Below are 57,671 nucleotides of genomic sequence, written 5' to 3'. Positions count from 1 at the left end.
GCGGCGCATGGCCGCCCTGCATGACGGGCGCCGCGACAACCTGGAAATCTCGCCGAACCTCTGGGCCGGTGTCGGCCTGGTACGCGGCGGGGCCGGTACGGCATTGGTCGGCAATCCGCAGCAGGTGGCCGAACGCATCAAGGAATACGCCGACCTGGGCATCGAGAGTTTCATTTTCTCCGGCTACCCGCACCTGGAAGAAGCCTATCGCTTCGCCGAACTGGTCTTCCCGCTGCTGCCCGAACCCTATGCCAGCCTGGCCGGGCGCGGCATTACCAACCTGACCGGGCCGTTCGGCGAAATGATCGCCAACGATGTGTTGCCGGCCAAGACCGGGGCCTGAGAAACACATAGCCGATCGTTCCCACGCTCCGCGTGGGAATGCCGCACTGGACGCTCCGCGTCCGCTCTGGCGGTGACGCGGAGCGTCACGGGATGCATTCCCACGCGGAGCGTGGGAACGATCAACGTCATCTATTCGAGGGACACCGCGTGACGGCCCAACCCCATAACGCCCTGCTCAACCCCTTGCAAACCGCCCGCCTGCTGGCCGCCGAGTTTGCCGAAACCGCCGTCGAGCGCGACGAGCGTGGCGGCACGCCGAAAGCCCAGCGTGACGCCCTGCGCCACAGCGGCCTGCTGGCCCTGAGTATTCCCACCCAATACGGCGGCCTCGGCGCCAGCTGGAGCGAGACGCTGAACGTGGTCCGCGAATTCGCCAAGGTCGACAGTTCCATCGCCCATGTCTTCGGTTTCCATCACCTGATGCTCGCCACCGTGCGCCTGTTTTCGCGCCCGGAACAATGGCAACCGTGGTTCGAACAGACCGCCCGCAAGAACTGGTTCTGGGGCAACGCGCTCAATCCGCTGGACACCCGCACCGTGGTGCGCAAGCTCGGCGGCTGGCGCGAATTTTCCGGCAAGAAAAGCTTCTGCTCCGGCGCCAGCGATTCGGAAATGCTGATCGCCTCGGCGGTCGATGAAGGCGCCGGCGGCAAGTTGCTGATCGCCGCGATTCCCAGCGGCCGCTCCGGCATCACCCTGCACAATGACTGGCACAACATGGGCCAGCGCCAGACCGACAGCGGCAGCGCCAGCTTCGAACGGGTGCGGGTCGAAGAGTCGGAACTGCTGCTCGACCCCGGCCCCCTGAGCACGCCCTTCGCCTGCCTGCGGCCGCTGATCGCGCAACTGACCTTCACCCACATGTTCCTCGGCATCGCCGAAGGTGCCTTCGAGGAAGCCCGGCAATACACCCTGACCGAGACACGCCCGTGGTTCAAGTCCGGCACCGAGGACATCCGCCAGGACCCGTACATCCTCAGCCACTACGGTGACTTCTGGGTCGCCCTGGAAGGTGTCCGCCTGCTGGTCGAGCGCGCCGCCGAAGGGCTCGACCGCGCCTGGGCCAAGGGCCAGAACCTCAGCGCCGAGGAGCGCGGGCACCTGGCTACCGCCATCGCCACCGCCAAGGTCGCCGCCAGCCGCAATGGCCTGGAACTGTGCAGCAAGCTGTTCGAAGTCACCGGCGCGCGCTCGACCCACGCGTCCCTGCGCCTGGACCGCCACTGGCGCAACCTGCGCACCCAGACCCTGCATGACCCGCTGGACTACAAGCTCCAAGAACTAGGCGACTGGGCCCTGAACCAGACGCTGCCGATCCCCACCTTCTATTCCTAGAGAAGCCTATGCAGCTGCTAACGTTACCGCCCTCGCCAGCCCTGGCGACCTCGATCCGCGCCACCGCCCAGGTCTTCGAAGACCCCAAGTCCCAGGCCCTGCTCGCCCACCTGCAACAAGTCGCGCCGAGCGAAGCCAGCGTGCTGATCATTGGCGAAACCGGCACCGGCAAGGAACTGGTGGCCCGGCACATCCACAACCTCAGCGCGCGACGCAACCGACCGTTTGTCGCGGTCAACTGCGGGGCGTTCTCCGAATCCCTGGTGGAAGCCGAACTGTTCGGCCATGAGAAAGGCGCGTTTACCGGCGCCCTCAGCGCCAAGGCCGGCTGGTTCGAGGAAGCCGATGGCGGCACGCTGTTTCTCGACGAGATCGGCGACCTGCCGATGCCGATCCAGGTCAAGCTGCTGCGGGTCCTGCAGGAACGTGAAGTGGTGCGCCTGGGCTCGCGCAAGAGCATCCCGATCAATGTGCGAGTGCTGGCGGCGACCAATGTCCAGTTGGAAAAGGCCATCAACGCCGGGCACTTTCGCGAGGACCTGTATTATCGCCTCGATGTGGTCAACCTCGAGTTGAGCCCCCTGCGCGAACGGCCCGGCGATATCCTGCCGCTGACCCGGCACTTTATCGATGCCTATTGCCAGCGCCTGGGCTACGGCGATGTCCGTATCAGTCCGGCGGCCGAGCAGAAACTCAAGAGCTACAGCTGGCCGGGCAATATCCGCGAGCTGGAAAACGTCATCCACCACACCTTGCTGATCTGCCACAACGGCGTGATCGAACGCGATGACCTGCGCCTGTCGAACATGCGCATCGAACGCCAGGACGATACTGGCGCGACCACCGACGATTCGGCCGAGGCTCTGCTCAACCGGGCCTTCCAGAAACTCTTCGAGGAACAGGCCGGAGCCCTCCACGAAAAGGTCGAGGATGCCTTGCTGCGTGCCGCCTACCGGTTCAGCCACTACAACCAGGTGCACACCGCCAACCTGCTGGGCCTGAGTCGCAACGTGACCCGTACCCGACTGATCAAGATCGGCGAACTGGCAGTGAACAAGCGCCGCCCCGGCGAAAACGTCCAGGGTGACCGGATGCTGCAACTGTCGATCTAGCGCCTGCCTTTCAGAGTACCAGGGCCACACTGCAAGGCGTTGTCATGGCTGCGCTCGATGCTGCGGCGCGGGGCTTGTAGGAGCTGGCTTGCCAGCGATTGCTGGTGTATCAGCCGGCGAATAGGTCGACTGTCAGATCGCTATCGCCGGCAAGACGGCTCCTACGGGTGGGTAGTGATCGGCGGTCTTGGTCGGTCCTCAGAACCCCGGCGCAATCTGCCCCTTGTAGCGGGTCAGGATAAACTGGCGCACGGCGTCGGAGTTCAGCGCCTTGGCCAGTTTCTGGATGCCCGGGTCATTGATATTGTCCGGCCGCGCCACCAGGAACTCGACGTACAGGTCCTTGCCTTTCTCGACAATCAGCGCGCTATTGGTGTCGATCCCGGCCTCCAGCGCATAGTTGGCAAACACGAACGCCAGGTCCACCTGGCTCACCGAGCGCGCCAGCATCGCCCCTTCCAGTTCACGGATCTTCAGGTGCTTGGGATTCTCGACGATATCGTGCGGGGTGGCCTGGGTATTGCTCGGGTCCTTGAGTTTGATCAAGCCCGCTTCGTGCAGCAACACCAGGGCCCGCCCGGTGTTCACCGGGTCGTTGGGAATCGACACCGAGGCACCGTCCTTCAATTCGGACAGGCTCTTGATCTTGGTCGAGTAGGCGCCGAACGGCTCGATGTGCACGCCGACCACCGGCACCAGGTGGGTGTGGCGGGTCTTGTTGTAATCATCGAGGAACGGTCGGTACTGGTAATAGTTGGCGTCGAGGTTCTTCAGGGCCAGTTGCTGGTTGGGCTGGATGAAGTCGTTGAACACCTTGATCTCCAGGTCGACGCCTTCCTTGGCCAGCTCCGGTTTGACGAATTCGAGGATCTCCGCGTGGGGCACCGGGGTGGCACCGACAATCAGTTTTTCATTGGCGTGAACCGCCAGGGACATCAGGGCGGCCAGTACGGCCAGGGTCTTTTTCATGCAAGGCTCCAGAGAGGCAGAAAGGGCCGGCGTGTGGTGGACGTTGGGCCAGGTTGTGGTGTGTCGAAATCAATGGGTCAATGTCGGGTGTAGCGGGCCACCAGGCGGTCACCGGTCATTTGCAGGCCTTGCACCAGCACCAGCAGCAGGATCACCGTGACCACCATCACATCGGTCTGGAAACGCTGGTAGCCATAGCGGATCGCCAGGTCCCCCAGCCCGCCACCGCCGATCACCCCGGCCATGGCGGTGTAGTCCACCAGCACGATGGCCGTCACCGTCACCGCCGCCAGCAGCCCGCCACGGGCCTCCGGCAAGAGGGTGTGGCGGATCACCTGCCAGGTGCTGGCGCCCATGGCCTGGGTCGCCTCCACCACGCCGCGGTCAACTTCGCGCAAGGCGGTTTCCACCAGCCTGGCGAAAAACGGCGTGCAACCCACTACCAGCGGCGGGATGGTTCCCGGAACGCCGAGGGAGGTGCCCACCAGCAGGGTGGTCAGGGGAATCAACACGATCAGCAGGATGATGAAAGGCAGCGAGCGCAGGATATTCACCAGCACCGACAACGACCGGTACACCAGCGGGGTTTCATGCAACTGACGCTTGCCGGTGAGAAACAGCAGCACGCCCAGCGGCAACCCCAGCAGGACGGTAAACCCCAGGGCCGCCGCCAGCATGCTCAAGGTGTCGAGGCAGGCCTGGGCGATATCGCCCCAATAGATGTTTTTCAGCAGTTCACCCATGGACTCAGGACCAGTCGTGACGGGGCGGCTTGATCCCGTTGAGCAGCCAGTTGCCGACCACGTGGTACTTCCAGCGCACCGGATCGTGCAGGGTATGCACCCGGGCATTGCGCCAGTGGCGGTCGAAATTGTGCTTTTTCAGGGTCGAGCGGGTGCCGCCCAGTTCGAACAGCTTGTTGCTGGCCTCGATGGCGATCTCGGTGGTCAGCACCTTGGCCTTGGCCACGGCCAGCGAGGCCCGTGCCACGTTGTCTTCATCGGGAGCCGGGCGCGCGACATCCAGCGCCTTGCCGGCCCGTTCGAGCAAGGCCTCGGCGGCTTCGAGACGGATCTCCAGGCCACCGACCTGGATAATGGTCAGCGGATCTTCGCTGGCCTTGTCCACACCGGCATCGATCCACGGGCGCGCGTGTTCGCGGACAAACGCAACGGTGTCGCGCAGGGCCGCGCGGGCGATGCCGGCGTCAATGGCGGCGGTGGTCAACTGGGCGAAAGGCCCGGCCAGGGTCGGGCTTTCGTAGGAGCGATAGGTCGGGAACAGGTTGAACGCCGGGACCTTCAGGTCCTGGGCCAGTACCGTGCCGCTGGACGTGGTGCGCTGGCCGATACTGTCCCAGTCATCGACGACCACCAGCCCCGGCGTGCCACGCTCGACAAAGGCCAGTTGGCCCTTGCCCTCTTCATCCAGGGCCAGCACTGCCAGCCAGTGGGCGTACAGGGAGCCGGTGCAGTAGCCCTTGCGACCATTGATCACATGGCCGTCGCCATGACGACGAATCGTCGCCTGGATATCCTGGACATTCTTGCCGCCGGTCTCCGACAGCGCATTGGCAAAACGATGACCTTGCAGCGCCAGGGCAAAGAAGTGCGCCTGCTGCTCGGGCGTGCCTTGCAGGCGGATGTCTTCCAGCAGGCAGTAGTGATTCTGCGGGATCTGGCCCAGGGACGGATCGGCCGCCGAGATGATCGCGATCACTTCGGCCAGCACCGCATAGGACACCTGGGCGCCGCCGAACTCGCGAGGCACGCTGATGCCCCACAGGCCGCTGTTGGAATACAGGTCCACCACGTCGGCGGGCACCTGGCGGGTGCGATCACGCTCCGCATCCTGCTCAAGCAGACCGGCGGCGACACGCTGCGCGATCGCCAGGGCTTCGGCCTCGTCGCGGATCAGGTGGGCATTGGGGGAATGGATCGGGTAAACGGCAGATTCAGGCAGGGACGACATGGAACGCTCTCGGGCGAATGGTGTTGCCTGAGCTATTGCAGCTTCTGTGCCTGAATTATTATTTGTTTATTTTCATAGAGTTATACCGATTATCCGGCTATTGCCGGCGTTCTTTCACCAGCAGATTGCAGCTTCGCTGTTGCTGGGGAAACACTTGAATATCCGTACACTTCCCTTGTGGCAGCTTGCCGGCGATGGCGCCCTTGAATTCAACGCAGGACTCACGGGCCTCATCGCCGGCAAGCCGGCTCCTACGGAAGGTATTGCAATCAGGCCAGCGCCTCCTCCAACTGCCCAGCCTTCTGCGCTTCCAGCTCGCGAACCAGCGGCAGGACCCGCTTGCCGAAGTACTCCACCTCTTCCTGGAAATGCAGGAAGCCGGCCAGTACCAGGTCCACGCCCACCGCCTTCAGGGCCACGATCCGCTCGGCGATCTGCTGTGGCGTACCGATCAGGTTGGTCTTGAAACCGTCGTTGTATTGCACCAGGTCCTCGAAGCTGGATTTGGCCCAGTTGCCCTCACCCTCCGGTGACGACCGGCCCGCCTGCTTCGCCGCATCGCCAAATGCCCCGACGGCCTCGGGGTCGGCCTTGTCGATGATTTCCGTCAGTACCGCCCGGGCCTCTTCCTCGGTGTCGCGGGCGATGACAAAGGCATTCACCCCGACTTTCACCGAGTGGCCATTGGCGGCCGCCTTGGTGCGGATATCGTCGACCTGGGCCTTGATTCCCTCGGGGCTGTTGCCGTTGGTGAAATACCAGTCCGAGACCCGTGCCGCCATATCCCGCGCCGCGCGGGAACTGCCGCCCTGGAAAATTTCCGGATGCGGCTGGCTCAGCGGCTTGGGCTTGAGGCTGTAGTCGTTGAAACGGTAGAAGTCACCCCTGAAGGTGAACGCCTCCTCGGTCCAGATCCCCTTCAGCGCACGGATGAACTCTTCGGAACGGCGATAACGCTCGTCGTGCTCCAGCCAGTGCTCGCCAATGGCGTGGAACTCGCCGCGAAACCAGCCACTCACGATATTCACGGCGATCCGTCCGCCCGTGAGTTGATCGATGGTCGCCAGTTGCTTGGCCGCCAATGCCGGCTGCCAGGGGCCGGGCAGGATCGCGGCGATGACTTTCAACCGGGTCGTGGCCGCCAGCAGGGCATGACTGAACGCAACCGACTCATGCTGGTATTCGGCGCCATAACCGGCGGTGAAGCGGATCTGGGTCAGGCCGTACTCGAACCCGGCCGCCTCGGCCAGTTGCGCCAGCTTGCGGTTGTAGTCGATATCCCAGCTGGTGCGCTGCTCGATCTTGCTGACCACCAGCCCGCCACTGACATTGGGCACCCAGTAGGCGAATTTCACGGCTTGCTGACTCATGGTGTTGCACCTCGGACCAGGGAATGTCGAAGGGGTAGAGCAGCAAGCGTGCCAGTGTCCGGCCCTCCCCTTACCAACACATCTAGCGTCCTCACCGCAATCCCCGGTAGGAGCTGGCTTGCCGGCGATGAGGCCGGCGAGGCAGCTAAAAGCTTCGCGGGCAAGCCCGCTCCCACCGCGTCACGGGCCGCGTTCCCACGCCGGAGCGTGGGAACGATCATGAACGCCACGTCCCTTGTAGGAGCTGGACGATTTGTCGTCTGGCAGGACGATTTGCTGAAGCACTGTTCGCCCACCAACAGTTACCTCCAATCCAGCCGAGGTAAACCATCGCGCCGCCGGTCACATCCGGCTCGGCATGGACCCTGCAACAGCCCCGGCAATCGCAGTTTTCTCTGCCTGCCCTCAAGGAGCTGTCCCATGACCGAACACCAGGTGATCAATCCGCTGTCCCTTGGCGTCGACTATGAAACCCTAGCCGCGCGCTTTCGGCCGGTCTTTGCCCGCATCGCCGCCGGGGCGGTGGAACGCGAGTTGTCCCGCGGCCTGCCCCACGAGCCGATCCAGTGGCTCAAGCAGGCCGGCTTCGGTGCCGTGCGCGTGCCGGTGGAATATGGCGGTGGCGGCGCGTCGGTACCGCAGTTGTTCCAACTGCTGATCGAACTGGCCGAGGCCGACTCTAATGTGCCCCAGGCCCTGCGCGGGCACTTCGCCTTTGCCGAGGACCGCCTGAACGCCGCCCCCGGTCCCGCCCGCGACCAGTGGTTCAAGCGCTTCGTCGACGGCGATATCGTCGGCTGCGCCTGGACCGAAATCGGCAATGTGATCATTGGCGATGTGGTGACCAAGGTCACTCCGGACGGCGAACAATGGCGCCTCAATGGCGAGAAGTTCTACAGCACCGGGAGCATCTTCGCCGACTGGATCGATGTCTACGCCCGTCGCAGCGATACCGGCGGCGATGTGATTGCCGCCGTGCGCGCCCGCCAGCCGGGGATCGAGCACAGCGATGACTGGGACGGTTTCGGCCAGCGCACCACCGGCAGCGGCACTTCGCGGTTTGTCGAGGCGGTAGTGGAGGCCGGACATGTGATCGACTTCGCCGAACGCTTCAAGTACCAGACGGCGTTTTATCAACTGGTGCTGCTGGCGACCCTGGCGGGTATCGGCCGTGCGGCGCTCAAGGATGTCGCGCGCCAGGTACGCGAGCGCCAGCGCATCTATAGCCATGGCAATGCCCAGCGGGCCAGCGAGGACGCCCAGGTGCAGCAGGTGGTCGGCGAGGTCGCCGCCCTGGTGTATGCCGCCGAAGCCAGCGCGATACGCGCCGCGCACCCGGCACAGCGGGCCTACCTCGCCCGGTTTGGCGGCGATGCCGAGGTGGAACGGCAGGCCAACGTCGACGCGGAAATCCAGTCCGCCACCGCACAAGTGGTGGTGTCCGAGTTGATCCAGCGTGCCACCGGCGAACTGTTCAATGCCCTCGGTGCCTCGGATGTCCGCCAGGGCAAGGCGCTGGACCGCCATTGGCGCAACGCGCGGACGGTGTCGTCACACAATCCGGTGATCTACAAGGCACGGATCATCGGCGACTGGGCGATCAACGGCACCGAGCCACCGTTTGTGTGGCAGATCGGTAACGGGCCGCAGCCCCAGTCATAGCCAATATTAGTGGTGTCTGGTCTGACGCCTTCGCGGGCAAGCCCGCTCCCACAGGTTTTCGGGTGTGCACAGAGCTTAGGCATGACGCGAAATATCGTGATCGCGGGCTTGCCCTCTCCCACAGGTTTTCGGGTGTGCACAGAGCTTAGGCATGACGCGAAATATCGTGATCGCGGGCTGCCCTCTCCCACAGGTTTTCGGGTGTGCACAAAGCTTAGGCATGACGCGAAATATTGTGGTGGGCTTGCCCTCTCCCACAGGTTTTCGGGTGTACACAGAGCTTAGGCATGACGCGAAATATTGTGGGAGCGGGCTTGCCCGCGAAGACGATGGATCAGACAGCGCAGCAGCCGGATAAGGTCGCGGCGATATTCGCGAATGGGTAAGATGGCGACCTTTGCGCGCCATCTTGCCGCGCCGCCTGCCGACCTAAGCCGAACCCATGCCTTTCGATCTCAGCGTAGACCTGACCACCCTCGCCATTCTTGCCGTCGTTGCCTTTATCGCCGGATTCATCGACGCCATCGCCGGCGGTGGCGGCCTGTTGACCACCCCGGCGCTACTCACCGCCGGCCTGCCACCGCACCTGGTGCTGGGCACCAACAAACTCAGTTCGACCTTCGGCTCGGCCACCGCCAGCTTCACCTTCTACCGACGCAAGCTGTTCCACCCCAGTCAGTGGAAGCTGGCAATCTTCGGCACCCTCGCCGGCGCACTGATCGGCGCGGTGACCGCGCACTTCCTCCCGGCCGAATGGCTGAACAAGATGCTCCCGGTGATTGTCTTCGGCTGCGGCCTGTACCTGCTGTTCGGCGGCACGCCCAAGGCGCCGCTGGACAGTGACGCGCCGATCAGGAAGAAATGGCAATTACCCCAGGGCTTCAGCCTGGGTTTCTACGACGGCGTGGCCGGGCCCGGCACCGGCGCCTTCTGGACCGTCAGCAGCATGCTGCTCTACCCCATCGACCTGGTGAAGGCCAGCGGCGTGGCGCGCAGCATGAACTTCGTCAGCAATATCGCGGCGCTGTCGGTGTTCGTCTTTTCCGGCCAGGTGGACTGGATCATCGGCCTGAGCATGGGTATCTCGGTGATGGCCGGGGCCTTCTTCGGCGCCCGCACCGCCATCAGCGGCGGGGCGAAATTCATCCGCCCGGTGTTCATCACCGTGGTCCTCGGACTGACCGTACGCCTAGCCTGGCAGCACTGGTTCAGCGTGGCCTAGACGGCGCGCCACATACAGGTCGATCAGGTAGCGGGCAATCGAACGCGAGGCCGGCAGCGGCGGCAGGTTGTGCACGTTGAACCACTGGGCGTCCTCGATCTCGTCGGCCTGGGGCACGATCTCGCCACCGGCGTATTCGGCATGGAAACCGAGCATCATCGAATGCGGAAACGGCCAGCACTGGCTGCCCATGTACTGGATATTGCTGACCTCGACCTGCACTTCCTCGCGCACTTCGCGGATCAGGCACTCCTCCGCCGACTCGCCGGGCTCGGCGAAACCGGCCAGGGTGCTGTAGACCCCGGTGACGAAACGCGGTGAACGCGCCAGCAGCACTTCATCGCCACGGGTGACCAGCACGATCATGCTCGGCGAGATCCGCGGATAGGCCCGCAGGTCACAAGGTTGGCAGTACATCGCGCGCTCCCCCGGCACCTGCCGTGCCGGCTGGCCACAACTGCCGCAGAAACGGTGCTCGCGCGCCCAGGTACCGATCTGCGCGGCATAACCGAGCATGCGGTACGTGGTGAAATCGCCCTCAAGCATGAACCGGCGCAAACCCTGCCAGCGGCAACCCGGCACTTCGGCCGTGGCCTTGAGCTCCAGCAGGTACACCGGCTCGCCGTCGCGATGACCGATGCCATGCTCGCAGAGCACCGGCAGGTCCTGGCGCTTGAGCCATTCACGGGGAAACAGCACGCCGTTGTCATCCAGCAGGAAACCCTCGGGACCTCGGGCCACGGCCCAGCCACCGGGTTGTTCGATATCCAGTACTGCGGTTGTCCAGCCTTGAGTCATTGCGGGTTCCTTAGGGACTGGAAGACCAGGCTTCAGTCCTGAAATTCGGGTTTCTGCTTGCTCATGTGGGCCGCGATGGCCACACGCAGGTCCGTCGATTGCAACATGGCGGCGTTCCAGGTGGCAACGTATTCCAGACCATCGTCGATCCGGTGATCACGCATGTAGCTGATCATCTCCTTGGTACCGGTCACGGCAATCGGCGATTTGCCGGCAATCTCCCGCGCAATCCCCATCACGCCATCGAGCAGGGCGCCATGATCGGGGTAGACACGATTGACCAGGCCTATGCGCTGCGCTTCGTCGGCACCGAACTGGCGACCGGTATAGGCCAGTTCACGCAGCATGCCGTCGCCGATGATACGCGGCAAACGTTGCAAAGTGCCGACATCGGCGGCCATGCCGATATCCACTTCCTTGATCGAGAACTGCACGTCCTCGGCGCAATAACGCATGTCGCAGGCGGCGATCAGGTCGATGGCGCCGCCCAGGCAATAGCCCCGGATCGCCGCCAGCACCGGTTTGCGGCAATGGTCGACGGCATTGAACGAAGCCTGCATCTGCAGGATCTTGCGCCGCAGCAGGCGGGCGTTGCGGCCGACATCCTTACCCAGCTCATTGCCGACCGCAGCCAGCAGCATCAGGTCGATACCTGAGGAAAAGTGCTTGCCCGCGCCGCTCAGGACCACCACCCGCACGGCATCGGTGTCATCGATCCACTGGAAGATCTCGACGATTTCGCTCCAGAACGCCGCGTTCATCGCGTTGATCTTTTCCGGGCGGTTGATCTGCACGTGGGCGATATTGTCGGCCAGGTCGACACGAAAGGCTTGGTATTCGGACATGACGGGCATCCTTGGCAGGGCAATGAGAAGGCTGGAACTATAGCAAGGGGTCGCCCAAGGCTGTAGGAAGCGGATATGCCAAAAGCCGGACCTGCGCCTTGATCTTCATGAATTCTTACGTCACCTTTCGCGCACTCTTACAAACAAGGACCCGCCGATGTCATCGCTGACTTCAGCCTTCGCCCATAACTTCCTCGGGCACTCCCCGCGCTGGTACAAGGCCAGTATCCTGGCCTTCCTGATCCTCAATGCCCTGGTGCTGTGGAGTGTCGGCCCGGTCGCCGCCGGCTGGCTGCTGGTGCTGGAGTTCATCTTCACCCTGGCCATGGCCCTCAAGTGCTACCCGCTGATGCCCGGTGGCCTGCTGCTGGTCGAAGCCCTGCTGCTGCGCATGACCAGCCCCCAGGCGGTGTACGACGAACTGCTGCACAACTTCCCGGTGATCCTGCTGCTGATGTTTATGGTGGCCGGCATCTACTTCATGAAGGACCTGCTGCTTTTCCTGTTTTCCCGCCTGTTGCTGCGCGTGCACTCCAAGGCGCTGCTGGGGCTGCTGTTCTGCTTTCTCTCGGCCTTCCTGTCGGCCTTTCTCGATGCCCTGACCGTCACCGCGGTGATCATCAGCGCCGCCGTCGGTTTCTATTCGGTCTATCACCGCGTGGCCTCGGGCAACGATCCGCGCCAGGACAGCGACTTCAGCAGCGACCACCAGTTGCCGAGCCTGCACCACGCCGACCTCGAACAGTTCCGCGCGTTCCTGCGCAGCCTGCTGATGCATGGCGCGGTGGGCACGGCCCTGGGCGGCGTGTGCACCCTGGTGGGCGAACCGCAGAACCTGCTGATCGGCCATGAAATGGGCTGGCATTTCAGCGAGTTCTTCCTGAAGGTCGCACCGGTTTCCCTGCCGGTCCTGGCGGCGGGTCTGGTGACCTGCGTGCTGCTGGAGAAACTGCGCTGGTTCGGCTACGGCACGCTGCTGCCGGACAATGTCCGCGCGGTGCTGGCCGCCTATGCCCGTGAAGACGATGCCGAGCGCACCCCGCGCCAGCGCGCCGCCCTGATCGTGCAAGGGCTGGCGGCACTGATCCTGATCGTCGGGCTGGCCCTGCATGTGGCCGAGGTGGGGTTGATCGGCCTGCTGGTGATCGTGCTGATCACCGCCTTTACCGGGATCACCGACGAACACCGGCTGGGCAGCGCGTTCAAGGACGCCATGCCGTTCACCGCCTTGCTCGTGGTGTTTTTCGCGGTGGTGGCGGTGATCCACGATCAACAGCTGTTCGCCCCGCTGATCCACTGGGTACTGAGCCTGCCCGCCGACCAGCAGCCGGGCATGCTGTTTATCGCCAACGGCCTGTTGTCGGCCATCAGCGACAATGTGTTCGTCGCGACGATCTACATCACCGAGGTGAAACAGGCTTTCGCCAGCGGCCAGATGAGCCGCGAGCACTTCGAGACCCTGGCCATCGCGATCAACACCGGCACCAACCTGCCAAGCGTGGCGACACCGAACGGCCAGGCGGCGTTCCTGTTCCTGCTGACGTCGGCGATTGCACCGCTGATTCGCCTGTCGTACGGGCGGATGGTATGGATGGCCTTGCCGTATACGGTGGTGATGGGGGTATTGGGCTGGTACGCGGTGAGTCACTGGCTGTGAGGTGAATGGCCGCCTCTGGCGGTTCGCGGGCAAGCCCGCTCCCACAGTTTATCGCGTCGGCCTGGAAGGCATGGACGACCCCATACCTGTGGGAGTGGCAGGCCTGCTGCCACGGTTTCGAGTCGAACCCGGGACGCCTGCACGACCCCGTCACCGTGGGAGCGGGCTTGCCCGCGAACCGCCGCAAGGCGGCCACTCACAAGACGCCTACCGCCGGGCCAGGATCAACTCATCAATGGCCCGCGCCGCGCCATCTTCGGTATTGCTGCCGGTCACCACATCCGCCTGGCGCTTGACCACTTCCTCGGCCTGGCCCATGGCAATCGCCAACCCGGCGCGGTGAAACATCGCCGGGTCGTTGCCGCCATCGCCGATGGCCGCCGTCTGCTCCAGCGGTACGCCGAGGAATTTCGCCAGCGTCACCAGCGCCTCGCCCTTGTTGGCCTGCATCGCGGTGATATCCAGGTAGGCCCGCTGCGAACGGCTGGCCAGGGCCTGGTCGGCCACCAGCGGTTGCAGCACCGCCTCCAGGTCGATCAGCAACTGCGCATCGCCGCTGGCACCGACGATCTTGTCGATACGGTCCAGGTACGGGTCGAAGTCGTCCACCACGGTCGGCGGATAACCCAGCGCGTGCTGTTCCCGGGGCACCATGGTGCCGTGGGGATTGCGCAGCAGCCACTGGTCGTCGGCAAACACCCAGACCTCGACCTCCTCATGCCGTGACAACAGCTCCAGCGTACAAATTGCCGCGGCCCGTGGCACATGGTGGGCCACCAGATAACTGCCGTCCGGATGCATCAGCGTGCCGCCGTTGAACGCCGCCACCGGCAGGTCGACACCGAGCGCGTCGATCTGCTCGCGCATCGCCCGTGGCGGACGCCCGGTGGCCAGGCTGAAGAACACCCCCGCTGCCCGCAATGCCCGCACCGCCTCGACGGTACGCGGGCTGAGGCTGTGATCGGGACGCAACAAGGTCCCGTCCATATCGCTGAGCACCAGCCGGATCGGATACTGCGCCGCGCCACTCATCCGAGGCCGTGCCAGACACGGCCGTCACGGGCCAGCAGTTCGTCGGCGGCTGCCGGACCGTTTTCGCCGGCCTTGTAGCCCTGCACCTGGCTATCCTCGCGCCAGGCATCGAGGAACGGCTGCACGGCACGCCAGCCGTTCTCGATATTGTCAGCACGCTGGAACAACGTCTGGTCGCCGGTCAGGCAATCGTAGATCAGGGTTTCGTAGCCGGTGGACGGCTGCACCTCGAAGAAATCCTTATAGGAAAAACCCAGCTCGACATTGGCCATGTCCAGCGCCGGCCCCGGACGCTTGGCCAGCAGGTCGAACCACATGCCTTCGTTGGGCTGGATCTGGATCTTCAGGTAGGTCGGCTGCAGACGCTCGACCTCGGTATCGCGAAACTGCGCATACGGCGCCGGCTTGAAGCAGATGGCGATTTCCGTGTCGCGCACGCTCATGCGCTTGCCGGTACGCAGGTAGAACGGCACGCCGACCCAGCGCCAGTTGTCGATCATCACCTTGAGGGCGACATAGGTCTCGGTATTGCTGTCCGGCGCCACATTGTTTTCTTCACGGTAACCGGGCAAGGATTTACCGCCCAGTTCACCCGCGCGGTACTGGCCACGCACCGAGTTGGCCCGTGCCTCCTCGACACTCCAGGGACGGATCGCGCCGACCACCTTGGCCTTTTCGCCGCGCACCGCATCGGCACCGAACGCCGCCGGCGGTTCCATCGCGACCATCGCCAGCAACTGGAACAGGTGGTTGGGCACCATGTCCCGCAGCGCGCCGGTGTGCTCGTAGAAACTGCCGCGGGTTTCCACGCCGACGGTTTCCGCGGCGGTGATCTGCACATGGTCGATGTAGTGGTTGTTCCAGAACGCTTCGAACAACACGTTGGAGAAACGGCTGACGAGGATGTTCTGCACGGTCTCCTTGCCCAGGTAATGGTCGATGCGATAGATCTGTTTCTCGCTCATCACCTTGAGCAGGCAGGCGTTGAGTGCCTCGGCCGTGGCCAGATCGGAACCGAAGGGCTTTTCGATCACCACCCGGCGGAACGCCTCGGGCGTTTCCTCGAGCAGACCGGCCGAGCCCAGACGCCGCGCCACCTCACTGAAGAAGCGCGGTGCGGTGGCGAGGTAGAACACCGCGTTGTCGGTGCCGCTGGCGGCAATCTTGGCGGCCAGCGCGGTGTAGGTAGAATCGTCGAGAAAATCGCCCTGGACGTAGCTGATGTTCTTCGCCAGCTTGCTCCAGAGCGCGGCGTCCAGCGCCTCCTCCGGGCTTTTCCTGCTCTTGGCGGCGACTTCGGCACGGCTGAAGTCTTCCAGTTTCTTGGCGAAGTCGGCATCGCTGATGGCGTTGTGATCGACGCCGACGATGTGCAAGCCGTCGCCCACCAGGCCATCGCGGGTCAGGTTGTACAGCGCCGGCATCAGCAGGCGCTTGACCAGGTCGCCGTGGGCGCCGAAGAGAAACAAGGTGGTCGGCGGCGCCGGCTCGGCCTTGCGTTTGCTGCGGATGGCATTCATTTTTTCGGCGTCTCCACGTGTCCGCCAAAGCCGAAGCGCATCGCCGACAGCAGCTTGTCACCGTAGGTGCTTTGCTGGCGGGAACGGAAACGGGCAAACAGCGAGTTGGACAAGACCGGCACCGGCACCGCCTGCTCCATGGCTGCCTCGATGGTCCAGCGCCCTTCGCCGCTGTCGGCGACCGCGCCGCTGTAGCCGTCGAGTTTCGGATCGCTGGCCAGGGCGTCGGCGGTCAGGTCCAGCAACCACGACGACACCACACTGCCACGCCGCCAGACTTCGGCGATATCCGCCAGGTTCAGGTCGAAACGCTGGTCTTCGGGCAGGCTCGGCGAGTTCTTGGTCTTGAGGATATCGAAGCCTTCGGCGAAGGCCTGCATCATGCCGTACTCGATACCGTTATGGATCATCTTGACGAAGTGCCCGGAACCCGGTGGTCCGGCATGGATATAGCCGCGCTCGGCACGGTCGTCGGCGCTGACCCGGTCGCGGGTACGGGCAATGGTGCCGATCCCCGGGGCCAGGGTGGCGAACAGCGGATCGAGGCGCTCGACTACCTTGGCATCACCGCCGATCATCATGCAGTAGCCGCGCTCCAGGCCCCAGACACCGCCGGAAGTGCCGACATCGATATAGTCGATGCCCTTTTGCGCCAGCTCCTGGCCGCGACGGATATCGTCCTTGTAGAAGGTGTTGCCGCCGTCGATGATCACATCGCCGGCGTCCAGCAATTTACTCAACTCGGCAATGGTGTCCTCGGTCGGCGCACCGGCCGGCAGCATCACCCAGACCGCACGGGGTTTATCCAGGCCGGCCACCAGTGCCGGCAGGTCGGCGACACCGCGGGCGCCCTCTTTGACCAGGCCGCTGACGAAGTCGGTATTGCGGTCATACACCACTGTCTGATGGCCATCAAGCATCAGGCGCCGCGCGATATTGCCGCCCATGCGGCCCAGTCCGATGATTCCCAGTTGCATGCAGCGTACTCCCGATATCGATGAAAAACTCTGACACACCTTAGCCCAGCGGCACGCGGATGTCTGTCTCGATATCGGTCGGGGCGACGGTCGCAGAGCCCCACCGACGTGTTTTCAGGCGCTTGTATCCACTTCGCCAGTATTGAAAAACAGCGCCTGGGCCACGCCCTTGTCGAGAATCCGGGCACGGTGGATATCCAGCGTCAACTGCGCCCGGCCGCCCTGCCCGGCCTGGACCCTGGCGGCAGCGTGCTGCCGGGCCATGGCCTGGGCCTTGCTGCCCAGGTAGCGTTGCCCCAAGGTCTTCAGATGGGCGCTGACAAACGCCGTATCGGCCGTGGTGGCCGTCGGGTAATGGAAATGCGCGTACCACAGGGGACTGCCGTCCTTGTGGCTGACCACATACTCTTGCAGGTAGCCGCCCTGCCGCTCCGCGTGTCGTCCACCGGCGCGGTGGATATCCACCTGGTCCTGTTCTTTCAGGTACTGAAGGCGCTCCAAGCGCGGCGGATTGCGCTTGATCGCGGCGATACGCGCGTTGCGCCCTTCGACGATCAGGCGAGCGGCTTCCCGGCGCAGGCTGTCCTTGAGCGCCTGGGCGGTTTTCACCGACACCGATGTCCCGCTGCCTTCATCGAGTGTTTGTTGGATATCGTCCGCCAGGGCACTCAGTTTTTGCCCCTTCAGTTCCAGGATACCTTGCAGGTCGCGGGGGGGCTTGGACGTACCGGTGAGCGCCGTCACCTGGCGAATCGCGGACTCGACGCCAGCGAGTTCGGCCTGCCCCTGGGTTATCAATCGGGACAGCCCGACCTTGCGCTGGCCCGGTGGCGCAGGTGCCGGCTCGACCTTGACCTCTTCCCAGAAAGGATCCCGGGCATCCTCCCTGTTCTCCTTGAACGCCGACACCAGTTCGCCGTTGGGATCGGTGATCTCGACGATTTCATCCTCCTGCTCGGGCGTGCGCTCGCGTACCCGACCGGCATAAACCTCGCGATTGCGCGTGCGGATAAACTTCTTCCGTGTGCTGCCACCCCCCGTACCCGGCCTGGGTGCCGGCTCGGGTTCGACCGGTTCGCTCTCGTCCCACAACCCGCAAAGGCTGTTCAACGCGCCATCGCGCAACCGCGCCAACAGTTCCGACAGGCGGCGGGCATATTCGAGCAGGCGCCGACCCGGCATGAGCGTCTTCAGGTAATCGAGCAGGTCGCGGGTCTCGTCATAGCGACCGATCGCCGTCAGCAAGGCATCGATCCGGTCCTGGCGCGGATCCTCGGCACTCAGGCGATTGATGGTATTGGTCACGTAGCGAGTCTGCTCGGCACTGTGCTTGATGGCCGCGAATATCTGATCGTCCATTTGCAAGGTGACCTGCAAGGGCAACTCGTCCAGGGTCAAGGCCAGCAGGGTCGGCAGTTGCACCGCCTGCCAGTCCTGCGGGGTGAATGGTTGCACCACCGCCTGTTGCAGGGTATCCGCTTGGGCCGGCCCCAGTTCGGGGATCGCCCGCAACTCATCGAGCGCGGTATATTCCCGGGTGCTCCAGAGGATCTGCTTGTCGGTGATCTCGACATTGTTCTTCAGGTTGGCGACCACCTGGACATAACGAGCATCGGTGTCGCTGGCGATCATCTCGTCGATCTGCCGGGCACTCAGGCTGCCTTCGCGCCCCACCGCCAGGGACACGTTCAGCAGCATCCGGCAATTGCGCACGCTGTCGGCCAGGGCCGTCACCAGCATCTGCGGCTTGGGCACCACCTGGCGATTGCCATGGAGTTCCTTGATCAGCGCGATCTTTTCTTCGATGACAACCTGCAAGTCCTCCAGCTTGCCCAGGTATTCGCGGCGCTTGTCGCTGCGTTGCCGGTCGCTGAAGTTGTTCGCGGTCCGGCCCTCGCTCATGGTTTCCAGGCGCTTGCGCAGGGTTTCAGCCTCGCCGATCAGACGGCCCATACGCGCCGACGCCTGGATCACTTGCCCGTGCAGGGCCGTGGCGCGGTCGCGCAACTTGCGCTGCAGGCGCGCCTGCACGGTGTCACGGCTGCTGCCGCCGCGCAGGCGCAAGCGCAGGTCCAGGCGCCAACGGTCCTGTCCGTCCCGCTCCAGAAACGGTCCCGGGGTTCCCGCCGCATCGACCACACGGGGACCGTCATCGCTCCACGCCACCTGATACAGGGCGTTCTCGATCAGCACATGCCATCCCTTGTCCCGAGCCTCGCCAAGATGCACCAGACCCCGGTTCGGACCACTTGCGGAGACCATACCGAGACTATCGAGTCGTGGAGGCGTATCGAAGACCCTGACGCGGAGCTTCTCCAGCGCCTGGCGCGAGGCTGCCGACAGGGCGCGGCGCGGATTCGACCAGGACAAGTCGAAAGGCAGTTGTGGCAAGTCATCGGCGGCCGGCGGTGCTGTGATCCGCTCCAGCAGCACCTCCCCTCCGGTCGCCAGCGATTCCCGCTTGCCCGTCAGTTCCGGCAGTGCTTCGCGCTCGCTCGCGATCACTTCATGCAACAGCACTGCCGCCAGGTTGCTCAGCATATCGGCCCAGGCCTGGGCCCGGGCGTCCTCGTCGTCGCCCTGCAACCCCGGCAGATCCTGGCGAACCCCACGGTAGAGCAGGATCAGCCAGCCGGCCTGGGTCAAGGGGCCGCTGGCAAACATCAGCCATGAACTGAACAGTTGCCAGCCACTGTCCTTCAGCCGCTCCCAGCGCTTTTCCGCATTCGACAACAACTGCACATCGGCCTGGCGAATGACCGCATCGATACAAGCATGAAACAGATGATGGATGTAGTCCTCGGTCACTTCCTCATTGCCCAGGGTGGCCGGTGCCGGAGGGGCTGGCAGCGGCGCGGCTTCATCACCCGGCAATAACGAACCGAGGCGGGGCTGGCGGAAACCGCCGTTGGCATACACGGCGACTCTCTGGCTATCGAGCCAGGCCAGCACACTGTCCTGCAAGGCACCGACTTGTTCGATGGCCGCCAGCAGTTCCGGCCGGCTGGCGTATTCGCTCAGGGGCGGATCGAACAGCGGTCGGTACAGCACATGCGGCCCCTGAGCAGGGTCACGGGGTTCGATAAGAAACATGCCCATGACCTTGTCCGGGCTCGCCTCGGGGCTGGCCCGCAAGGCCAGGGGGCGGAGCACGATCGGCACACCGTCGACCTCGCGTTCATGGGCGTCGAACGCCAGTACCGCCTTGACCCAGCGGTAGCCTCGTTCGGTGATGCCCTGTTCGCCACGGAGCTTGAGCTCCAGTGCCGCCAGGGGCAACTGGGCCTGGATCTGACGGAAAAAGCGCTGCTGGCGGATCACGGCATAACGGGTATCGCCCAACAGTCGCTGGCGCAGGTAAGCCGGGTAACCGGCGCCGATATCGACGGCGCTGACCAGCTCAATCAGATAATCGGCGGTCATCCAGTCCGGCGGCGGGCTACCGTCAGCCAATCGGATATGCATCCGCGTGGCGCCGAAACGAAAATCGTCGAGGTTTTCCAGCGCCAGTTCGGGCAGCGTCAACCCGACTTCCTCGAACGCCCCCAGCACATCCGGCAACAGCGGCTTGCGCCGGTACTTTTCCAGCCGGAGCTGGATGTCCTGCATGGGAATATCCGGCATCCGTGGATGCCGCCGCACCATGGCCGCCCTGAGCGCCTGGCGGCTGAAATCCGACAGCGACGCCACATCGTCGAAAAAACTGTGGGATGACGATTTGCCCAGCGCCGTGACCAGGGTCGACAGCAGCCCGGCATAGTCGCGCCGATCCGTATCCGCCGCATCCAGCAGCCACAGCGGCGCTGCCTCGCGCACCCGCCGTTGCAGAGGTGTCAGCGGCGCGGGCTCGGGGATGACGAACCAGTGCGCAGGATCGGTGGCCCGCGCGACCCGCGTCGCCCAGGACTCGCCGGTTCCGTCAGTCACGCCGCGCGACAGACGCTCCAGCGCCTGCAACTGGTTTTCCAGCAACGCCCCGGCCAGGTTGTCGAAGACATTCACCTGCGAAGGGATCAGTTCGAGCCGGCCAGGGTCAGGCAGTTGCCCGCGCAATAGTGTCCAAAGCTCATCAAGGTGCTGCAAACGTTGCACATCATGGCCCGGACGCAGCAGGAAATAGGCAAAGGCCTGCGCGGGCAACTGACGGGCGAAGACCACCGCGACCGGTGTGATGCCGAATCGTTCCCGTGGTCCCCTGGCATACAACAGGTAGGCGGCCAGGGCATGCTTGCCCAGCAGGCTGTCGCGGGTTGGCTGGTCTTCGCTGACCAGCGCCTTGGGCAGCATCTGGTTGGCCTGCAACGCCAGGCTGTTGGGCCGGTTCCCGGCACCATACATGGACACGAACAGCAGGTTCGAGAGTGCCGCGCAACGGCTGGGAATCGTCGGCGAGTGCCGGTCCCAGCCCGGCACCCAAGCATCCGATCCCGGCACCTTGCCGGCCCAGTCGGGTACCGCTTCATTCCAGAACTCGATCAGGCGGACCTTGAACACTTCGAGCTGGGCATCGTCGCCACTGTCGAGCGTCGTGCCCGTCGGTCGCCCGGCGAACAGCGCGCGGGCAGTGTTTCGGTACTGTTGCAGTGAAATCTGCAACGAAGTCGGCGGGGAGGTCGGCAGCGAGGTCATGAGGCCGCAATCCTTGAAGAGGGAAAGCGGCCAGTTGACAAGACCCCCCCGGTCCTCGGGCGGTAGCGGGATACCGCCCGAGGACTATGCGGTCAGCCGGGGAAAAAGTGCTGTTGCGCTGCCGCCAGGTCGATCCGGCTGCGATAGATCTGCAGCGCCAGGTTGGCATTGCCGCCCTGCCCCGTCTGGATCTTCTTGAAGGCCTTTTCCTGCTCCAGTGACTGGTACTTGCCGCCGAGCTTGCGCTGCGCGGCGGTTTTCAGGTGAGCGGCCTCGAAGGCCGTGTCCACTGCCGCCACACTGGCGTAATGAAAGTGCGCGTACCACAGCGGCTTGCCGTCCTGGTCGAGCAGCACGTACTCCTGCAGGAAATCGTGCTTGCCGAGCCTGATGCGCTCGCCTTCCTTGCGCAGGGTCACCTCGCCCAGCGCCAACAGGTAGTCGATACGCGGCATTTCCGGCGGATTGGCCTTGATCGCGGCGATACGTGCGCGCTGTCCGGCGGCCAGCAGTCGTGGGGCCGCCTCGCGCAACTGGCGCACCACCGCCTGGGCATTCCTGACCCGGTCCGGGTTGCGCGGCGGCGTTTGCACCACGGCCAGGAGCTTGTCGATCTCCGTGGCCTGCAGCTCCATCGCCTCGGCCTGCAAGCGCAGGATGTCCTCCTGTGCCCTTGGTGCGTTGGAACGCCCGGCCTGCTTCATGACGCGCTCGGTCGCCGTGGCTTCGTCGTTGAGCAACTGGCGTGCATCGGATACCCGTTTCTCCAGTCCGACCTGGGGCCTGATCACCACAGTCCTGTCCGGGGCGACCACCGCATCCCAAAGTCCGTCGGCGGTATTTTGCCGGAAGGTCTCGATCACCCGGCCATAGCCATCGCTGACTTCCACGATCTCCTCGCCATCCGCCGAGGTCGGTGCCTTGACCTCACCGGACAACAGCTGCCGGTGGCGCGTGCGGATGACTTTTTTCGTGGTCTTTTTCACCGATGGGCCGGCAACGGGCCGGGGCGGCAGCTCCCAGTCATCGCTGCCCAACAATTGCCGCAGGTCCTCCTGGGTATCCTGCACAAGGCCCTTCAAGGACACGAGCAAGCGGTCCAGGCACTCCGTGGGCAGTTGACGATCGACCAGCGTAGTCAAATGAAATTCAAGCTTTTCCTGAAAATCAGTGGATTGCTCGGCAAGCGACTCCAGCAGTTCGATACGCTCGCCGGCTGACAGACCGCTCTCTTCCAGTGCATTGGGAGACGCGTAATAGGACACCTGCAACTGCCTGAACTGATCCCAGATCGCCTCGAACATCTCCTGCCCGACATACTCGGGCGTTATCTGGGCCAGGACAAAACGGTTCTTCAACTGCGCCGTCTTCCAGGCACGCACCTCCACCGCGATGGAGCCCCAGCCGACGGTGGTCAGCACCCGCTGATAGTTTTCGCGGCCATCGCGTATCTGACTCAATTGTTCGAGCCAGTCGCGCTCCTGAAGCGCCCAGCCAAGCGCCTTGTCCGTGGCCGCTGCATCCCGCTCCCACTCGACCTGGATCTGCGTCAGATCCATCTGCTCTTCAGGCAGTTGCGAAAATGTCGAATGGGGCTGCTCCAGTCTTTCCAACAGCCAGGTTTGCTGGGCATGGAGCAAGGTCTGCAGTTCAATCACACCGTTTTCCAGCGCATTGATCTGAAAGGGTCGTACCACCTTGGTCAGCCGCGGATCGGCCATCAAACTTCTGCTCAATTCCAGCTGTCGGCTGTAGTTCCGCAGATTGGCTTCCAGCAAGGTGGTCATCTCACCGAGCAGTTCGGTACGCCGCTCGTAGGTCACCCGCTTGGCCGTCTCGCCTTCGGTCGCCAGTTTCCAGCGCTTGACACTGTTGCTGACCGACGGTTCGCTCACCTTGATCTGTTGGTTGAGTTCCATCAGTTCCGCACGTCCCTCGATGACGGTTTGCGAACCACCGGCCCGGACCCGCTTGGGCGGACTGCCACCGCGCAAACGCATGTCCAGGCTCCAGCGTCCCTGCTCGTCACTGCGCACCCAGGGACCGGCATTGCCCTGATCGTCGATGATCCGCACGCCGTCCGCCTCGGCTTCCCAGGCCACCTCGTAAAGATCGCCCAGGAGCAATGCACACCATTTGCCCTTGCCGCCCTCCTCGATATGCACCAACCCTCGCGCCGGCCCCGAGTCCGCCACGACGCCCAGCTCGGCCAAGGCCGATGCCGGCTTATCGAACGCATGCAGGCGATAAGGCCGGACACGCTTCATCAGCGCCTCCGGGACCGGCCAACCGGACAGCGACCATGCACTCAGTTCGGTACGAGGCAAGTCGGGCACACGGGCGATGGTCGGCGCGGGCAAAGCTGTCGCGGGCGGCGGTGGCTCAAGCGGACGCAACGGCGGGACCGCGGTTTCCCCCGAGGAAGAGTCGGCGCGATAGTGCAGCAACAAGGCCGCCAGGTTGAACAACAGGTCCGCGGCCCCCGACGACTGTTCCAGTCGGTTGTCGCTGTCCAGCGCCCGCAGGTCGTCATGGCCGATTTCCAGGGTCACCAGCCAGCCGAGTACTTCCACCAGGCGTCCGACGTAGGGCAGGAGTCCGGCAAACGGCAGTTGGGTGATGCTCAGCAGCACTTGCCAGGCGCCCTGCTTCCAGTCCGCCCAGCGTTGTTCGGCATTGGACACCGACTGCCGGTCGGCCTGCTCGACCTGGGCCCTGACCATGGCGGCGAAGATCGCCGACAGGTAGGCACCCTCGACCGTCTCTTCGCCAAGCATTGCCGGGACAGGCTTGGCCGGTGCCGGGGCGAACTCGTCGCCAGGCAGGAATTGCTGGATATGCGGCGCGTCGAAACCGCCATGGTCATAACGCTGGCGCGCCGTTTCGCTCATCCAGGTCAAGACGCTGCGCTGCAGATCGCCGGGCTGGCGGATCGCGTCGAGCAACGCCTGGGCGGTTGCGAATTGGCGCAGCGGTTGTTGCAGGAACAGTGGGCGGAACAGGAGCAACGGGCCGCGGCTCATATCCCGTGGACCGATGACAAACATCGCCTGCACCGCGTCAGCCCGCCAGTCGGCTCTGGCCTTGAACGCCAGGGGCCGCAGGACGATTTCCATACCATCGACCCGTCGGCCGGGAGCCGCCGGTTGGACTAGCGCCTGCACATGACGAAAGCCGTCGACGCTGACCCCCGACTCGTCCCTGATCTTCAATTCCAGGGCCTGCAAGGGCAGGCGAACCCGCCATTGCGCGACAAACAAGGCCTCGCGCCGCCGGGCCTCGGCGGCGTCGGTGAGCAACCGGGCCTTGAGCAGGTCCGGGTAGGCCTGGCCGATATCGGCGCGGGTCACCAGGCCACGCAGGTAATCCGGGGCCATCCAGTCCGGCACCGGCTGCGCCAACCCGCGCACCTCGATACGAATACGCATGCCGGTATGGCGCATGCCGCCCAGGTTGGCCAGCGCCAGTTCCACCAGCGTCATGTCGACCGCAACCGTGACCTGCGCCTGCTGCGGGTCAAGGGTCTGGGTGGAGGAGTAATCGAGCTTGTCGATATTGAGCTTGATCGTATGCGGGTCGATGGCGGCGGCAGTGGGATGGTCCTTGTGCATCAACGCTTGCAAGCGCCGTGTGGCGAACTCATCGAGGGTGCCGATGCCTTCGAGGAAATGCCGGCCGGCGGACTCGCACTGCGTGCGCGCCAGTTCGGTGAGCAGGTGACTGTAGCTCGCCCGATCGGCAATCGAGGCCCCCAGCAGCCAGTCCGGCAGCGACGTGCTGCTCATGCCCAGGGCCGCCGCACCGCAGCGTTCCTGTCTGAGCACCTGGAACCGTCCCGTATCGGAGATCCTCGCGGGTACGGCGAACCACTGGCCCGGATCGGTGATTTCGTCCACCCAGCGCTGCAGATGGGCCCTGCCGTGCAGGTCGCCCGGCGGCAATGCGCTCAGCGCCTGCAGTTGATATTCCAGCAAACCCTTGGCCAGGCTGTCACCGATCACTTCGGCGGGTTCGTTCCAGCGCCAGACCAGCGACTCGCTTACTTCCAGGCTACGTCCGGCGGTCCGGCTGCCGATCAGCATCGCCACCAACTCGGCACTGTCCAACTTACCCGAGCGCAGACCGCCCTCGCCCGGATGAAAATACAACGGATAGGGCAATCGCTGCAGACGCTCGTCATAACGCCGGAAGTCGATCACCGGGTACAACTCCGGGTAACGTCGCCCCTGCTCATCCACGCTGAAGACTCTTGTCTCGAAGGCACGAATATCCAGGGGCGGGCTTTTACCCTGGGCATCGTCAGGCGAGTAGCCCATGTAGAACGGCAGGCGACTCAGGTCGGGCAGCCCTCCCCGCCCAGGCATCTGCCCGGCGACGAGCAAGCGCCCGATCGCCGCCGCGAGCCGTGCCCAACGGCTCGGCCCGTGCCCTTGTGGCGACTGGTTCCAGCGCTCGATCAGTTGCTGCTTCAGATTTTCCAGCAACAACGCCCGCGCCGCCTGGTCCAGACGCTTGAGCAGCCCGTCGAGATCGATTGCCAGGGGCTTTGTCGCCGCCGGTGGCCGGTCGCGCCAGAGCAGGTTGTGCGTCTCCCCACGCGGGCTCCTGGAAGCTCCCCAGACCGGCGCCCGCAGGGCAAAACGCTCGAGCATGACCTCGGCGAGGCTGTAGTGGTTATGCCCGGCCGGGGCACCGTCGATGCCCTGGGCCAATACCCAATAGGGTACCGCCAGGCGTACCCGCTCGGCCGACAGGTCGAATTCGCCATAGTGCTGGTCCAACACGCCCTGGACCAGCGGTGTAGCGACCGAGAGCAAATCGGGAGGGTCGGCGAAAAGTGCCTTGGCGACCGAAGTCGGGTGCATTGCTTGACTCTCCGCAACCGGCGACTGCGTTGACATGGTTGACGTCCTCGTTCGAATGATGGGAACGAGTCGTTACCTGGCGCATCGGCTCGCCGGCCACGACTCCCGAGGGATTCAAGCCTGGCGACAGGCGTCGTGTGCGGTAGCGGGATAGGCCCTCTTGCGACAGAGGACAACCTACAAGAGGGCGAAACTAGAGGTATTGAAACTAGAGGTACTTGTTCCAGAACAGCATCTGGCCGTGCTGCGGATCGAGCTGCGCACCGCTGAAACCGAACTTGCGGTAAGAGCCCTGGGCCACGGCGTTGCCTTCGAGCACTTCCAGGGTGATCTTGCAACAGCCGCGCTGACGGGCGATATCCTCGACCTTCTGCAGCATCTTCTGGCTCAGCCCCAGGCCGCGAAACTTGCTCACCACCGAGACGTCATGGACGTTCACCAGGGGGCGGCAGGCAAAGGTGGAAAAACCTTCGAAGCAGTTCACCAGCCCGGCCGGCTCACCGCCGACAAACGCCAGCACGCTGAAGGCATGAGGCCGCTTGGCCAGTTCACCGGGCAGTTGTTGCAGCACGTCCGGCGCCAGGGCCTCGCCGCCGCCCATGGGGTCTTCGGCGTAGTGATTGAGTACCAGTCCAATCGCTTCGGCGTGCACCGGGTTGGTGTAGCTCGCTTGTAAAACCAGTATGTCGGCAACGTCCATGTCAGTCCTCGGCGAAACCATTAAGGGCAACTCTTGTGGGTCAGGAAACCGATTGTAACCCTGTCCGTGGCGGGTAACGGAAGCAAAATAAACGCTTCAACGGCCGAAGCGCTGCAATTGCATCTCGTGCAAACGACTGAGCGTACGGCGGAACGGGAAAGCTAGGTAACCTTCGGTGTACAGTTCGTCCAGTGCCACCCGGGCGCAGAGATAGAGCGGCACCTTGCGGTCGTAACACTCGTCCACCAGGGCGATGAAGCGCCGCACGCTATCGTCGTGCACAGACAGCGGCGGCAGTTCACGGTCCCCGGCGTCGACACGCTGCGCCGCGTCCTCGGTGCCACGGGCGATGCGTCCGGGACGCTGGCGGGCACTGAGGCTGGGCACCTCGATCAGGAAAATCACCGTGTAGCGGTCACACAGCGCCATGAAATCCATGGCCGCCAGAGGCTGTTCGCACAGTTCGGCATAACGACAGCAAAGCACCGTGGGCGAAGCCCGCACCACCGCCAGGGTCCGATAGCCCATGGCAACCGGCTCGCTGGAAACCGGCTGCCCGGCCGTCAACCCATCGAACGCTTCGACCAGTGCCGTCGACTGTCCCGCGGGCTCGACCCAATAACGCTGCAGCACGGTCCCCGGATGCAGACGATGATCTTCACCACCATCGATATCCACCACCTCCATATGCTCTTCGATGGCGGCAATCGCCGGCAGGAATCGCTCGCGATTGAAACCATCGGCATACAGCTGTTGCGGCGGCTGATTGGACGTGGCGACGATCACCACGCCTTCATCGAACATCACCTGGAACAGTCGCCCGAGAATGATCGCATCACCGATATCGTTGACGAACAGTTCATCGAAACACAACACCCGGACTTCCCCGGCCAGCTCACGGGCCAGGGCCCGCAGCGGGTCGGCGATACCACTGAGCTGGAACGAGCGCTGGTGGACCCAGCCCATGAAGTGATGGAAGTGCTGGCGCCGCGACGGCACCCGCAAGGTCTGGTGGAACTGATCCATCAGCCAGGTCTTGCCGCGTCCGACCGGCCCCCAGAGGTAAACACCCCGGGGCACCTGGCCCGCCTGCAAGGCCCCATGGCAGCGCTGCAAGGCCTGCACCGCCTGCCATTGCGCCGGGTCATGAAGAAAACCGCGCTGCTCGACGGCAGCGCGATAAGCACTCAGGGGTGAATCGACACTCAGGGGAGAATCGGCAGTCATGGCGTCGTGCAGGCTCGCAAGCGGGAGCACAGCAGTATGCCAGCTTGTCCTAGAGGGAAATATCCAGCCGGGCAATCTTGCCCTGCTCGTTGAGCCGGAACACGTAGCGCAACTCCACCGGACTGCCGGGAAAGCTGCCGGAAACCAGCTGCTTGACCAGCACCTTGCCGGTGCGTTGGGCGACGTCGAGGACTTCGACCCGGGGCTGATATTTGCGCGCGGTCTCATCCATCCATTGGGCGATGGCGAGGGTGCCGACGCGATGCTGGCCTTCGTCGAAGACATTCGCATCCGGGGCGAAGAAACTCTCGACCGCCGAAGTGTCACGGGCGTTGGCGGCGTTGATGTAGGCCTCGATGGCCGGGGCCAGGGTGGTCGATGCGGATAAGGTGTTCATGTGGCTGACAGCTCCTTGCTGGTGGGAGTGGAGCTATCCTAAGACAGCCTCGCGTCAGTTCTTGTCAGGAGTGAAACGCTCGCTCTTGTCGGCCGGTTCATGGGTTTTCAGCCAGGCCCGCAACAGGTCGCTGCGGCGTCCCGGATAGCGTTCGCCCTGCTCGCGCGCCGCCGCGATACGGTCAGTGCGAAAGGTCCGGTAGTCGTTGCGCAATTCACACCAGGCGACGATCACCCGCGCCTCGTTCATGAACCCCAACGCCAGGGGCCAGATCAGGCGCTGGCTGGCAATCCTGTTCACGTCGGCGTAATCGATGTGCAGCTTCAACTGCTGGCCGATGGCCTGGCGCAGCACACTCAGCGGCACGATGTTTTCCGGAAAACCGAAACAGGCCGGCCCGGCCAGCACCGTGGGATTGCGCAACGCCTCCTGGGCCGCCGGCGCCAGCACCGCGGCAATCTTCGCCAGCGCATCGGACGCCGCCTTGCTCAAGACCTCGTCCCCGCGCTGATCGACGTACTGCAACCCCAGGACGATGGCTTCGGTCTCGTCGGCATTGAGCATCAGCGGCGGCAGGAACAACCCGCTACGCAATACATAACCGATCCCCGCCTCACCCTGGATCGGCGCGCCGAGGGCGGTGAGTTCGGCAATATCGCGGTAGACCGTACGCTCGGAAATCTCCAGCTCGCGGGCCAGCACCGCGGCGGTGGCCGGGCGGCTCTTGGCCCGCAGCACCTGGAGCAACGTCAACAGTCGGGAAGTACGGGACACGGTGTTCAACCTGGAAGACACGGATTCGCGCAGCCTAGCAGAGAGTCCTGTCAGAAATTGTCAGGAGACGAAGAACCTGGAAAATCGGCTTGACCAAATAAATTACACACATCATATTAAATACATGTCGTACGAAATCTAAATTGCCTTCAGGAGTCATCCCATGCATTACAAAGTCCTTGGCCGTCGTAGCGGCTTGCGTGTTTCGGAACTGGCGCTGGGCGCCGGTAACTTCGGTACGGGCTGGGGTCATGGCGCCGAGCGCGACGAAGCGAAGCGCATCTTCGACGGTTACCTGGAGGCCGGCGGCAACTTCATCGACACTGCCAACGGCTATCAGGCCGGGCAATCGGAGGTGATGGTCGGCGAGTTCATTGCCGCTGAACGCCATAGTCTGGTAGTGGCGACCAAATACACCATGGGCACCACGCCGAGCGCGGGGATTTCCCATACCGGCAACAATCGCAAGAACATGGTCCGTGCGGTAGAAGAAAGCCTGAAACGCCTGAACACCGAACATATCGACCTGTTCTGGGCGCATATCAGCGACGGCCTGACGCCCATGGAAGAAATCCTCCGTGGCTTCGACGACCTGGTGCGTTCGGGGAAGATCCTCTACGCCGGCCTCTCCAACTTCCCGGCCTGGCGTATCGCCCGGGCCGACCTGCTCGCCGAAATACGCGGCTATGCGCCGATCGTCGCGATCCAGGCGGAATACAGCCTGGCCGAACGCAGTGCCGAACGTGACCTGCTGCCGATGGCCGAGGCCCTGGGCCTGGGTGCTACCTTGTGGTCACCACTGGGCGGTGGCCTGCTGACCGGTAAGTACCGCGAAAGCAGCGAAAATACCCGGGCGAGCAAACTGGGCCGATTGATTCATGTGGAAAAGAACGCCCGCGACAGTGCCCTGATCGACACGTTGCTGGCGGTTGCCAAAGAGCTGGGCGCAACGCCGACCCACGTTGCCATTGCCTGGCTGCGCGAACAGGCGAAACGCTCGGTCACCAGCCTGATCCCGATCCTCGGGCCACGCACGCGGGAACAACTCGACGGCACACTCGGCGCCTTGCAGGTGCGGCTCAGCCCTGAACATCTGGCGCGACTGGATGAAGTCAGCAGCGTGGTACCTGGCGTACCCCATGCAATCATTGCCGAAGCGATGGGCCGCTACCGTGGCAGCGAGCCGTTCGATCTGCCGCTGATACCGGTGATCTGAGGCTCCCGATCTTGATGATCGTTCCCACGCTCCAGCGTGGGGACGCCTCCTGGACGCTCTGCGTCCGCTCCTGTGACGCCGAGCGTCACGGGCTGCGTGGTGGGAACGATCGGCGTTGATCGACCGGTAAACGAACTCTCGAAAGATCCAGGCGTCTATGCTTGGCCGTAGTGCCTGACTTTCGAGAGACCTTCGCCATGCGCAAACTCCTGGGCCTCGGCCTGCTGTTCCTGACCCTCGGTGCCTGCGCCCTGTTCCCCGACCGCGACCCGTTGAATATCAATGTGGTCGGCATCGAACCGCTGCCCAGCCAGGACATGGAGGTACGCTTCGCCGTGACCCTGCGCCTGCAGAACCCCAATGAAAACGCCATCGACTACAACGGCGTGGCCCTGGACCTTGAGGTCAACGGCCGCCCGCTGGCCTCCGGTGTCAGCAATCAGCAGGGCTCGATCCAGCGTTTCTCCGAAGCGACGCTGACGGTGCCGATCAGCGTCTCGGCGTTTTCCGTGCTGCGCCAGACCCTGGGCCTGAGCCAGGCGCAGAAACTCGACAACCTGCCCTACGTCCTGCGCGGCAAGCTGGCCGGCGGACTGTTCGGTACGATGCGTTTCGTCGAGCGCGGCCAACTGAACCTGTCGGGCCCCAACGCCGGCACCTGGTGAACCGCCGCCCGGGTGATAGCAAAGGCTGTTATAAAAGACCTTTCGATTTGCGCCCTGGACGGCACGCCCCATGGAAAAATATCCCACGTTGCACACCGAACGCCTGATCCTCCGCCCGATGACCCTGGCCGACGCCCCCGCCATCCAGCAACTGTTCCCCCACTGGGAAGTGGTGCGCTTCCTCAACGCCCTGGTGCCCTGGCCCTACCCCGCGGACGGCGCCCTGAGCTACCTGCGGGATGTCGCCCTGCCCGCCATGGAACGCGGGGAAGAATGGCACTGGTCGATGCGCCTGAAGTCGGCCCCCGAACAACTGATCGGCTCCATCAGCCTGATGGAGGAAATCGACAACAACCGTGGATTCTGGTTGGCGCCGCAATGGCAGGGCCGGGGTCTGATGGCCGAAGCCAGCGTCGCCGTTACCGACTACTGGTTCGAGACCCTGGGACGGAGCGTGTTGTGCGTGCCCAAGGCCGCGCCCAACCAGGCCTCACGGCGGGTCTCGGAGCGCGAAGGCATGCGTCTGGTGCGTAGCGAAGAACGCTATTTCGTCAGCGGGACACTGCCTTGCGATATCTGGGAAATCACCCGCGAAGAATGGCGGCGCGGCCGCCGATCGATCCCGGTTCTTTAATCCTGGCTTTTTAATTCTGAAGAAAGCGCACCCCCGGCTTGGCGCGCTCATCCACCTGCAATTCGAACACGTCCGGACGGGCGTAGTGACCGGTGACGTCGAAATCATAGCGAGCACGAACCAGTTGCTCGGTATCGATCTCGGCGGTGAGCAGGCCGGCTTCACCGACCAGCGGCCCGGCCAGCACATCGCCCATGGGTCCGACGATCAGGCTGCCACCGTTGATCAACGGCCGCTCGGCGGGCCAGTTGGCGACCTCGCTGCCCAGGGCCGCGGGCGACGCCTGGACCTGGCAGGCACTGACCACGAAACAGCGCCCCTCGCAGGCCACATGCCGCATGGTCACCTGCCACATTTCCCGCTCGTCCACCGTCGGCGCACACCAGATATCAACGCCCTTGGCGTACATCGCCGTGCGCAACAACGGCATGTAGTTTTCCCAGCAGACCGCCGAGCCGATGCGCCCGGCCTTGCCCTCCAGCACCGGCAGGGTCGACCCGTCGCCCTTGCCCCAGATCAGCCGTTCCGTGCCGGTCGGCATCAGCTTGCGGTGCTTGGTCGCCAGGCCCTGTTGCGGGTCGAAGAACAGCACCGTGCAGTACAGGGTGTGGCCGCTACGCTCGATCACGCCGATCACCAGGTTGGCCCCGGTACGCGCCGACAATCCGCTCAGGGCCTCGGTTTCCGGCCCCGGCACATCGATCGCATTGGCGTGATAACGGGCGAACGCCTCGCGTCCTTCCGGCAGGCGATAACCCAGCTGGGTGCCGAAGGTCTCGCCTTTCGGGTAGCCACCGAGCAAAGCTTCGGGCATCACCACCAGGCTCGCGCCGGCGGCAATGATCGCGCCTTCATAGCCGAGGATCTGTTCCAGGGTTTCACCCTTGCCACCGGGCAGGGAACCGATTTGCAACGCAGCGACGATGGACTTGGACATGAACGGTGCTCCAGGAATGAATGCGTGTTGCAGATTGTCGTGGCGAACCGGATCATGAATAAAGCCCACTTCATCACTGAATGATATGAACAACACGAATATCAAGACCCTGGACCTGAACCTGCTCAAGGTTTTCGAGGCCCTGCACGACGAGTCCAGCGCCAGCCGCGCGGCCGTGCGCCTGGGTGTCACGCAATCGGCCATCAGCGCCGCCCTGCGGCGGTTGCGCGAGGTCTACGGCGATCCGCTGTTCGTCCGCACCGGACGCGGGCTGGCGCCGACCTTGTGCGCCGACCAGCTCAAGCCGGTGATCAGCGAAGCCCTGAACAAGTGCCGGCAAAGCCTGGCACTGGTCGATCCGCTGGCCCGACACTACGAAGGCCGGTCGGTGATCATCGGATTGTCGGATGACTTCGAAATCGCCTACGGCCGGCGCCTGATGGAACTGATCGCCGTGCAGGCGCCGCGCCTGCGCCTGATCTTTCGCCAGACCCATAGCCAGATCGTCGGCGAAGGCCTGCTGCAACGTCATTTCGACCTGGCCATCGCCGCCGGCGGTTTCGCCGAGCGCCTGCTCAGCCGGCGGGTACTGGGTGAAGGCGACTATGGCTGCCTGGTCGACCCGCAAAGCCTGGAGATCGGTCAAACCCACCTGAGTCTTGAGCAATTCGTGGCCCGCGACCATATCCTGGTGTCGTCCGGCGGTTTTATCGGCATCACCGACGAAGCGCTGGCCGGCCTCGGCCTGAGCCGCCATGTCAGCGCCTCGACCAGCCATTTCGCCGCCCTGCCCCATCTGCTCAAGGGCAGCCAGGCGGTAGCGACCATCCCCGGCCATGCGGCACGGGCCATCGCCGAACTGAGCGGACTGAGCCTGCTGCCCTGCCCCATGACCCTGCCGCAGTACCCGATCGAACTGGGCTGGCGCACCAGTGCGTCGCTCGATCCGGCCGTGACCAAGGTACAAGCGGCGATTTTGCAATGTTTTCACATCACCTGAGCCGTTATGAAAAGATGAGGAAGGGACTGTTTTACCGGGCCGTTTGGTGAAAAACTCCAGCCGAATTGATATGCATTTGCCATCTACTGTTCTCGGCAAGTGCCAGGGAAGGTTAGAATGTAGGAAATAGGGAAGAGTCAATGACAGAGCCGATCCTCTCCGAAGCCGAATACGATGCGATCACTGATGCCGCCGCGCATTGGTGCATGCGGCTGCATGAGCAGGATTGCACGGCGGCCGAACGCGCAGAGTTCGACGCCTGGCTCAAGGCCGATCCGCTGCATGCCTTCGAATACGAGGCGATGCTGGAGATCTGGGACGTCGCCGATCACCTGCCCCGCCCGGCCGAGGCCGAGATTATCCCGTTGCCTGTCAGGCGCCCCCGTTGGCCACGTTATGGGGTCGCCGCCGCCGTCAGCCTGTTGGCGATTCCGCTGGCCGGCTATATCGGCTGGAACCTCGGCTGGGTGCCCAGTTCCTACCAGAGCTTCGAGGCCACGGGCCAGGTCGAGCGCGTCACCCTCGCCGACGGCAGCCATGTGGAATTGAACCTCGGCACCCGGCTGACCTACAGCGACTACAAGAATCAACGACGGGTCACGCTGAAATACGGCGAAGCCTTTTTCGACGTCAGCCATGACACCGGGCATCCCTTCGTGGTGAAGGCCGCCAAGGGCCAGGTCCGTGTCACCGGGACCAAATTCAACGTCTGGATGTATGAAGACCAGGTCCGTGTGACCCTGCTCCAGGGCTCGGTACTGGTCAGCAGCGACACCAGCCAACCCGGCGGCTATCGCCTCGATCCGGGCATGCAGGCGCGCTACAAGGCCGGCGACTACGAGCCGCAGATCAGCCAGACCTACGCCAACGACGCTTCCCTGGCCTGGCGCAACGGCAAGCTGATCCTCGATAACCTGAGCCTGAGCGATGCCCTGCCGCTGATCAACCGTTACCTGAGCAGCCCGGTATTGCTGGCGGACCCGGCCACCGGGGCAATCCGCATCGGCGGCATCTACAGCACCGGGGAAGTGAAAAAGCTGATCACCTCGCTGCCCAAGGTCCTGCCGGTCTACCTGACCCAAAATAAGGACGGCAATCCGGTGCTCAACTCGATTCCCCGGGACAAGCCGCGGACCTGAGGCTCATGCGATATCTCTGAAACACTCGGTCCCCCGTGGGAGCGGGCTTGCCCGCGAAGAACGATAACGCGGCGTACCTGAAACACCGCGCCGCCTGATTCGCGGGCAAGCCCGCTCCCACACAAGTCCGCTCGCCGCAGACCGCGTCCAGCTCCAACTACTCCCGAGCCAGCTTCCCGCCCACAGGACGCTTCTCGCTGATCACCTGCAAGCGATACTGCTTGTCGGCCTTGATCTGCTGCTCGGTAAACGGCAGGACGCTCCAGGCCTTCTTCGAGAACGCTTCGGTCTGATCGCGGAAATGCGCCGATGCCGGATCGCTGGACAATGAGAACGCCAGTAGACCCTGGGCCCGCGGGCCGTTTTCATCGAAGCTGACCACCTGCAGGTAGCTGGTGCCGCTGACCACCTCGCGCTTGCCGCCCTCGCCCGGGACACTCTGGATCGCGTTGTACACCCCCAGCGTGGCCGGTCCGCCATGTACCGGCACCGGTTGCCCGCCCTGGCTGACCTGCTGGACATCACCCCATCGGGTATCGGCCGTCAGCCCCGCCTTGTTCACACTCTCGACCGACGCCAACATTGCCTCGCGCACGGCCTTGGCCACCTCGGCCTGGTCGATGTCCAGCCCGCGCGGAGTGTGCTGCGGATCGGCCGGATCAAACTTGACCCGCCAGATATCGCCACTCTCGAACAACTGCCCCATGACATTCTGGAAATGCACAAAACCCAGGCCACTCTGCAGATTGGCATGCTGGTCCCAGTTCTTCAGGCTGCTGCACAACGGTGCCAGGGCTGCCGCGTCCGCGCCCAGGTCAGCGACACAGAATTGCAGCAGGTCCGGCAACACTTGGCCGGCAAGGTAGACCTGGTCGTCCATCACCATCCGTTGCAGGTCCTCGACCTTGACCGGCCCGGCCTGGTTCAGGCGCGCCAGTTGATCGAGGGCAAAACGCGCACGCTGGCCAAGGGGCTGGCCGTCCTGGCTGATCACCGGCGAGAAACCCTTGAGCGGCGCCGCCGGATTGACCATCCACGCCGAATCGTTGGAGTTCTGCACATAATCGTCACGTTCCAGTTGCGGTAACCGGTCCGCCGGAAAAATCCCCTTCTGTGCGGCATTCGCGGCCACGCTCCAGGCACAGCCACGGCGTGAACCGTCGAGCACGATCAGTTCGGTACCGGCCCGCGGATCGCTGCACTCGCGCAGCTTGCCGGCGTCCACATACGGCACCACCGACAAGTTCATGTACAGCGCCTGACCCTGGTCATCCACCGCCAGGGTATTGACCCAGGGAATCCCCTGGATCTTGTGCACCGCCGCCTGCAACGCCTTGAGGCTGCCGGCCCGGTTCATCGCATACCACTGCTGCAGCACACGATCATTGTCCTGGTTGGCATCACGCAGGCTGAAAGCTAGCTGATGGTTCCAGTCAAGCTTGCCGGGCCATTGCACCACCGGTCCGAACACCGAGCTGTAGACCACCCGCGAGACGGCCTTGTGGCTACCATCCGGCTGCCGGACCTGGACCGTCACTTGGCGCTTGTCCATGGCCGTGGATTTTCCATCCAGCAGATAACGAGTCGGGTCCTTGGGGTCGAGTTGCAGGCGATACAGGGTGAAGTGCTTGGAGGTATCGACCGTATGGGTCCAGGCCAGGTGCTGGCTGAAGCCGATATTGATCAGCGGCAAGCCTGGCAGCCCAGCGCCCATCACATCGAGCCGGCCGGGAATGGTCAGGTGCATCTGATAGAAACGCATGCCGCCGATCCACGGAAAATGCGGGTTGCCGAGCAGCAGGCCGCGACCGTTGAACGAGCGTTCGCGGCCGATCGCCACGCCGTTGCTGCCGCGATCCAGGGCGAACCGTTGCATGCGTTCGGCGGCCAGCTGGAACGCCGCCGATGGCAACTGCGCGGTCTGCTCGGGTGGCGTCGCCGCGACCAGCGCCTCGGCGAACTGGCCGACACCGCCTTCGACCAACAGGCGCCGGGTCAGCTTGACCTGGTCCAGCACAGTGATCGGTCGCACCCAGTCACCCTGGCACTGCGCGGGAAGCCCCTGGGCCTGGCGTTCGCGTAACTGGCGGTTGTAACCGGCGACATAACCTTCGACCCGTTGCTTGATTTCGGGACTCTGCGCCCGCCAGAACGCCGAAACCGCCGCCGGCGTGTTGAGCCAGTTGAAGAACAGGTCGCTGGTGAGGTTTTCCCGTTGCTCGACGGTCAACGCCTCGGGGCCGAAATACTTCGAGCGCTCGCCATTGACCGTGACGACCTCGTTGGCCAGCAGGCACAGGTTGTCCTGGGCATAGGCATAGCCGATGCCATAGCCGAGGCCACGCTCATCGCTCGCCAGGATGTGCGGGACACCGAAGGTGGTACGACGGATATCGGCGCTCAGTTCGCTGCTTGCGGAACGGGCATGGGCGCCCAGGCTCAGGCCGATCAGCAACGCTGCAAGACAGTACCTGGGAAATGGCCGGGAAGTGATCACGCAGACTCCTGATAGAACAAATCGAATACCAGGCAGCACGGGACATGACCGCGAACGGGCGCCTGGAAAAACCGGCGCCCACGGGAAAAAAGCAACGGGCAGCCGATGCCTGCCCATAAAGACGAATGCCACACCCGGAATTTAGTCGGCCGGACATCCGGAGGTCGGCCTCTCGACATGTCTGCGACCTGATACCGACAAATTTTCTACATTCGGGGCTTCATGATTTAGCCGTCTCGTTCGTCTTAATAAGCGAGAGCAGACATCACTTTCCTGATCAGGCTCTGAAAAGGAGTTTTTGCATGTACGACCAGCACAGGCCAACGGACGGTATTTCCTTGCAACGCGATCCTACCTATAGCTCGGGCGCCATGTTTGCCAAACCTGCCGAGCGCAATGGCAACGAGCGTATTCGCCAACTGCTCAAGCACTTCGGCTTGCGCACCAGCCTGATCCGGCTGAAGGTGATCGATGCCCTGCTCGACGCCGGCAGCGGCCAGCGCCGCCTGGGCGTGCGCGGCGTCCACAGTCACCTGCTGGAACTGGACATTCCGTTGTCCTTCCTCAGCGTGCGCGAAGTGCTCAAGCGCTTGTGCAGCGAGGGTGTGGTGGTGCTCAACACGGACAAGAGCTACAGCCTGCACCCCGATGCGCTGACGGCGCTGGAACAGCAGGACTGAGGGTCAGGGCTTGACCTTGCGCCGCATCACGCCATTGATGATCACCACGACCACCGCCACGCCGATGGCGATGTACTGGAACAGCTTCTCGCTGATCACGCCGGTGTTCTGCAGGTAGGTGAGGCCGAACATGATCCCCAGCACCACCAGGACGATCAGAATCGAGTACTTCAAACGTTGTGCCTGGGTCATTGCATGCATCCTGAAATAAAGCCTGAAACGAAAAATTGTATCGGGTTTGTATCGGCATTCATGCCAAGCACCTACAGCGCTCGCCGAATAAGCCGCCCCGTACGCAGTCTCATGATACAGCCGGGCAAGAGTTTTCGCTTCCCGGCTTCAACCATGAGGAAGTGTCCATGTTTCGTCGAATCACACTGCTGATTCCTGTGTTACTCATGTTGTCCATGAGCGGTTGCATCATATTTCCCCACGGCGGTGGTGGCTGGCATGACCACCGTTACTATGGAGGCGGCCCCGGGTACTACGGAGGCGGTCCCGGTTACTACCATCGCTGACATCCACGGGTGAGCCCTTCGGCTCACCCGTTTCGTTTCAGGCCACCGCCCCGTCCTTCAACGCTTGAAACCGATGCCCGGACGGGCACACACCGCCACCAGCCAATCGACAAACACCCGCACCCGCTGGGACAACTGCCGGTGCGGCGGGTAGAGGGCGGCCAGCGGCAGTCCCGGCTGCGCTATCCCCGGCAGCACCTCGCACAGACGGCCATCGCGCAATTGCTCGACCACGTGGTAATACGGAATCTGCGCCAGGCCGAATCCGGCCTCGCAGGCAGCCAGGTAGCCGTCGGCGCTGCTGACCGCGACCCGTCTGGCCAGGTGCAGGGCCTGCAACTGGCCGTCCTGGAGGAAGTCCAGGCCATAACGCTTGCCGCTGGCACCGGAAAAATACTCGACCATCTGGTGCTCCGCGAGCGCCTCCAGCGAGGTGGGCACACCGTACTTGCGCAGGTAGGCCGGGCTGGCGCAGATCACCTGCTCGACCGTCACCAGCGGCCTGGCCACCAACGAGTCATCCAGTACCCCGCCACCGCGCAACACGCAATCGATGCCTTCGCGAATCAGGTCCACGGGGCGGTCGTTGAGGCCTATCTCCAGCTCGATCAGCGGATAGCGCTCGGTGAACTCCGGCAGCACCGGAATCACGATCAACCGCCCGATGGCCGCCGGCATGTCGACCCGCAAGGTTCCGCGCGGATTCAGGCGGGTGGCGCGAAACACCGCCTCGGTTTCCTCCAGGTCCGCCAGCAGACGCACGCAACGCTGGTAGTAGGCGGCACCATCAAGGGTAGTGCTGACCTGACGGGTGGTCCGGCGCAGCAACTGCACCCCCAGGTGCGCTTCCAACTGCTTGACCAGGATCGTCACCGAGGCGCGGGGCAGTTGCAGGCTGTCCGCGGCCTTGGCGAAACCGCCCAGTTCGACGATCCGGGTAAACACACGCATGGCGTTGAAACGGTCCATCGGCGATCCATTATTTAGAAAATACGAATAGTGATAGCACTTTTAGCCGGTTTATCGCGCTTTTTTCGAGGATCACAATGGCTGATCTTTCGTACAGGAGCGTTATCGATGCACACTCGTCAACTGGGTAAAAACGGTCCGCGGGTTTCCGCCATAGGCCTGGGCTGCATGGGCATGAGCGATTTCTATACCACCGGCAGCAACACCGGCGAAGCCATCGCCACCCTGCACCGCGCCCTGGAGCTGGGCGTGACCCTGCTGGATACCGCCGATATCTACGGTCCCTACAGCAACGAAGAACTGCTCGGCAAGGCGCTCGTCGGCAAGCGCGACCAGGTCTTCCTGGCGAGCAAGTTCGGTATTCTGCGCGACCCGGCCAATCCGTCCCTGCGCGGAGTCAACGGCCGGCCAGAGTATGTCCGTCGCTCCATCGACGGCACTCTCAAGCGCCTGGGCATCGAAACCCTCGACCTGTACTACCAGCACCGTGTCGATCCGGACGTGGCCATCGAGGAAACCGTCGGCGCCATGGCCGAACTGGTCAAGGCCGGCAAGGTGCGTTACCTGGGCCTGAGCGAAGCCTCGGCGGCGACCCTGGAGCGGGCACACAAGGTTCATCCGATCAGTGCACTGCAAAGCGAGTACTCGCTGTGGAGCCGCGACCAGGAAGACAACGGCTGCCTGCAGGCCTGCCAGCGACTGGGCATTGCCTTCGTACCCTACAGCCCCCTGGGCCGTGGTTTCCTCACCGGAACGCTGAAAACCCCGGAAGACTTTGCCGTCGACGACTTCCGTCGCACCAGCCCACGTTTCCAGGGCGAGAACTTCGCGAAGAACCTGCAACTGGTCGCGCAGGTGCAGGCACTGGCGGCGCAGAAAGGGATCAGCGCCGGACAGCTGGCACTGGCCTGGGTATTGGCCCAGGGCGATTACCTGATCCCGATTCCCGGGACCAAGCAGCGCAAGTACCTGGAAGAGAACGTCGGGGCCCTGGACGTGCAACTGAGTGCAACTGAATTGCAGGCGCTGGAGGCTGTTTTCCCGGCGAATGCGGCGGCGGGGCTGCGTTATCCCGAGGCGGCGATGCCGAGCCTCAACCGCTAGGCAAGTTACACAAGCGGGTCGCTGGTGATTCTAGAGGCCCCTTCGCGGGCAAGCCCTGCTCCTACATGTTTGATCGTTCCCACGCGCAGCAAAGGAATGCAGCCCGTGACGCTACGCGTCACAAGAGCGGACGCAGAGCGTCCAGAGAGGCATTCCCACGCGGAGCATGGGAACGACCCTGAAACCGCGCGCGCCCCTTGTGGGAGCCGGCTTGCCGGCGATGAGGCCCTTGAGCCTTGCTGCGACATTGCGGACGCCATCGCCGGCAAGCCGGCTCCTACAGGGATGCCGTCATGGAAGGGCCCTAGAAATCGCGCTTGTAGAAAATATCCAGCGAACTGGCAACGCCACTTGCCGCCTCCAGATACACGCGCTTGCTCAGCAGGTAGCGCAAGGCAATGGTGTTGGCCGGCTCGAACACCCCCACCCCGTAGCGCAGGCTGAGCTTTTCGGTGATCTTGCCGCTGGCCACCACCGCGGTATTGGTGCCACTGCCCTGGGTATCCAGTTCGAAATCCTGGATACCCAGGTTCTTCGCCAGGTCCGAAGTCACCGATGAACTGCCCATCAGGCCCAACCCCAACGCGGCCTGGGCGAGCATATTGTTGTCTTCGCCAGTGGTGCTCAACGGACGCCCCAGCACCAGGTAGGACAAGGCCTGCTCCTGGCTCATCGCCGGCTCCGAGAAGATCTGCGTGGTCGGTTGCTCGGCGCTGCCGCTCAGGCGTATGCCAGCGATCACATCGTCGGTCTGGCGAATCGCCTCGATATCCAGGTACGGCTGGTCGACCGGGCCGGCAAACAGCAGGCGTGCGCGACGAATGGTCAGGCGCTGGCCGTAGGCCCGGTAACGTCCGTCGTTGAGGCGCAGCTCGCCACGGGTATCGAGGTTGTCGCCGATATGCACCTGCCCTGCCAGGTTCGCGGTGAGGCCGAAACCGCTGAAGCTCAGTTTGTCCTCGCCGACCACCACATCGATATCCATGGCGATGGCCAGCGGGGTCTTGCCCTCTTCGGTCTGGTGCTCGACGATCACCGTGTCATCCGAGACTTTTACCGTCGACGGCGGCAACTCGCGCACGGTGATCTCGCCCTTGGGCACCAGGACCTTGCCGGTGATCGCCAGCTTGTCGCCATGCATCGAAATCTTCAGGTCCGGGGCGACTTCCAGTGCCGCGTAGGGTTCGACGGTCACCGGCAACTGCGCGCCCTTGACCGCGATGTCCACCAACAGCGCGTCAGCCCAGCCGATATGCCCGCCGAGGCTGCCCTGCCCAGACTCGCCGCCCTTCCAGGTGCCGTTGAGCTGCACGTTCTCACCGGCGATCTGCGCCTGGACCAGCAGGTCGCTGATGGTGGTCGGCAGTTCCGGTCCGGAGATTTCCCCGCCGCTGAGGTTCAGGTTGCCGTTGACCTGCGGCGCCAGCAAACCACCGGACAGGCGTCCGCTGCCGTCCAGGCGCCCGGCCAGTTTCTCGACCATCGGCACGAAAGGCCGGATCACCGCGAGATCGACGCCGCTGAGGCGAAAATCACCGCTCAGGGGTTTGTTCTTCGCCAGCGGATTGATCTGCGCCTGGAGGGTCAGCTCACCGAGCTTGCCACCACGAAAATCCAGGTGGGTATCGACGCGCCGGGGTGTCAGGTTGCTGGTCAGCCGGAGGGTTTCGTAGGGGAAGTCCAGCCACTTGCGACGCTTTTCGCGGATGCGCAAGGTACCGCCACTGGCGTCGACCACGATCTGGCCCTTCGGTCCGCTGGCCGGCAGGTCCAGTTGCAAGTCGGCATTGAGCCGGCCCTGCCAGGCGAAATCCCGGGGCATCCATTGCGCCAGGCTTTCCAGCGGGAATTGCTTGAGGTGATAACGCAGCTTGGGCTCGGGCATCAGGCGCTGATCTTCGCCACACAGACTGGCGTCGCCGGACAACCAGCAATGGGCGCCGAAATTCAGTCGACCGTCAGCCAGCCGTTCCAGCTTCGCCGGGTTCTGCAGCTTCCAATCCTGACCGCCGGTCTGCACATCGCCCGAGGCCAGGCGACCGCGCCAGTTGCCCTGATCCAGCGTGCCGTCCAGGCCGAGGGCCAGCTTCAACAGTGGCCCTTGCAGAGCCAGATGCAACTGCTGGCGCTTGAGATCACCTTCGCCGTTGACCAGCAGGTTGCCCAGGTCGGTTTCGCCGAGCTTGATCGCGTTACCCTTCAGTTCGAGACGGGCACGCTGGGCGCTGTCGAGGCTGGCATCGAGACTGAGGCTCTGCAAGCGGTTGTCGGCGTACACCAACTGCTGCCCTTGCAGGTTGACCTTGCCCTGGGGCGCCTTGAGGCTGCCAGCGAGGTCGACCCGGCCCTTGAGCTGCCCGCGCAACTGCGGCCAGAGCTGGCCGAGACGCGGCATATCCAGGTCGAGCTGACCGGCCAGGCGCTGCTGCAGGCTGCCGTTGCCGGTGACGCGGTTATCACCCAGGCGAATATCCAGGGCAGCGAGATCCCACTGCTCACCTGCGCCGCTCGCCCTGGCCTGGAACACCGCCGGTTGCCCGCGCAGCTTGCCCTTGAGATCGAGATTGGCCTCAAGGTCGAGCTGCTCGTGCTTGAACTGCCCCTTGCTGCGCAGGGGACCTGCCAGGGTGCCGGGCAACTCCGCCACCCAATACGCCGGGTTGAGCGCGCTGAGGTCCAGCGCGGTATCCCAGGCCACGCCATCGGCGAACTGCAACTTGAGATAACCGCTGGCCTTGCCCTGCCCCGCCGTCAGTTCGAATTGCGGCAGGGCGATCTGCTGCAGATCGCCGCTGAACGGACTGAGCAGGCTGAAGCGGCCCGCCGGACCATCGAGGTCAGCCTTGAAATTGCCCAGGTAGTTGCCGTCGGTGTAGTGCACTTCGCCGATAAAGGTCCGGGCCTTGACCGCCGGTTCGTCGATCAGCGGGTACAGCCGATGCCAGGGGAAGTCCAGCCAGTCGACATTGGCGTCGGCACTGAAGCCCTGGTGCCAGTCCAGTTGCCCGCTGACCTTGAGACGCTGGTCGGCACTGGCAGTCAGGTCCAGCGCGGCGATCTGCGCACCGTTGGCATCGACCCGGCCTTGCAGCGCCAGGCCGATAGGCCCCTGCTCGGCCGGCAGGGTCGCCTGCCCCTGCAACTGGTAGCCGCTCTTCAGGTCGCCGTTGCCGGTCAGTTCAAGCTGATTGAGTTGCAGGGTATCCGGCAGGTCGGCGCTGGCCTTGAAGCCGTCGGCGGTGATCTTCACCCGCGCCGGCAGGTTTTCCGCCAGGGCCTGCAGCTCCCCCGTCAGTTGACCTTGCAGGTAACCGCTGCTGTCGGCCTTGAGCCGCAAGGTCTTGAGCAGGTCGCCCTGGACATCCAGCGCCAGCGACCACGGCGTGGCGCCGGGTGCCGGCAGCATCAGCTTGCCCCGCAACGCCAGCGGCCAGTCGCCGGTGGGTTGCAACTGCCCGTACAGCTCCAGGCTCAAGTCATCGCGTTGCAGATGCAGAGTGTCGATCTGCAGACCGTTGTCCGCCCAGCGCGCGGCCAGTTGCAGTTCCTTGAACTGCTCACCGCCATCCAGCAGGAAGCTGCCGATACGCACCTGCTCCAGGCGAATCGCCAGGGGCAGTTTCAGTTCGGGCAACGTCAGCGGACCGCTGCTGGCCGGCGTACTCGGAGCAAAGTGCAACTCGACCCGCTCGACATCCAACTGCTCGATACACAGGTTCAAGCGTGCCAGGCACGGCAGCGACCAGTCGAAGCGCGGCTGCAGCAGCTCGACCTTGCTGCCGTCCTGCTGCCAGAGCAGATGATCGGCACTCCACTGCCCGCCGAGGCGGCCCTGGAAGTTCTCCACGCTCAGGCCCGGCACTTGCCCCAGCGCCCAGCGGCTGCCGAACTGGGTACCCAGCACCAGCCCCAGCAACGCCGCGACGAACAGCAGGACGGCGAGGATCACCAGGCCCGAGATTTTCAAACCACGCTTCACAGCTCAGGCCCCATTGAAAAGTGCAAACGGATACCGCCGGGATCATCCAGCGCATGGGCCAGGTCGAGACGAATCGGACCGACCGGCGAGACCCAGCGCACGCCGATACCGACACCGGTCTTCAGGCTGGGAAAGTCCAGGGTATTGAACGAATTGCCCTGGTCGACAAAGGTCGCGATCCGCCATTTGTCGGCCACGGAATACTGGTACTCGAGACTGCCGGCCACCATGTAGCGACCACCGATCCGATCGCCCTGGTCGTTTTCCGGGGACAGGCTCTGGTATTCATAACCACGCACGCTCTGGTCGCCACCGGCAAAGAAGCGCAGGGACGGCGGCACCGATTTGTAGCCGTTGGTGGCGCTACCGCCGAATTGCACCCGGCCGAGGAAACGGTGCTTGTCCAGGACCGTGGTCAGCCCCTTGAGCATGGCGGTGCCGTACAGCAGGTTGTTGTCCGAGCCCAGGCCCTCCTTGGCAACCTTGGCATCGAACTGCAGGCGATAGCCGTCGTGCGGGTCGATGCGGTTGTCGCTGCGCAGGTACGAGTAGCTGACACCGGGCATCAGCAAGGTACTCAGGCCCGAATCATCGCCCAGGCGATACTCTTCGCGCTGCCATTTCAGCGAGATCACCCGCTGCCAGCCACTGGGCAGCTTGCTGTGCCATTCCGGGCCGACGGTGAGCAGCTTGCTCAGGCTGTCGGTGTTGGCCAGTTCTTCATACTGATAGCCGGCCGCCCAGCGCAACTTATCAGTCAGTGGCGGGTCCAGCGGATGGTCGTACCAGACGCCGATGTTCTGGCGCGGCGCGGAGATTTCGCTTTCGATGCCGTAGCTGTCGCCCTCGCCATTGACCCAGTGACGGGTCCAGTTGGCCTTGCCGCGCGGGCCGACATCGGTCGAATAGCCGAGGCCCAGGCCCATGGTGCGCGGCTTGCGGGTCTGCAACTGGACGTCCACCGGAATCACCCGGGCGGTGGCGGCGGTGGGTGCGGCGTCGACCCGCACGCCTTCGAAGTAGCCGCTCGATTGCAGGGCCTGGTTGAGCTCGGCGATCAGTTCGGAATCGTAGGGGGTATCGGGCTTGAACGGCACCATGCGTTGCAGCAGGTCATCGTCGAACGGCGTGTCACCGGCGAAATGCACCTGGCCCAGGGCATAACGCGGGCCGCTGTCGTAGACCAGTTCGATATCGGCGACACCGGCCTGTGGGTCGACCAGGAGTTTCTGCGCGGTAAAGCGCCCGCTGAAGAAACCGTAGCGCGAAGCCTGGTTCTGGATCAGGCGCTTGGCGTCTTCGTAATGCCCATGATTGAGCACGGCGCCGGGCTTGAGCGTATCGCTCTTCGGTACCCGGAATGCCTTCAGGCTGGCGGCCGGCCCCTCGATGCGCACCGTCACGTTGCGCAGGCGCACCGGTTCTCCGGGATCTATGGTGAGGATCAGGCGCGGCGTCTTGCCGCCCTCGACCTCGGTTTCTATCCGCGGCTGGTAGTAGCCCAGGGCCTGGGCGGCTTTTCGCGCCTGCTCCTCGGCCCCCCGGCTGAAGCGCTCGAGCCCACGCTCGCCGCGATTGCCGAGGCTGCCGATGTAGCCTTCCACATTGGACTTCAACTCATCGTTGGCCGGTTTGACCCGAACATCGAGTTCACTTTGTGCCAACGCCGCCACGCTGCAAAAAAGCAGGAGCAGGCCGCTGGTGAATCTTCCTGAAAACGTCATAAGCGCGGATGCTACCACGGGCTGGGGACCGTCATAGAACCCCGGCGGACGTTAAAAGTTCGACCCTCAAGCCATTGCTGTTTGTAACACCTGCGGGTTGGCGTGATAGAACACATGCTCCAGGATCGGTCCTACCGCCACTTCGCCGATCTCCTCATAACCCTGGCGTTTGTAGAACTCCAGGTAGCGCGGGTTGCCGGTATCGAGGACGACCCCTTCGGAATGCTCGTCCTCGGCACACCAGTTATGCACCGCGGTCAGCAGTTGTTCGCCGTAGTGCTGGCCCTGGAACTGCGGGTGAATCCCCAGCAGTGGCAGCACATGCACCGAGGGCGAAGGTACGCAGGCCAGCACCGCCTGGTGATAATCCAGGTAACGCCGGGTGCATTTGAAACCGGTGCTGAGCAGCATGCGCATGCGCCAGGCCCAGCTCTCGGTAATCCCCAGCCGGCGTTGCGGCGGCGCGATCAGGGCGATGCCGATCAGGCGATCGTTGACCAGCAGGCCAATGGCCGGCAGTTCCTGGAGAAAGTGCTGCTTGACCAGTTCCCGTACCGTGGCGCGGACCCGTTGTTCGTAACCCGAACGCTCGGACTCGAACAGGTAGCCGAAGGTCGGCTCGTGACGATAGGCCTGGTACAGCAAGGAACGGGCTTCGCGTGAATAACCGCCGTCCAGCAGGTGAACCTGGGCGATGGTTTCTGGAGTGTCAGGCATGACGGTCGATCTCCCTGGACGCTGCGTGGACGCAGCTTGTTGTTATGTACGAGCTCCGGACGGGCACGACAGTTCAAAGTGGCTGCCGGCAACATCTTGATAAAAGACGTTAGCAGCGCATTTGTCCTGCCGCCATGCTGGCCGGGATCCGACTTGTCGGCTAGCATCGCTGTTTTGCCAGGACTGCCGCCCATGAAGATCGTCTCGTTCAACATCAACGGCCTGCGCGCCCGTCCCCATCAGCTGGCGGCGCTGATCGAAAAGCACCAGCCGGACGTGATCGGCCTGCAGGAAACCAAGGTTTCCGACGACCAGTTCCCCCAGGCCGAAGTCGAAGCCCTGGGTTACCACGTGCACTTCCATGGCCAGAAAGGCCATTACGGCGTCGCCCTGCTCTCGCGCCAGGCGCCATTGAGTCTGCACAAGGGCTTCGAAAGCGACGACGACGAGTCGCAGAAACGCTTTATCTGGGGCACCTTCGCCGATGAAGACGGCACCCCGGTAACCATCATGAACGGCTATTTCCCCCAGGGCGAAAGCCGTGACCACCCGACCAAGTTCCCGGCCAAGGCGCGTTTCTACGAAGACCTGCAGCAATTGCTGGAGAGCCGCTTCAGCAACGACACACCGCTGGTGGTGATGGGCGACATTAATATTTCTCCGGAAGACAGCGATATCGGCATCGGTGCCGACAACGCCAAGCGGTGGCTGAAAACCGGCAAATGCAGCTTCCTCCCGGAAGAGCGCGAATGGTTGGCGCGCCTGAAGAACTGGGGCCTGGTGGACAGCTTCCGGCACCTGCACCCCGAGGTGAACGATCGCTTCAGCTGGTTCGACTACCGCAGCCGTGGTTTTGAAGACGAGCCCAAGCGCGGCCTGCGCATCGACGTGATCATGGCCTCCAGCGGCCTGCTGTCGCGGGTCAAGGCCGGCGGCGTCGATTACGAACTGCGCGCCATGGAGAAACCCTCGGATCACGCACCGATCTGGCTGGAACTGAGCTGACCTGCGTTCGTCCGGTCAGCACAAACCTGTGGGAGTCGGCTTGCCGGCGATGAGGCCCGTGAGTCTTGCATCGCCAATGCCTCCGTCATCGCCGGCAAGCCGGCTCCTACAGGGTCCACGGCGTATTCAATAATTGGACCGGGCGCTCAGCGATGTCATTTAACTGAAACCTGACTGACTCATTCTCGCAGCACTTTTGTTGATAAAAGGTGCCGCTCTCATGCTGCGCGCGCTCTCCCTGCTGATACTGTGCGGCCTGACGCCCCTGGCGCTGGCCGCCCTGCCTCCACCGCCCGAAGACGGCCTGGTGCTGCGTATTCAGGGCTCCAACACCATCGGTGCCAGCCTCGTCCCGGCGCTGGTCAAGGGCTGGCTCGAGGAACAGGGCCTGCGCGGAGTGCATGACGTCGCCACCGGCAAGGACAACGAACAACGGCTGCTTGCCACCACCGCGCAGGGACGCAAAGTCCGCGTGGACGTCGCCGCCCATGGCTCCAGCACCGGCTTTACCGCCCTCAAGACCGGCACCGCCGACCTCGCCGCCGCCTCCCGGCCGATCAAGGAGTCCGAACGCCTGGCCCTGGAAAACCTCGGCGACCTGAAAAGCCCCGAGGCCGAACAGGTGATCGCCATCGACGGCGTGGCGATCATCCTGCATCCGCAGAACCCGCTGAACCAACTCGATACCGAGCAACTGGCGAAGATCTTTTCCGGTGAAGTGAAGACCTGGGAAGAACTGGGCGGCATCGGCGGTCCGATCCACCTGTATGCCCGCGATGACCAGTCCGGCACCTGGGACACGTTCAAGGACCTGGTCCTCGCCCGGCGCGGCAAGTCCCTGGCTGCCGGGAGCAAGCGCTTCGAGTCCAGCGAACAGCTCTCGGACGCGGTGAGCCAGGACCCGGCCGGCATCGGCTTCATCGGCCTGCCCTATGTGCGCCGGGCCAAGGCCGTGGCGATTGTCGACGGTGATTCACAGCCGATGCTGCCGCTCAACAGCCTGATCGCCACCGAGGACTATCCGTTGTCACGCCGGCTGTTCTTCTACTTGCCGCCCGACATGCCCGATCCCTGGGCGCAATCGCTGGTGCGCTTTGCCCAGAGCAAGGCCGGACAGGCGATTGTCGCCAGCAGCGGCTTTATCGCCCAGACGGTCCAGGCGATACCGGTGCCGGCCAATCCACAGATGCCGCCCGGCTACCAGCAGTTGGCGAAACGGGCGCAGCGCCTGTCGGTGAACTTCCGCTTTGAAGAAGGCAGCGCCAGCCTGGACAACAAGGCCCGCCAGGACGTGTTGCGGGTACTCGATTACCTGCGTGACCAGAACAAGCTGAACAAGCGGGTGACGCTGGTGGGATTTGGCGATGCCAAGAACGATCCGCAACGGGCGGCGTTGCTGTCCAGGCTGCGGGCAATGGCGGTGCGCCGGGAACTGCTCAAGGGCGGCGTGGTGTTTCGCGATATCCAGGGCTTCGGCGCCCAGATGCCGGTGGCGGCCAATACCGCCGACGAAGGACGGATCAAGAACCGCCGGGTCGAGGTGTGGGTGTACTGAGGGATAGGCCCTTGCAGGAAGCTGACCTTGCAGGAGACTGACCTCATGGGAAGCCGACCTTACAGGAGACTGAGCTTGCGAGAAGCCCACCTTGTGGGAGCCGGCTTGCCGGCGATGAGGCCCTCAAGACAGGCCTTGCCCTCACGGACCTCATCGCTGGCAAGCCAGCTCCTACAGGGGACCGGGCTCACCCCGGCAGCGGTGTGGGATTCAGCGCTCCGAACGCATCATCTCCCGCGGCACATACTTGCCGATCTCGAACTTGCCGATCGCCGCACGGTGCACTTCGTCCGGACCATCGGCCAGGCGCAGGGTGCGCTGCATCGCATACATGTAGGCCAGCGGGAAATCATTCGAGACCCCGGCTCCGCCATGGATCTGGATCGCGCGGTCGATCACCTTCAGGGCCACGTTCGGCGCCACTACCTTGATCTGGGCGATTTCGCTTTTCGCCACCTTGTTGCCGACGGTATCCATCATGTAGGCCGCCTTCAGGGTCAACAGACGGGCCATGTCGATCTCCATCCGCGAATCGGCGATCTTGTCGATATTACCGCCCAGGCGCGCCAGCGGCTTGCCGAACGCGGTGCGGTTGACCGAGCGCTTGCACATCAATTCCAGCGCCCGCTCGGCCATGCCGATGGAACGCATGCAATGGTGGATCCGGCCAGGGCCAAGGCGCCCCTGGGCAATCTCGAAGCCCCGGCCCTCGCCCAGCAGTACGTTCTCATAGGGCACCCGCACGTTCTCGAACAGCACTTCGGCGTGGCCGTGGGGAGCATCGTCGTAGCCGAACACCGGCAGCGGCCGGACGATCTTCACGCCCGGGGCATCCACCGGCACCAGGATCATCGAGTGCTGCTGGTGACGCGGCGCATCCGGGTTGCTCAGGCCCATGAAGATCAGGATCTTGCAGCGCGGATCGCAGGCACCGGACGTCCACCATTTCTTGCCGTTGATCACCCACTCATCGCCCTGGCGCTCGGCACGGGCGGCCATGTTGGTGGCGTCGGAGGAAGCCACGTCCGGCTCGGTCATGGCGAACGCCGAGCGGATCTCGCCACGCAGCAGCGGTTCGAGCCAGCGCTGTTTCTGCTCTTCATTGGCATAACGCACCAGCACTTCCATGTTGCCGGTGTCCGGCGCCGAGCAGTTGAACGGCTCCGGGCCCAGCAGGGAGCGGCCCATGATTTCCGCCAGGGGTGCATATTCCAGGTTGGTCAGGCCGGCGCCCAGTTCGGATTCGGGCAGGAACAGGTTCCACAGGCCTTCGGCCTTGGCCCGTGCCTTGAGCTCTTCCATGATTGCGGTGGGCTGCCAGCGATCGCCTTCGGCGACCTGGCGCTCGAACACCGGTTCGGCCGGATACACATAAGCGTCCATGAACGCGGTCACGCGTTCACGCAATTCCTGAACCTTGGGCGAATAGGCGAAATCCATGGGCAGCTACCTTTTTGAGCAGGTGGTCGGGGTCATGGAATCGATGCTAGATCAGCTACGAAAATTTACCAAAGCTATTCTCGGCGTGTATTAACATTCATCACCGATATATGATCGGCTGATCGAAACCCCATAATAAGAGCGCCGCGAAATGAATCTGAGCAAGGTCGACCTCAATCTTTTCATCGTCTTCGACGCCATCTATACCGAAGCCAACCTGACCCGCGCCGGGCAGATCGTCGGCATCACCCAGCCAGCCGTCTCCAACGCCCTGGCGCGCCTGCGCGAAACCTTCAACGACCCGCTGTTCGTGCGCACCGCGCAAGGCATGGTACCCACGCCCATGGCACAGAACATCATCGGCCCGGTGCGCAACGCCCTCTCGCTGCTGCGGATTTCGGTACAGGAAAGCCGCATCTTCAACCCGTTGCAGGCGAACAAGACCTACCGCATCAGCATGACCGACCTCACCGAGGCGGTGATCCTGCCGCCGCTGTTCCAGCGCCTGCGCCGCCTGGCGCCGACCGTGGCAATCGAGAGCTTTCTCTCCAAACGCCGCGAAACCACCAAGGAACTGGCCGCCGGACGTATCGACTTCGCCGTCGACGCACCGCTCAACACCGACCCGCAGGTGCGCCATGTCAAGCTGATGGAAGACCGCTATGTCTGTGCCATGCGCAAGGGCCATCCGTTGGCGGGCAAGGACAAGCTGACCCTGGACGACTACCTGGGGCTGACCCACATCCATATCTCCAGCCGCCGCAACGGCCTCGGCTACGTGGACCTGGCCCTGGGCAAGATGGGCATCCAGCGCAAGATCGCCCTGCGCTCGCAGCATTACCTGATGGCTTCGCAGGTCCTGCAGCAGACCGATATGGTGATGACCGTGCCGGAGCGCTTCGCCCGCCGCCATGACCTGCATTACTTCCAGTTGCCGGTCAACGACGTGCCGCCGGTGGAAACCCACCTCTACTGGCATGAAAGCACCGACCAGGACCCGGCCAACCGCTGGATGCGCGAGCAGATGATCGAGTTGTGCCAGCAGGTCACGGCCCATGAGAAGAAACTCGACAAGGCCTGAAACCACCGCCATGCAGGGACATGCTTGACGTATACGTCAAGCAGCCCTTAGCTTAGCGCCAAGACCTTTGCCGAGCGCTTTCATGAGCAGCCAGACCTACAGCATCTCCGACCTCGCCCGCGAGCTCGACATCACCACCCGGGCCATTCGCTTCTATGAAGAGCAAGGCCTGCTCTGCCCCGAGCGCCGCGGCCTGGAACGCATCTATTCGGCCCGCGACAAGGTGACCCTGAAACTGATCCTGCGCGGCAAGCGCATCGGCTTTTCCCTGGCCGAATGCCGCGAGCTGATCGAACTCTACGATCCCACCAGCGGCAACCAGAAACAGCTCAATAGCATGCTGGCGAAAATCACCGAGCGCCGTGCCCAGCTCGAACAGCAGTTGCTGGATATCGAGCAGATGCAATTGGAACTCGATACCGCCGAAGAGCGCTGCCATCAGGCCTTGCAGAGCCTGGAAACCCAACCCCTTTAGCCCGACCGTGGACACAACGCCCCCTGTAGGAGCCGGCTTGCCGGCGATGAGGTCCTCGAACCCAGCGTTGCCTGTACGGACGCCATCGCCGGCAAGCCGGCTCCTACAAGGGATCGCATCAATACCGACCACCTCTTTATACAAGGTGTTTCCCCATGTCATTACCTACCCACGTACGCCTGGTCGAAGTCGGCCCTCGCGACGGCCTGCAGAACGAAGCCCAGCCCATCAGCGTGGACGATAAGGTCCGCCTGGTGGATCGCCTGACCGATGCGGGCCTGGGCTACATCGAGGTGGGCAGCTTCGTGTCACCCAAATGGGTGCCACAGATGGCCGGCTCCGCCGAAGTCTTCGCCCGTATCCAGCGCAAGCCCGGGGTCACTTACGGCGCGCTGGCGCCCAACTTGCGCGGCTTCGAAGATGCCATGGCCGCCGGGGTCAGGGAGGTGGCGGTGTTCGCCGCCGCTTCCGAGGCCTTTTCCCAGCGCAATATCAATTGCTCCATCAGCGAAAGCCTCGAACGCTTCGTGCCGATCATGGACGCCGCCCGCCAGCATGGCGTGACCGTGCGTGGCTACGTGTCCTGTGTACTCGGCTGTCCCTATGAAGGCCCGGTCGCCGCCGAGCAGGTCGCCGTGGTGGCCCGCGAACTGTATGCCATGGGCTGCTACGAAGTGTCCCTGGGCGACACCATCGGTACCGGCACGCCAGGCGCCACCCGCAGGATGTTCGAGGTGGTCGCGGCCCAGGTGCCACGGGACAAACTCGCCGGGCACTTCCATGACACCTACGGCCAGGCCATGGCCAATCTCTACGCCAGCCTGCTCGAAGGTATCCAGGTCTTCGACAGCTCCATCGCCGGCCTGGGCGGCTGCCCCTATGCCAAGGGCGCCAGCGGTAATGTCGCCAGCGAAGACGTGCTCTATATGCTCAACGGCCTGGGTATCGACACCGGTATCGACCTCGACCGCCTGCTGCTCGCCGGCCAGGAAATCTGCGCGGTACTGGGACGTGTTACTGGCTCACGGGTGGCCAAGGCACGGCAGGCGGGATGAATGTGTCCGGGTGTTACCGCCTGGAAACACAAACGAGTAACACGGAAACAGATTCAGCGATTTTTCCTGCGGCGATTGTCGAGCTAAATCTTCAAACCATTGATTTAAAAGGATTTGAAAAAGTTGGCACGCCACCTGCTATATCTCTTGCATAACAAGAATAAAAAGCAGCAAACCCATAAAAATAAGACGTACCGACTCTGACATAACAAAAACAACACGGCAGAGACGCAGCTAACAGATTTTTTTGGAGAAGGTGTGCTTTCAGGGGACTTAACCGTCACCCGCAACCGGGCAGAGAACAATAAAACTACCTCAAGGTAGCTCCCGAACTGGTTGGATCACCTGATAAGGCAGATCAGCGCTCAAAAAAATACGTTTGCTCTTTGACCCCGGATGGGGGTCAGCCAAAACAGCGGTAAAGGGCCACGGTTGACAAAAACAACAACAGACCGCCCCTCAATAATAAAAAAAGAGCACACAACAACGCATTCAAGGGGAGCTTCGGCTCCCCTTCGTGTTCCTGCCTTCCTGCCATTCGATGGCAAATCCTCCTAGCCGCAACCCGATGAACATCGTTCGCGGCGCTACCACGAAACGCCGGGAAAAAGACCATAACCAGCTACTTCAAAGACGCGAATAACAGATAATAACTAACTGATTTTACTCAACTTTTTCAACCTTTACGGACAGGTATTCGGCATAAGCTGAATACCGTATCCACGGAAAAAGCTGATTATCATGAGTACCCCGCAACCCCCACTTGCCAGCCCCGCCGCACCACTACAGTCGACCCGTAACCATCGCCTGATCCTCAAGCAACTACCACCCTGGCTGACCCAGGCCCCCCTCGAACGGCGCCGGGCCTTCGCTACGCGCCTCAAGCAGAGCCAGATATCCAAAAGTGCACTGAAGCAGTACCTCCAAGGCTTCAAAAGCGTCAAGGATTTTGCCGCCCCGCTACTGTCCAGAGCCTTGGATGACCACTACGGCCCAGGCCTGGATATTCACCAGGACCAGCTCCGCCACGTACATATCCTGGCTGCCGCTACCCTCGGCGCGCCGCGCCAGGAAAACACCCTCGTGCAAAGCCTGCTGCAAGCCGCCCTGCAGAACTTCGAAAGCAGCGAAACCGGTCCCTTCGGTTTCGATCGCGGTTCGGCAATCCTGCGCAAAAACACCGCGCCCCTGAACAAACCCATCACGCCCACGGATTTCGCCGCCGTCTGTCGACGGCTCGACCTCGGCGGCCAGTACAAGCAACACGTCGAACACTTTCTCCTGCCCACCGGACGAGGTCGTCCAAGCCCGCTCTACAATGTGCTCTTCGAGCAACAGGCGCGCGACGAACTGGCGGTACAGACGGAAATCGCCCTGATCAAGGGCCACGTGGATCAATCGGCCTACCAGATGTTGCAAGGTCTGCTCGCCCCCGTGCAGACACCCCAGTGGAACAAGCGCCCGGTGCACTGTTACTCCCTGACCCTGCTGGATTTCCCGAACGTCGACAGTGGCGGCTGGGGTGCGTTGCTCAAGGGCGTCATGCTGATCGAGCACAGCGTGCCGGCAAGCAACGGCGACCTGCCCTGCGTGGCCTACTTGTCCGGCGATCCGCAACAGGCCGTCAAGTGCTACCCGTCCGTCAATGCATTCCACAACGAACTCAGGGAACGCCTGCGGGATAAAACCTACCAGGCGTTCTTCAAGCATTATGTGCACCTGCGCACGCAACCGGCCTTCTTCCAGGCCCTCGACGATCGCCTGAACCCGCTCGATCCCGTCAGCGGGCAACGCAAGGCCGCCGCGCAAGCCAGCCTGCACCTGGAGAAAAGCTCGCTGGGCGACAACCCGTTCAACGAGTTCTGCGTCCTGCAAACGGTCAAGAAGCTCGACGATGCCCGCGTCAGCGCGGTGCCCACGGGCGATGAGGACAAGAAGACCCGTGTTGCCCGCCTGCACTCGTTGCTGAACTGGGGCATCAACCTGTTGTTCCTGGTGCCCGGGCTCGGCGAGGCGATGCTCGCGGTCGCGGCCGCACAGATGCTCGTACAGCTCTACAACGGCATCGACGAATGGCGCCATGAAGAAAAAATGCAAGCGGTGCTCGGCTTTATCGGCGTGCTGCTGAATGTCGAACTGCTGGGGGCCGGGACCGCTCTGGCCCGGGATGTCGAAGGTGCGTCGTTTGTCCAAGGGCTCAAGCCGATCAAATCCCCCCAAGGCAAGCCGGCACTGTGGAAACCCGACCTGACCCCTTACGAACACCCGTTGCCCGATTCGCCGGAACTGAAAGCCGATGCCTCGGGGCTCTATCACCATCAGGACCAGACCTACCTGGGCCTCAACGGCCGCCATTACCGGATCCGTCCCGATGCAACCGCCAACCGCTTCCGCCTGCAACACCCGAGTAACCCCGACACCTATGCCCCATTGGTCTATCACAACGGCAAGGGCGCCTGGCTCCATGAGTTCGAACAACCCTTGCAGTGGCAACGAGCGCAACTGTTTTCCCGGTTGGGGCCGGATGCGGCCAGCCTGGACCCGGCATCGGTGGAAAAGGTCATGCAGTTGAGCGAGGTTGACGACGGCATCCTGCGTCGGCTGCACCTGGACCAGGAACCGCCTCCGGCCCTGCTCGAGGACAGCGTGACACGCTTCAAGCTCGACCAGGACCTCAAGCGCCTGGTGCAACGCCTGCACAGCGGTGGCGAGGCCAACAGCTCACTGGACGAACTGCATATGGAACTGCAATTGCTCACCAGCGAACCGGTCTGGCCACAATCGAAAGTGTTGCGCCTGCTGGATCGACACGGCGCGCCGCTGAAGGAATACCCCGCCGGCCAGGCGCAATCGTTGCGACGCATCGACCTGCGCTGGCCCGGGCTCAACGCCAACCAACTATTGCGCAAGGTCCTGGAAAACCTCGATGAAACCGAAGCCCGTAACTTGCTGGGCGAGGACTTCGGCGCCGGTCCCATCAGCGTGGATGCGCGTACCGTGGCCCTCAGGCGCAAACTCGCGACCCAGGCCAGCAATCGTCGCAGGGAACTGTTCTACTCACACTATCGCTATCGCACCCAGAGCAACGACCCTGCCGTCACGGTGATCCGCCAGGAATTTCCGGGCCTGTCCAATCCGGTCGCGGAGGAATTGTCCAGAAACGCCAACCCGGCCGAGCGGCGGCTCCTGCTCGATGCTAAGCGCGTACCGTTGCGACTGGCGGAAGAGGCCCGGTATTACAGCCGTAACTTGCGTCTGGCGCGAGCCCGTGAAGGACTGTACCTCGACGCAACGAGCAACCCCGATACCGACAAACTGATCCTCAGCCAGATCGGCAAGCTGCCGGGCTGGTCGGACCAGATTCGCCTGGAAATACGCGAGCCGCATTTCAGCGGGCCATTGCTCGACAGCCTCGGCACGGAGCAGGCGCCGATTCGCAAGGTGCTGGTCAAAAGTGCCGGCCAGTACGAAGCCCATGACGCCCTGGGCCAGGAGCTGCACGGTCCGGACAATCTGTACAGCAGCGTCCTCCATGCCCTGCCCGACACCGAGCGCAAGGCCCTGGGTTTTCCCAGCCCCCATGAGGCGGCCAACCTCAAGCAGACCGTACTCGATCAGCCATTACCGCCGCGCAAGGAACTGGAAAAACTCCTCGGAGCGCCACCCACCAAGCCCAACGAAACACCGCCCATGCGCCTGGCCGCCCGTCGCCCCAGCACATCGGTCGCCGGCCCCGAGGCCGAGGAAAGAATCCCGGGCACACGCTCGCTGGCATTCACCACACTGGCGCAACGCCTTTATCCCGAACATTCCTGGCGACAGGTCGAGATCTTTCTCGGCCTGCGCGGCCTGAACGACGTCGCGGCGGTAAACC

The 57,671-nt window shown here is 63.4% G+C and carries 42 protein-coding genes (2 of these 42 only partly in view); 19 read left to right on the top strand and 23 right to left on the bottom strand.

The features are described 5' to 3' along the window. The 3 genes from ssuD to HX851_RS03810 all read left to right on the top strand — a co-directional run. Window positions 1-343: the 3' portion of an FMNH2-dependent alkanesulfonate monooxygenase gene (ssuD, locus tag HX851_RS03820; RefSeq protein WP_177065086.1), read on the top strand. Its footprint begins 803 nt before the window's first position; only the last 343 of its 1,146 coding nucleotides appear in the window; its start codon lies beyond the left edge, outside the window; its stop codon occupies window positions 341-343. 149 nt (window positions 344-492) lie between these two features. Next, complete coding sequence (locus tag HX851_RS03815) at window positions 493-1,680, top strand: acyl-CoA dehydrogenase family protein (RefSeq protein ID WP_177061229.1); 1,188 nt, start codon at window positions 493-495, stop codon at window positions 1,678-1,680. Window positions 1,681-1,688: 8 nt separating this feature from the next. Beyond that, complete coding sequence (locus tag HX851_RS03810; RefSeq protein ID WP_177061227.1) at window positions 1,689-2,792, top strand: sigma-54 interaction domain-containing protein; 1,104 nt, start codon at window positions 1,689-1,691, stop codon at window positions 2,790-2,792. Window positions 2,793-2,990: 198 nt separating this feature from the next. Here the strand turns inward: HX851_RS03810 and HX851_RS03805 are convergent, their stop codons facing one another. From HX851_RS03805 to sfnG, 4 genes are all read right to left on the bottom strand, one after another. After that, window positions 2,991-3,761 (bottom strand): MetQ/NlpA family ABC transporter substrate-binding protein, encoded by a 771-nt coding sequence (locus tag HX851_RS03805; RefSeq protein WP_177061225.1) that lies wholly within the window; start codon window positions 3,759-3,761, stop codon window positions 2,991-2,993. Between the two features lie 77 nt (window positions 3,762-3,838). Then, window positions 3,839-4,504, bottom strand: coding sequence for a methionine ABC transporter permease (locus tag HX851_RS03800; RefSeq protein ID WP_177061223.1), 666 nt, complete (start codon window positions 4,502-4,504; stop codon window positions 3,839-3,841). A 4-nt stretch (window positions 4,505-4,508) separates the two neighbouring features. Then, entirely contained in the window at window positions 4,509-5,732 is a 1,224-nt protein-coding gene (locus tag HX851_RS03795; RefSeq protein ID WP_177065084.1) for an SfnB family sulfur acquisition oxidoreductase, read from the bottom strand. 269 nt (window positions 5,733-6,001) lie between these two features. Next, window positions 6,002-7,102, bottom strand: coding sequence for a dimethylsulfone monooxygenase SfnG (gene sfnG / locus HX851_RS03790; RefSeq protein WP_177061219.1), 1,101 nt, complete (start codon window positions 7,100-7,102; stop codon window positions 6,002-6,004). A gap of 420 nt (window positions 7,103-7,522) precedes the next feature. Between sfnG and HX851_RS03785 the strand changes: the two genes are divergently transcribed. Together HX851_RS03785 and HX851_RS03780 are read left to right on the top strand one after the other, a co-directional pair. After that, a complete protein-coding gene (locus HX851_RS03785) occupies window positions 7,523-8,764 on the top strand; it encodes an acyl-CoA dehydrogenase family protein (RefSeq protein ID WP_177065082.1) in 1,242 nt (413 codons plus the stop codon). 442 nt (window positions 8,765-9,206) lie between these two features. Continuing rightward, on the top strand, window positions 9,207-9,986 hold the full coding sequence (locus HX851_RS03780) for a TSUP family transporter (RefSeq protein ID WP_177065080.1): 780 nt from the start codon (window positions 9,207-9,209) through the stop codon (window positions 9,984-9,986). Here the strand turns inward: HX851_RS03780 and nudC are convergent. Both nudC and HX851_RS03770 read right to left on the bottom strand, forming a co-directional pair. Then, window positions 9,954-10,784 carry an NAD(+) diphosphatase gene (gene nudC / locus HX851_RS03775; RefSeq protein WP_177061216.1) on the bottom strand — a complete coding sequence of 277 codons (831 nt, stop codon included), beginning with the start codon at window positions 10,782-10,784 and terminating at the stop codon, window positions 9,954-9,956. The two genes, HX851_RS03780 and nudC, sit on opposite strands and share 33 nt — an antisense overlap. Window positions 10,785-10,816: 32 nt before the next feature. Next, window positions 10,817-11,629, bottom strand: coding sequence for a crotonase/enoyl-CoA hydratase family protein (locus HX851_RS03770; RefSeq protein ID WP_177065078.1), 813 nt, complete (start codon window positions 11,627-11,629; stop codon window positions 10,817-10,819). 157 nt (window positions 11,630-11,786) lie between these two features. Between HX851_RS03770 and nhaB the strand changes: the two genes are divergently transcribed. Continuing rightward, on the top strand, window positions 11,787-13,286 hold the full coding sequence (gene nhaB / locus HX851_RS03765; RefSeq protein WP_177065076.1) for a sodium/proton antiporter NhaB: 1,500 nt from the start codon (window positions 11,787-11,789) through the stop codon (window positions 13,284-13,286). 207 nt (window positions 13,287-13,493) lie between these two features. Here the strand turns inward: nhaB and HX851_RS03760 are convergent, their stop codons facing one another. The 9 genes from HX851_RS03760 to HX851_RS03720 form a co-directional block, all read right to left on the bottom strand. Next, window positions 13,494-14,318, bottom strand: a complete 825-nt coding sequence (locus HX851_RS03760; protein WP_177061208.1) for an HAD family hydrolase — start codon at window positions 14,316-14,318, stop codon at window positions 13,494-13,496. Beyond that, entirely contained in the window at window positions 14,315-15,838 is a 1,524-nt protein-coding gene (gene zwf, locus HX851_RS03755; protein ID WP_177065074.1) for a glucose-6-phosphate dehydrogenase, read from the bottom strand. Before zwf ends, HX851_RS03760 begins: the two co-directional genes overlap by 4 nt. After that, on the bottom strand, window positions 15,835-16,815 hold the full coding sequence (gene gnd, locus HX851_RS03750) for a phosphogluconate dehydrogenase (NAD(+)-dependent, decarboxylating) (RefSeq protein ID WP_177061206.1): 981 nt from the start codon (window positions 16,813-16,815) through the stop codon (window positions 15,835-15,837). The genes zwf and gnd overlap by 4 nt, the downstream gene beginning before the upstream one ends. Before the next feature lie 114 nt (window positions 16,816-16,929). Continuing rightward, window positions 16,930-21,444: a dermonecrotic toxin domain-containing protein gene (locus tag HX851_RS03745; RefSeq protein WP_177065072.1), complete on the bottom strand. Its 4,515-nt coding sequence runs from the start codon at window positions 21,442-21,444 to the stop codon at window positions 16,930-16,932. A 92-nt stretch (window positions 21,445-21,536) separates the two neighbouring features. Beyond that, entirely contained in the window at window positions 21,537-26,309 is a 4,773-nt protein-coding gene (locus HX851_RS03740; protein WP_177065070.1) for a hypothetical protein, read from the bottom strand. Between the two features lie 208 nt (window positions 26,310-26,517). Then, a complete protein-coding gene (locus tag HX851_RS03735) occupies window positions 26,518-27,009 on the bottom strand; it encodes a GNAT family N-acetyltransferase (protein WP_177061203.1) in 492 nt (163 codons plus the stop codon). 96 nt (window positions 27,010-27,105) lie between these two features. After that, window positions 27,106-28,218 (bottom strand): cell division protein ZapE, encoded by a 1,113-nt coding sequence (zapE, locus tag HX851_RS03730; protein WP_177065093.1) that lies wholly within the window; start codon window positions 28,216-28,218, stop codon window positions 27,106-27,108. Between the two features lie 67 nt (window positions 28,219-28,285). Further along, a complete protein-coding gene (locus tag HX851_RS03725) occupies window positions 28,286-28,633 on the bottom strand; it encodes a nuclear transport factor 2 family protein (protein ID WP_177061190.1) in 348 nt (115 codons plus the stop codon). Between the two features lie 54 nt (window positions 28,634-28,687). Further along, complete coding sequence (locus tag HX851_RS03720) at window positions 28,688-29,407, bottom strand: helix-turn-helix transcriptional regulator (protein WP_177061188.1); 720 nt, start codon at window positions 29,405-29,407, stop codon at window positions 28,688-28,690. 163 nt (window positions 29,408-29,570) lie between these two features. On the opposite strand from HX851_RS03720, the gene HX851_RS03715 reads away from it, so the two are divergent. The 3 genes from HX851_RS03715 (at window position 29,571) to HX851_RS03705 (ending at window position 31,922) form a co-directional block, all read left to right on the top strand. Beyond that, entirely contained in the window at window positions 29,571-30,623 is a 1,053-nt protein-coding gene (locus HX851_RS03715; RefSeq protein ID WP_177065068.1) for an aldo/keto reductase, read from the top strand. 197 nt (window positions 30,624-30,820) lie between these two features. Next, window positions 30,821-31,288, top strand: a complete 468-nt coding sequence (locus HX851_RS03710; RefSeq protein ID WP_177061185.1) for an LEA/WHy family protein — start codon at window positions 30,821-30,823, stop codon at window positions 31,286-31,288. A gap of 70 nt (window positions 31,289-31,358) precedes the next feature. After that, entirely contained in the window at window positions 31,359-31,922 is a 564-nt protein-coding gene (locus HX851_RS03705) for a GNAT family N-acetyltransferase (protein WP_177061183.1), read from the top strand. A 10-nt stretch (window positions 31,923-31,932) separates the two neighbouring features. On the opposite strand, the gene HX851_RS03700 is transcribed toward HX851_RS03705, so the two are convergent. After that, window positions 31,933-32,859, bottom strand: a complete 927-nt coding sequence (locus HX851_RS03700) for a carbon-nitrogen hydrolase family protein (RefSeq protein WP_177061181.1) — start codon at window positions 32,857-32,859, stop codon at window positions 31,933-31,935. Window positions 32,860-32,944: 85 nt separating this feature from the next. On the opposite strand from HX851_RS03700, the gene HX851_RS03695 reads away from it, so the two are divergent. Together HX851_RS03695 and HX851_RS03690 are read left to right on the top strand one after the other, a co-directional pair. Further along, entirely contained in the window at window positions 32,945-33,859 is a 915-nt protein-coding gene (locus tag HX851_RS03695; RefSeq protein WP_177061179.1) for a LysR family transcriptional regulator, read from the top strand. 140 nt (window positions 33,860-33,999) lie between these two features. Further along, entirely contained in the window at window positions 34,000-34,998 is a 999-nt protein-coding gene (locus HX851_RS03690) for a FecR family protein (RefSeq protein ID WP_177065066.1), read from the top strand. Window positions 34,999-35,155: 157 nt separating this feature from the next. On the opposite strand, the gene pvdQ is transcribed toward HX851_RS03690, so the two are convergent. After that, window positions 35,156-37,495, bottom strand: a complete 2,340-nt coding sequence (gene pvdQ, locus HX851_RS03685) for a bifunctional acylase PvdQ (RefSeq protein ID WP_177065064.1) — start codon at window positions 37,493-37,495, stop codon at window positions 35,156-35,158. 302 nt (window positions 37,496-37,797) lie between these two features. Here pvdQ and HX851_RS03680 point away from each other — a divergent pair, with 302 nt between their 5' ends. Next, window positions 37,798-38,175 (top strand): fe2+ zn2+ uptake regulation protein, encoded by a 378-nt coding sequence (locus HX851_RS03680; RefSeq protein WP_177065062.1) that lies wholly within the window; start codon window positions 37,798-37,800, stop codon window positions 38,173-38,175. A gap of 3 nt (window positions 38,176-38,178) precedes the next feature. Here the strand turns inward: HX851_RS03680 and HX851_RS03675 are convergent, their stop codons facing one another. After that, window positions 38,179-38,367, bottom strand: coding sequence for a hypothetical protein (locus HX851_RS03675; RefSeq protein ID WP_017132048.1), 189 nt, complete (start codon window positions 38,365-38,367; stop codon window positions 38,179-38,181). Window positions 38,368-38,750: 383 nt separating this feature from the next. Next, a complete protein-coding gene (locus HX851_RS03670; protein ID WP_177061175.1) occupies window positions 38,751-39,662 on the bottom strand; it encodes a LysR family transcriptional regulator in 912 nt (303 codons plus the stop codon). Window positions 39,663-39,770: 108 nt separating this feature from the next. Here HX851_RS03670 and HX851_RS03665 point away from each other — a divergent pair, with 108 nt between their 5' ends. After that, complete coding sequence (locus tag HX851_RS03665; RefSeq protein ID WP_177065060.1) at window positions 39,771-40,766, top strand: aldo/keto reductase; 996 nt, start codon at window positions 39,771-39,773, stop codon at window positions 40,764-40,766. Window positions 40,767-41,070: 304 nt separating this feature from the next. Here the strand turns inward: HX851_RS03665 and HX851_RS03660 are convergent, their stop codons facing one another. The 3 genes from HX851_RS03660 to HX851_RS03650 all read right to left on the bottom strand — a co-directional run bounded on the left by HX851_RS03660 (window position 41,071) and on the right by HX851_RS03650 (window position 47,186). Continuing rightward, window positions 41,071-44,745 carry a translocation/assembly module TamB domain-containing protein gene (locus HX851_RS03660; RefSeq protein ID WP_177065058.1) on the bottom strand — a complete coding sequence of 1,225 codons (3,675 nt, stop codon included), beginning with the start codon at window positions 44,743-44,745 and terminating at the stop codon, window positions 41,071-41,073. Further along, entirely contained in the window at window positions 44,742-46,469 is a 1,728-nt protein-coding gene (locus tag HX851_RS03655; RefSeq protein ID WP_177061171.1) for an autotransporter assembly complex protein TamA, read from the bottom strand. The genes HX851_RS03660 and HX851_RS03655 overlap by 4 nt, the downstream gene beginning before the upstream one ends. 66 nt (window positions 46,470-46,535) lie before the next feature. Next, on the bottom strand, window positions 46,536-47,186 hold the full coding sequence (locus tag HX851_RS03650; protein ID WP_177061169.1) for a GNAT family N-acetyltransferase: 651 nt from the start codon (window positions 47,184-47,186) through the stop codon (window positions 46,536-46,538). A 192-nt stretch (window positions 47,187-47,378) separates the two neighbouring features. On the opposite strand from HX851_RS03650, the gene xthA reads away from it, so the two are divergent. Both xthA and HX851_RS03640 read left to right on the top strand, forming a co-directional pair. Continuing rightward, window positions 47,379-48,191: an exodeoxyribonuclease III gene (gene xthA, locus HX851_RS03645; RefSeq protein ID WP_177065056.1), complete on the top strand. Its 813-nt coding sequence runs from the start codon at window positions 47,379-47,381 to the stop codon at window positions 48,189-48,191. Window positions 48,192-48,411: 220 nt separating this feature from the next. Continuing rightward, a complete protein-coding gene (locus tag HX851_RS03640) occupies window positions 48,412-49,746 on the top strand; it encodes a substrate-binding domain-containing protein (RefSeq protein WP_177065055.1) in 1,335 nt (444 codons plus the stop codon). Between the two features lie 210 nt (window positions 49,747-49,956). On the opposite strand, the gene HX851_RS03635 is transcribed toward HX851_RS03640, so the two are convergent. Continuing rightward, on the bottom strand, window positions 49,957-51,186 hold the full coding sequence (locus tag HX851_RS03635; protein ID WP_177061163.1) for an acyl-CoA dehydrogenase: 1,230 nt from the start codon (window positions 51,184-51,186) through the stop codon (window positions 49,957-49,959). A gap of 151 nt (window positions 51,187-51,337) precedes the next feature. On the opposite strand from HX851_RS03635, the gene HX851_RS03630 reads away from it, so the two are divergent. The 4 genes from HX851_RS03630 to HX851_RS03615 form a co-directional block, all read left to right on the top strand. Beyond that, a complete protein-coding gene (locus HX851_RS03630) occupies window positions 51,338-52,267 on the top strand; it encodes a LysR family transcriptional regulator (RefSeq protein ID WP_177061161.1) in 930 nt (309 codons plus the stop codon). An 82-nt stretch (window positions 52,268-52,349) separates the two neighbouring features. Beyond that, complete coding sequence (locus HX851_RS03625) at window positions 52,350-52,742, top strand: MerR family transcriptional regulator (protein ID WP_177065053.1); 393 nt, start codon at window positions 52,350-52,352, stop codon at window positions 52,740-52,742. Between the two features lie 155 nt (window positions 52,743-52,897). After that, window positions 52,898-53,797 carry a hydroxymethylglutaryl-CoA lyase gene (locus tag HX851_RS03620; protein ID WP_177065051.1) on the top strand — a complete coding sequence of 300 codons (900 nt, stop codon included), beginning with the start codon at window positions 52,898-52,900 and terminating at the stop codon, window positions 53,795-53,797. 741 nt (window positions 53,798-54,538) lie between these two features. Next, window positions 54,539-57,671 carry the 5' portion of a dermonecrotic toxin domain-containing protein gene (locus tag HX851_RS03615; RefSeq protein ID WP_177065049.1) on the top strand. 1,862 nt of this gene lie beyond the right edge of the window, so 3,133 of the gene's 4,995 nt are visible here — the first part of the coding sequence; the start codon lies at window positions 54,539-54,541; its stop codon lies beyond the right edge, outside the window.

The organism is Pseudomonas gingeri (assembly GCF_013385635.1).
GTDB classification, from domain to species: domain Bacteria; phylum Pseudomonadota; class Gammaproteobacteria; order Pseudomonadales; family Pseudomonadaceae; genus Aquipseudomonas; species Aquipseudomonas gingeri_A.
Note: the sequence above shows the minus strand (reverse complement) of the source record. Positions and strands in the feature narration are given on the sequence as shown.

Bases quoted from the DNA above. Each gene is read 5' to 3' on its own strand.
- HX851_RS03810 (WP_177061227.1), top strand. From the start codon at position 1,689: ATGCAGCTGCTAACGTTACCGCCCTCGCCAGCCCTGGCGACCTCGATC.
- HX851_RS03805 (WP_177061225.1), bottom strand. From the start codon at position 3,761: ATGAAAAAGACCCTGGCCGTACTGGCCGCCCTGATGTCCCTGGCGGTT.
- HX851_RS03800 (WP_177061223.1), bottom strand. From the start codon at position 4,504: ATGGGTGAACTGCTGAAAAACATCTATTGGGGCGATATCGCCCAGGCC.
- HX851_RS03795 (WP_177065084.1), bottom strand. From the start codon at position 5,732: ATGTCGTCCCTGCCTGAATCTGCCGTTTACCCGATCCATTCCCCCAAT.
- sfnG (WP_177061219.1), bottom strand. From the start codon at position 7,102: ATGAGTCAGCAAGCCGTGAAATTCGCCTACTGGGTGCCCAATGTCAGT.
- HX851_RS03785 (WP_177065082.1), top strand. From the start codon at position 7,523: ATGACCGAACACCAGGTGATCAATCCGCTGTCCCTTGGCGTCGACTAT.
- HX851_RS03780 (WP_177065080.1), top strand. From the start codon at position 9,207: ATGCCTTTCGATCTCAGCGTAGACCTGACCACCCTCGCCATTCTTGCC.
- nudC (WP_177061216.1), bottom strand. From the start codon at position 10,784: ATGACTCAAGGCTGGACAACCGCAGTACTGGATATCGAACAACCCGGT.
- HX851_RS03770 (WP_177065078.1), bottom strand. From the start codon at position 11,629: ATGTCCGAATACCAAGCCTTTCGTGTCGACCTGGCCGACAATATCGCC.
- nhaB (WP_177065076.1), top strand. From the start codon at position 11,787: ATGTCATCGCTGACTTCAGCCTTCGCCCATAACTTCCTCGGGCACTCC.
- HX851_RS03760 (WP_177061208.1), bottom strand. From the start codon at position 14,318: ATGAGTGGCGCGGCGCAGTATCCGATCCGGCTGGTGCTCAGCGATATG.
- zwf (WP_177065074.1), bottom strand. From the start codon at position 15,838: ATGAATGCCATCCGCAGCAAACGCAAGGCCGAGCCGGCGCCGCCGACC.
- gnd (WP_177061206.1), bottom strand. From the start codon at position 16,815: ATGCAACTGGGAATCATCGGACTGGGCCGCATGGGCGGCAATATCGCG.
- HX851_RS03745 (WP_177065072.1), bottom strand. From the start codon at position 21,444: ATGACCTCGCTGCCGACCTCCCCGCCGACTTCGTTGCAGATTTCACTG.
- HX851_RS03740 (WP_177065070.1), bottom strand. From the start codon at position 26,309: ATGCACCCGACTTCGGTCGCCAAGGCACTTTTCGCCGACCCTCCCGAT.
- HX851_RS03735 (WP_177061203.1), bottom strand. From the start codon at position 27,009: ATGGACGTTGCCGACATACTGGTTTTACAAGCGAGCTACACCAACCCG.
- HX851_RS03725 (WP_177061190.1), bottom strand. From the start codon at position 28,633: ATGAACACCTTATCCGCATCGACCACCCTGGCCCCGGCCATCGAGGCC.
- HX851_RS03715 (WP_177065068.1), top strand. From the start codon at position 29,571: ATGCATTACAAAGTCCTTGGCCGTCGTAGCGGCTTGCGTGTTTCGGAA.
- HX851_RS03710 (WP_177061185.1), top strand. From the start codon at position 30,821: ATGCGCAAACTCCTGGGCCTCGGCCTGCTGTTCCTGACCCTCGGTGCC.
- HX851_RS03705 (WP_177061183.1), top strand. From the start codon at position 31,359: ATGGAAAAATATCCCACGTTGCACACCGAACGCCTGATCCTCCGCCCG.
- HX851_RS03700 (WP_177061181.1), bottom strand. From the start codon at position 32,859: ATGTCCAAGTCCATCGTCGCTGCGTTGCAAATCGGTTCCCTGCCCGGT.
- HX851_RS03695 (WP_177061179.1), top strand. From the start codon at position 32,945: ATGAACAACACGAATATCAAGACCCTGGACCTGAACCTGCTCAAGGTT.
- HX851_RS03690 (WP_177065066.1), top strand. From the start codon at position 34,000: ATGACAGAGCCGATCCTCTCCGAAGCCGAATACGATGCGATCACTGAT.
- HX851_RS03680 (WP_177065062.1), top strand. From the start codon at position 37,798: ATGTACGACCAGCACAGGCCAACGGACGGTATTTCCTTGCAACGCGAT.
- HX851_RS03675 (WP_017132048.1), bottom strand. From the start codon at position 38,367: ATGACCCAGGCACAACGTTTGAAGTACTCGATTCTGATCGTCCTGGTG.
- HX851_RS03670 (WP_177061175.1), bottom strand. From the start codon at position 39,662: ATGGACCGTTTCAACGCCATGCGTGTGTTTACCCGGATCGTCGAACTG.
- HX851_RS03665 (WP_177065060.1), top strand. From the start codon at position 39,771: ATGCACACTCGTCAACTGGGTAAAAACGGTCCGCGGGTTTCCGCCATA.
- HX851_RS03655 (WP_177061171.1), bottom strand. From the start codon at position 46,469: ATGACGTTTTCAGGAAGATTCACCAGCGGCCTGCTCCTGCTTTTTTGC.
- HX851_RS03650 (WP_177061169.1), bottom strand. From the start codon at position 47,186: ATGCCTGACACTCCAGAAACCATCGCCCAGGTTCACCTGCTGGACGGC.
- xthA (WP_177065056.1), top strand. From the start codon at position 47,379: ATGAAGATCGTCTCGTTCAACATCAACGGCCTGCGCGCCCGTCCCCAT.
- HX851_RS03640 (WP_177065055.1), top strand. From the start codon at position 48,412: ATGCTGCGCGCGCTCTCCCTGCTGATACTGTGCGGCCTGACGCCCCTG.
- HX851_RS03635 (WP_177061163.1), bottom strand. From the start codon at position 51,186: ATGGATTTCGCCTATTCGCCCAAGGTTCAGGAATTGCGTGAACGCGTG.
- HX851_RS03630 (WP_177061161.1), top strand. From the start codon at position 51,338: ATGAATCTGAGCAAGGTCGACCTCAATCTTTTCATCGTCTTCGACGCC.
- HX851_RS03625 (WP_177065053.1), top strand. From the start codon at position 52,350: ATGAGCAGCCAGACCTACAGCATCTCCGACCTCGCCCGCGAGCTCGAC.
- HX851_RS03620 (WP_177065051.1), top strand. From the start codon at position 52,898: ATGTCATTACCTACCCACGTACGCCTGGTCGAAGTCGGCCCTCGCGAC.